The 57,671-nt window shown below is 67.7% G+C and carries 38 protein-coding genes; 19 read left to right on the top strand and 19 right to left on the bottom strand.

The features are described from left to right. Positions 1 to 99 precede the first annotated feature (99 nt). From QPK32_RS16030 to QPK32_RS16010, 5 genes are all read right to left on the bottom strand, one after another. A complete protein-coding gene (locus QPK32_RS16030) occupies positions 100 to 852 on the bottom strand; it encodes a 2OG-Fe dioxygenase family protein (RefSeq protein WP_290413791.1) in 753 nt (250 codons plus the stop codon). Between the two features lie 265 nt (positions 853 to 1,117). Then, complete coding sequence (locus tag QPK32_RS16025) at positions 1,118 to 3,160, bottom strand: TonB-dependent receptor domain-containing protein (RefSeq protein WP_290413790.1); 2,043 nt, start codon at positions 3,158 to 3,160, stop codon at positions 1,118 to 1,120. Positions 3,161 to 3,163: 3 nt separating this feature from the next. Continuing rightward, positions 3,164 to 3,646, bottom strand: coding sequence for a DUF6702 family protein (locus tag QPK32_RS16020; protein WP_290413789.1), 483 nt, complete (start codon positions 3,644 to 3,646; stop codon positions 3,164 to 3,166). Between the two features lie 14 nt (positions 3,647 to 3,660). Next, positions 3,661 to 6,081: a M1 family metallopeptidase gene (locus tag QPK32_RS16015; RefSeq protein ID WP_290413788.1), complete on the bottom strand. Its 2,421-nt coding sequence runs from the start codon at positions 6,079 to 6,081 to the stop codon at positions 3,661 to 3,663. A gap of 124 nt (positions 6,082 to 6,205) precedes the next feature. Continuing rightward, entirely contained in the window at positions 6,206 to 8,551 is a 2,346-nt protein-coding gene (locus QPK32_RS16010; protein WP_290413787.1) for a M1 family metallopeptidase, read from the bottom strand. 366 nt (positions 8,552 to 8,917) lie between these two features. Here QPK32_RS16010 and QPK32_RS16005 point away from each other — a divergent pair, with 366 nt between their 5' ends. Beyond that, positions 8,918 to 10,123: a diguanylate cyclase gene (locus tag QPK32_RS16005; protein WP_290413786.1), complete on the top strand. Its 1,206-nt coding sequence runs from the start codon at positions 8,918 to 8,920 to the stop codon at positions 10,121 to 10,123. On the opposite strand, the gene QPK32_RS16000 is transcribed toward QPK32_RS16005, so the two are convergent. The 4 genes from QPK32_RS16000 to QPK32_RS15985 all read right to left on the bottom strand — a co-directional run bounded on the left by QPK32_RS16000 (position 10,056) and on the right by QPK32_RS15985 (position 15,968). Beyond that, a complete protein-coding gene (locus QPK32_RS16000; protein WP_290413785.1) occupies positions 10,056 to 10,646 on the bottom strand; it encodes a helix-turn-helix domain-containing protein in 591 nt (196 codons plus the stop codon). The two genes, QPK32_RS16005 and QPK32_RS16000, sit on opposite strands and share 68 nt — an antisense overlap. A 2-nt stretch (positions 10,647 to 10,648) precedes the next feature. Further along, the gene (locus QPK32_RS15995) at positions 10,649 to 11,929 is read right to left on the bottom strand and encodes a type II toxin-antitoxin system HipA family toxin (RefSeq protein ID WP_290413784.1); all 1,281 of its coding nucleotides are present in this window, start codon (positions 11,927 to 11,929) and stop codon (positions 10,649 to 10,651) included. 152 nt (positions 11,930 to 12,081) lie between these two features. Next, positions 12,082 to 15,270, bottom strand: coding sequence for a S8 family serine peptidase (locus QPK32_RS15990; RefSeq protein WP_290413783.1), 3,189 nt, complete (start codon positions 15,268 to 15,270; stop codon positions 12,082 to 12,084). Continuing rightward, a complete protein-coding gene (locus tag QPK32_RS15985; protein WP_290413782.1) occupies positions 15,267 to 15,968 on the bottom strand; it encodes an NF038120 family PEP-CTERM protein in 702 nt (233 codons plus the stop codon). The genes QPK32_RS15990 and QPK32_RS15985 overlap by 4 nt, the downstream gene beginning before the upstream one ends. A gap of 9 nt (positions 15,969 to 15,977) precedes the next feature. Between QPK32_RS15985 and QPK32_RS26705 the strand changes: the two genes are divergently transcribed. After that, positions 15,978 to 16,163 carry a hypothetical protein gene (locus QPK32_RS26705; protein WP_290413781.1) on the top strand — a complete coding sequence of 62 codons (186 nt, stop codon included), beginning with the start codon at positions 15,978 to 15,980 and terminating at the stop codon, positions 16,161 to 16,163. A 234-nt stretch (positions 16,164 to 16,397) separates the two neighbouring features. Here the strand turns inward: QPK32_RS26705 and QPK32_RS15975 are convergent, their stop codons facing one another. Together QPK32_RS15975 and QPK32_RS15970 are read right to left on the bottom strand one after the other, a co-directional pair. Continuing rightward, complete coding sequence (locus tag QPK32_RS15975; protein WP_290413780.1) at positions 16,398 to 17,237, bottom strand: phytanoyl-CoA dioxygenase family protein; 840 nt, start codon at positions 17,235 to 17,237, stop codon at positions 16,398 to 16,400. Between the two features lie 23 nt (positions 17,238 to 17,260). Further along, entirely contained in the window at positions 17,261 to 18,301 is a 1,041-nt protein-coding gene (locus QPK32_RS15970; protein WP_290413886.1) for a hypothetical protein, read from the bottom strand. Between the two features lie 256 nt (positions 18,302 to 18,557). On the opposite strand from QPK32_RS15970, the gene QPK32_RS15965 reads away from it, so the two are divergent. The 7 genes from QPK32_RS15965 (at position 18,558) to QPK32_RS15935 (ending at position 27,789) form a co-directional block, all read left to right on the top strand. Continuing rightward, complete coding sequence (locus QPK32_RS15965) at positions 18,558 to 19,064, top strand: DUF3828 domain-containing protein (protein ID WP_290413779.1); 507 nt, start codon at positions 18,558 to 18,560, stop codon at positions 19,062 to 19,064. A 204-nt stretch (positions 19,065 to 19,268) separates the two neighbouring features. Beyond that, on the top strand, positions 19,269 to 20,756 hold the full coding sequence (locus QPK32_RS15960) for a hypothetical protein (RefSeq protein ID WP_290413778.1): 1,488 nt from the start codon (positions 19,269 to 19,271) through the stop codon (positions 20,754 to 20,756). Then, positions 20,753 to 22,246: a hypothetical protein gene (locus tag QPK32_RS15955; RefSeq protein ID WP_290413777.1), complete on the top strand. Its 1,494-nt coding sequence runs from the start codon at positions 20,753 to 20,755 to the stop codon at positions 22,244 to 22,246. The genes QPK32_RS15960 and QPK32_RS15955 overlap by 4 nt, the downstream gene beginning before the upstream one ends. A gap of 21 nt (positions 22,247 to 22,267) precedes the next feature. Then, the gene (locus QPK32_RS15950) at positions 22,268 to 22,756 is read left to right on the top strand and encodes a hypothetical protein (protein WP_290413776.1); all 489 of its coding nucleotides are present in this window, start codon (positions 22,268 to 22,270) and stop codon (positions 22,754 to 22,756) included. A gap of 26 nt (positions 22,757 to 22,782) precedes the next feature. Further along, positions 22,783 to 26,469, top strand: coding sequence for a tubulin-like doman-containing protein (locus QPK32_RS15945; RefSeq protein ID WP_290413775.1), 3,687 nt, complete (start codon positions 22,783 to 22,785; stop codon positions 26,467 to 26,469). After that, positions 26,466 to 27,404: a hypothetical protein gene (locus QPK32_RS15940; protein WP_290413774.1), complete on the top strand. Its 939-nt coding sequence runs from the start codon at positions 26,466 to 26,468 to the stop codon at positions 27,402 to 27,404. Before QPK32_RS15945 ends, QPK32_RS15940 begins: the two co-directional genes overlap by 4 nt. Positions 27,405 to 27,456: 52 nt before the next feature. Then, positions 27,457 to 27,789, top strand: coding sequence for a hypothetical protein (locus QPK32_RS15935; protein WP_290413773.1), 333 nt, complete (start codon positions 27,457 to 27,459; stop codon positions 27,787 to 27,789). 16 nt (positions 27,790 to 27,805) lie between these two features. Here QPK32_RS15935 and QPK32_RS15930 read toward each other — a convergent pair whose 3' ends face one another. The 4 genes from QPK32_RS15930 to QPK32_RS15915 form a co-directional block, all read right to left on the bottom strand. Beyond that, positions 27,806 to 29,923, bottom strand: a complete 2,118-nt coding sequence (locus tag QPK32_RS15930) for a diguanylate cyclase (protein ID WP_290413772.1) — start codon at positions 29,921 to 29,923, stop codon at positions 27,806 to 27,808. Between the two features lie 151 nt (positions 29,924 to 30,074). Continuing rightward, on the bottom strand, positions 30,075 to 31,889 hold the full coding sequence (locus QPK32_RS15925; RefSeq protein WP_290413771.1) for an ABC transporter ATP-binding protein: 1,815 nt from the start codon (positions 31,887 to 31,889) through the stop codon (positions 30,075 to 30,077). Continuing rightward, positions 31,879 to 33,654, bottom strand: coding sequence for an ABC transporter ATP-binding protein (locus QPK32_RS15920; RefSeq protein WP_290413770.1), 1,776 nt, complete (start codon positions 33,652 to 33,654; stop codon positions 31,879 to 31,881). Before QPK32_RS15920 ends, QPK32_RS15925 begins: the two co-directional genes overlap by 11 nt. Before the next feature lie 173 nt (positions 33,655 to 33,827). After that, entirely contained in the window at positions 33,828 to 34,745 is a 918-nt protein-coding gene (locus tag QPK32_RS15915; RefSeq protein ID WP_290413769.1) for a phasin family protein, read from the bottom strand. Positions 34,746 to 34,953: 208 nt separating this feature from the next. On the opposite strand from QPK32_RS15915, the gene QPK32_RS15910 reads away from it, so the two are divergent. The 4 genes from QPK32_RS15910 to QPK32_RS15895 all read left to right on the top strand — a co-directional run bounded on the left by QPK32_RS15910 (position 34,954) and on the right by QPK32_RS15895 (position 39,216). Then, positions 34,954 to 36,237: an amidohydrolase family protein gene (locus QPK32_RS15910; protein ID WP_290413768.1), complete on the top strand. Its 1,284-nt coding sequence runs from the start codon at positions 34,954 to 34,956 to the stop codon at positions 36,235 to 36,237. 134 nt (positions 36,238 to 36,371) lie between these two features. Next, on the top strand, positions 36,372 to 36,914 hold the full coding sequence (locus QPK32_RS15905) for a GNAT family N-acetyltransferase (RefSeq protein ID WP_290413767.1): 543 nt from the start codon (positions 36,372 to 36,374) through the stop codon (positions 36,912 to 36,914). Next, the gene (locus QPK32_RS15900; protein ID WP_374046759.1) at positions 36,868 to 37,440 is read left to right on the top strand and encodes a GNAT family N-acetyltransferase; all 573 of its coding nucleotides are present in this window, start codon (positions 36,868 to 36,870) and stop codon (positions 37,438 to 37,440) included. The genes QPK32_RS15905 and QPK32_RS15900 overlap by 47 nt, the downstream gene beginning before the upstream one ends. Before the next feature lie 108 nt (positions 37,441 to 37,548). Next, complete coding sequence (locus QPK32_RS15895; protein ID WP_290413766.1) at positions 37,549 to 39,216, top strand: methyl-accepting chemotaxis protein; 1,668 nt, start codon at positions 37,549 to 37,551, stop codon at positions 39,214 to 39,216. 1 nt (position 39,217) lies between these two features. On the opposite strand, the gene QPK32_RS15890 is transcribed toward QPK32_RS15895, so the two are convergent. The 3 genes from QPK32_RS15890 to QPK32_RS15880 form a co-directional block, all read right to left on the bottom strand. Next, complete coding sequence (locus QPK32_RS15890) at positions 39,218 to 40,306, bottom strand: alpha/beta hydrolase (protein WP_290413765.1); 1,089 nt, start codon at positions 40,304 to 40,306, stop codon at positions 39,218 to 39,220. Positions 40,307 to 40,364: 58 nt separating this feature from the next. Beyond that, entirely contained in the window at positions 40,365 to 43,295 is a 2,931-nt protein-coding gene (locus QPK32_RS15885; protein WP_290413764.1) for an esterase, read from the bottom strand. An 82-nt stretch (positions 43,296 to 43,377) separates the two neighbouring features. After that, complete coding sequence (locus QPK32_RS15880) at positions 43,378 to 45,276, bottom strand: glycoside hydrolase family 13 protein (RefSeq protein WP_290413763.1); 1,899 nt, start codon at positions 45,274 to 45,276, stop codon at positions 43,378 to 43,380. A gap of 551 nt (positions 45,277 to 45,827) precedes the next feature. Between QPK32_RS15880 and QPK32_RS15875 the strand changes: the two genes are divergently transcribed. From QPK32_RS15875 to QPK32_RS15865, 3 genes are all read left to right on the top strand, one after another. After that, positions 45,828 to 48,635 (top strand): TonB-dependent receptor, encoded by a 2,808-nt coding sequence (locus QPK32_RS15875; RefSeq protein ID WP_290413762.1) that lies wholly within the window; start codon positions 45,828 to 45,830, stop codon positions 48,633 to 48,635. A gap of 76 nt (positions 48,636 to 48,711) precedes the next feature. Next, complete coding sequence (locus QPK32_RS15870) at positions 48,712 to 50,220, top strand: tryptophan halogenase family protein (RefSeq protein WP_290413761.1); 1,509 nt, start codon at positions 48,712 to 48,714, stop codon at positions 50,218 to 50,220. Positions 50,221 to 50,445: 225 nt separating this feature from the next. Further along, a complete protein-coding gene (locus QPK32_RS15865; RefSeq protein ID WP_290413760.1) occupies positions 50,446 to 52,218 on the top strand; it encodes a DEAD/DEAH box helicase in 1,773 nt (590 codons plus the stop codon). Here QPK32_RS15865 and QPK32_RS15860 read toward each other — a convergent pair. After that, on the bottom strand, positions 52,203 to 52,658 hold the full coding sequence (locus QPK32_RS15860) for a hypothetical protein (protein ID WP_290413759.1): 456 nt from the start codon (positions 52,656 to 52,658) through the stop codon (positions 52,203 to 52,205). The genes QPK32_RS15865 and QPK32_RS15860 overlap by 16 nt on opposite strands. Before the next feature lie 104 nt (positions 52,659 to 52,762). Here QPK32_RS15860 and QPK32_RS15855 point away from each other — a divergent pair, with 104 nt between their 5' ends. The 3 genes from QPK32_RS15855 to QPK32_RS15845 all read left to right on the top strand — a co-directional run bounded on the left by QPK32_RS15855 (position 52,763) and on the right by QPK32_RS15845 (position 57,610). Next, positions 52,763 to 54,103: an MFS transporter gene (locus QPK32_RS15855; RefSeq protein WP_290413884.1), complete on the top strand. Its 1,341-nt coding sequence runs from the start codon at positions 52,763 to 52,765 to the stop codon at positions 54,101 to 54,103. A gap of 65 nt (positions 54,104 to 54,168) precedes the next feature. Next, positions 54,169 to 55,800, top strand: a complete 1,632-nt coding sequence (locus tag QPK32_RS15850) for an alpha-D-glucose phosphate-specific phosphoglucomutase (protein ID WP_290413758.1) — start codon at positions 54,169 to 54,171, stop codon at positions 55,798 to 55,800. A 127-nt stretch (positions 55,801 to 55,927) separates the two neighbouring features. After that, entirely contained in the window at positions 55,928 to 57,610 is a 1,683-nt protein-coding gene (locus QPK32_RS15845; protein WP_290413757.1) for an alpha-amylase family glycosyl hydrolase, read from the top strand. The last annotated feature ends 61 nt before the right edge of the window (positions 57,611 to 57,671 follow it).

Below are 57,671 nucleotides of genomic sequence, written 5' to 3'. Positions count from 1 at the left end.
TTTTGCCTGTACGGCTGCAGCAAATCGAGCCCCTGCCTGCGCAGGGACGACGCAGTCAGCACGTCGTCCCTGCGCAGGCAGGGACCCCTAGTTCCTCTACTACGCGGCAACCTGCTCCACGTTGTCCCCCTGGAACGCGCCCGCGCGCCAGGTCAGCACCAGCGTGTCGCGATGGCCATGCTCGGCCAGCGGCTGGATGGGCGTCGATTCGTGGATGACGGCCGCATCGTCCAGCAGCAGCATGGTCCACGGCTCGGTCATCGTGAAGCGCTGGCCCTTCGGCCCGTCGGCCTCGAACACGCGCGTTTCTCCACCCTTGATGCCTTCGCGCCCGATCAGGATCACGGCCACGAAGTCGACGCCGTCGCGGTGCGCGCCTTCCGGGGTCGGGCGGCCGATGCCGTCGGCCGTGTCGATGCGGAACTGGTGCGCCTCGACGTACCAGGTCTGCGGCGCCTTGGCCTGCGAGCAGACCTTGCCGAGCGCGCGCAGCAGCTTGTTCCAGGCCGGCTGGGCGACGGTGGCCGGTTCGATCGGCACGAACAGGCGGTGCATGCCGCCATGCAGGGCGTTGTACTCGACCGGCTGCCAGTGCGCGCGGTGCGGGCTTTGCACGAGCGCGCCACCGTCGTCGACGAAGCAGGAGTGGCGCCGGCGGCGGTAGCGGCCGCCGTCCTTCAGGTAGTTGTCGAGTTCCAGGTGGTTCCAGCTTGGGACGAGGGCCTGCAGCTCGTCGATGGAACAGCCGGCCAACGCGGCCACGTCGGCCGGCGCCAGCAGCGCATAGCCGTCGCCGCGCAGGGCGTCGACGACGCGGGCGGGGTCGGTGTAGGGAGGTTGCGATGTAGTCATCCCGGTAGCGTAGCACCTTTTGCCGGGAGCGGTGATGAAGCGGCAGGGTGGACAGCTCCGCTGTCCACGCGTCCGATCACCGTTCGCTGTCCATGCGTCCGATCACCGTTCGCTGTCCAAGCGTCCGATCACCGTTCGCTGTCCATGCGTCCGATCACCGTTCGCTGTCCAAGCGTCCGATCACCGTTCGCTGTCCATGCGTCCGATCACCGTTCGCTGAACGCGTGGACGGCAGAGCCGTCCATCCTACCGAAGCCGGGTCCGATCAAAAGTTCTTGATAAGCGTGACCCGGAACGAGCGCGACTCGATCGGATGGAAGTGGATGTCCTCGCGCGGCTCGGCCTCGCCGCGCAGCTGCGACGCATAGTAGTAGTCGATCGCCGACACCTTGCGGTTCGCCAGGTTGAAGCCTTCCAGTTCCACGCGCAGGTCCTTGGCGATGCGGTAGCCGATGCGGCCGTTCAGCGTGGCGCTGGCCCGCGAGCGCACGCTGTTGTCCTCGACCAGCGGGCGCGGGCCGAAGTAGCGCAGGCGCAGCGCGCCTTCCCAGTCGCCCAGCTGGCTCACCGTCAGCGCCAGCTGGCCCACGCCCTCGACGGCGCCGGGGATGCGGTCCTGGCCCGCGTCCACGCCGCGCGAGCGGGCGCGCGCGAACGCGGCGTCGAAGTCCACCGACAGCCACTTGAACGGCTTGTAGTAGTTGGAGAACTCGATGCCGTAGCGGCGGCTCGGCGGTCCCGCCTCGGTATTGCCGGCGTCGCCGATATAGGTCAGCTCGGAATCGAAGTCGAGGCGGTACAGCGAGATCGCCGTCTGGTTCTTCGGGATCGCTTCCGTGCGCAGGCCGATCTCCATGCCGCGCGAGCGCACCAGGCCCGGCGTGCGGTCGACCGCTTCCAGCGTCTTCGGATCGACGGTCGCCACGGTGCCGCGCGCGTCGTTGCTGTGGAAGCCCGTGCCGTAGTTGAAGTAGAGCTCCGTGTCCTTCCACGGGCCCAGGGCGATGTTCAGCGAGGGGCTGGCGAGCGTGTCGTCGGCCTTGCCGGAATTCTCGGGGCGGTCGCTCTTCACGCGGAAGTCGTAGCGGTCGGCGCGCAGGCCGACGGTGGTGCGCAGCCACGGCGTCCAGCGCGTCGCGTTCTCGATCCAGGCCGCCTTGCTCGTTTCGCGGATGTGGTCCCGGCGCGTGATGCCGATCGTCTGGCGCGCCGCCGTGTGCGTCAGCGCGTTGAAGATATTGTCGCTCTGGCCCTGCACGCCGACGGTGACGTCGGACGTCAGCGTGTCGCCGCGGTGCGCGTGCCAGGTATGGATGGCATTGAAGCCGCTGGTGACGCGCCGGTCGGGCTGGGCGAACTGGTCGCCATTGACCGGGTCGTCCATGAAGTAGGTGAAGTTCGACCACAGGTCGAGCTGGTTGCGGATGACGTAGGCGTTCACCTTGGTCGCCGTGTCCGCCGTGGTCTGGCGCCACACGCCGGAGATGCTGTAGCGGCGCGCCTCGCCGCCGTCGGTCGGGTCGATGGCGTCGAAGCGGCCGATGGTCCCGTCGTCGACGGCGCGCTCGGGAATCTGGTCGGTCGAGTTCCACCTGCCGTGGTAGGCCATCGCCGTCACGCTCCAGCCGTTGTTGGCATAGCCGCGGCTGTAGCGCAGCACGGCGTTCTGCTTCCGGTAATTGTCGCCGCGCGTGAACGGGCCGTCGTTGTGCATCAGTTCCAGCGCGTAGGTGAGGGCGCCGTCCGCCGCATCGGTCGACCCGGCCACCGCCGCGCGGCCGTAGCCGTTCTGGCCGCCGCCGAGGGTGGCGACGTTGCGCACCAAGCGGTTGGCGTAGGTGATGGCGGCGCTGCCGGCCGAGGCGAAGTCGCCGTTGCGCGGCGAATACGGTCCCTTGGCATAGTCCAGGCGCGCGGTCAGCTCGGGGATGAGGAAGTTCAGGTCGGTCCAGCCCTGGCCGTGCGCATGGCTGCGCTGGTTGACGGGCATGTCGTCGACGAAGGTGGCGAGGTCGGTGCCGTGGTCGAGGTTGAAGCCGCGCAGGTAGAACTGGTTGGCCTTGCCTTCGCCGCTGTGCTGGCTGGCGATCAGGCCCGGCGTCGCTTCCAGCAGCTCGCCCGGGCGATAGATGGTGCGCATCTCCAGTTCCTTCTGGCTGACGCTGCCCGCGTTGGCGGAATCGGCGATGCCGAGCTGGCTGGCGCGCGAGCCCTCGACCAGCACGCGCTGGATCACGGGGTCGTCGGCAAAGGCGCAGGTGTGCGCGAACAGCGCAGCCAGGGCGCAGGGGATCAAGCGTAATTGCATAAGTCAGTGAACGGAAATCTCGATGCGGCCGGCGGAAAAGCCGAAGGTGCGCAGGCTGCCGCCCGCGGTGAAGTTGACGGTGTTGGCCTGGTCCGGGAGGAAGTCGATCAGCACGGCATTGTGGATGGTCTCGACCTTTTCGGCCGGCGTACCCGGCGCTTCCTGGAACACCGTCAGGCTGTCGGTGTCCACCGTGACGCCGACCCAGTTCAGGGGAATGCGCTTGCCGTCCTTGTCGGCCAGCCAGAACTGCTTGTCGATGTACTTGCGCACGACGGCCTGGTCGTCCGGGTCCGTCATGTCGAACTGGCGCTGGTACACGTTCATGAGCAGGGCCTCGACGTCGTGCGCCATATAGGTGTGCACGATTTCCAGGCTGCCGGTGCGTTCGTTGTGGCTGATGTCGGCGATGCCGGCATGGAAGCGGTGCGCCGGCGCGAGCGGACTCGCGGCGGCCACGACCGCCGCCAGTGCACCTTTCAGCATAGTGCGACGTGACGTCATTCGACCGCCTTACCGGCTTCGACCGCCTGGTCCGCCTTCCGTGCGGCGTCCTTGGCGTCCTTCGTCTTCAGTTTTTCTGCGTAGTCTTTCATCATGTCGTTCTGCGTCTGCTGCGACTTGAACAGCTCGAGGCGCGAAGGCTGGGCCTTGCGCGGCCAGCTGTTGTTGCTGGTGTCGATGTCGGCCGTCTCGAGATACGGGTCCTGCGTGAGCGCGACCATCGGCTCGTCGGTGACGATCAGCTTCGTGATCTTCTTCGGAGAATAGCGCCATACCTCGGCCGGGATGCGCTCGATGGTTTTCTTCCCGCTCCGCAGCTGGATCTCCAGCACGAGCGGGCTCACCAGGCCGCCGATGTTCGAGAAATCGACCAAGTATAAATGCTTGCCTTCCTTGAGCAGCGCCTTTTCCCAATCTTCCAGGCCCTCGACGGTCTCGGCGTACTTGTTGCGGTCCTTGTTCGTGACCGTGAAGTCGTCGTGCTCGTTGTAGAAGTCCTTCAGTTCCGGATGCGTATCGACGCGGCGGGCCAGGGTACCCTTGTTGCGCTGGTCGGTGATCGACACGGGTTGCGCATCCTTCTGGGCGCGCTGCCATGCCTTCTCGACTTCCGGATCCTTGGAGCCGATCGTGTACTCGCTGATGCCGTCCACGCTCACGTCCACGGCGTCGGTCGTGTAGAACCAGCCGCGCCAGAACCAGTCGAGGTCCGTGCCGGAAGCGTCTTCCATCGTGCGGAAGAAGTCGGCCGGGGTCGGGCGCTTGAACTTCCAGCGCTGCGCGTATTCCTTGAACGCGAAGTCGAACAGCTCGCGGCCCAGCACCGTCTCGCGCAGCACGTTGAGCGCGGTGGCCGGCTTGGCGTAGGCATTGCCGCCGCGGTTCGTCACGGATTCGGAATTCGTCATGATCGGCTGCTGGTTGCGGCTCTTCATGTAGTCGACGATGTTGCGGGCTTCGCCGCGGCGCGACGGGTAGTGTTCTTCCCAGCGCTGCTCGGCCAGGAACTGCATGAAGGAGTTCAGGCCCTCGTCCATCCAGGTCCACTGGCGCTCGTCCGAGTTGACGATCATCGGGAAGTAGTTGTGGCCCACCTCGTGGATGATCACGCTGATCAGGCCATACTTGACGTTCTTCGGATAGGTGAGGGCGCCCGTCTTCTTGTCCTTGGTCGGGCGGCCGCCGTTGAACGAGATCATCGGGTATTCCATGCCGCCGACGGGGCCGTTCACCGAGATCGCGACCGGATACGGGTAGTCGAACGAGTACTGGTTATAGCTGTCGATCGTGTGGATGATCGCCTGGGTCGAGTACTGCTCCCACAGCGGGTTGCCTTCCTTCGGGTAGTAGGACATCGCGAGGACGTCGGTGCCGCCCTTCTTGAAGCCTTGCGCGTCCCAGATGAACTTGCGGCTGGTGGCGAAGGCGAAATCGCGCACGTTCTTCGCCTTGTAGCGCCAGGTCTTGGTCGCGGTGGCGCGCTGTTTCTCGTTCGCTTCCGCTTCGGCCTGGGTCACGATGATGACCGGCTTGCTCGCGGTGCGCGCCCGCTGCAGGCGCTCGCGCTGGGCGGCAGTGAGCACGGCGTCCGCGTTCTGCAGTTCGCCGGTGGCGGCCACGATGTGGTCGGCCGGCACGGTGATCTCGACGTCGTAGTCGCCGAATTCCAGCGTGAACTCGCCGTCGCCCAGGTACTGCTTGTTCTGCCAGCCGTGGGCGTCGTAGTAGGCGGCCATGCGCGGGAAGAACTGGGCGATCTCGAACAGGTCGTTGTTGTCCTGGCCCTTCTTGTCGAAGCGCTCGAAGCCCATGCGGCGGCCCAGCACGTTCGTCTCCGGCACGTTGAAGCTCCACGCCACGTCGAAGGAGAAGCGCTGGCCGGGCTTCAGGGGCTGGGGCAGGTCGATGCGCATCATCGTCTTGTTGACGACGTGGGCCAGCGGGCGGCCGGACGTGTCGGTGACGGCGCCCAGCTTGAAGCCGCCGTCGAATTTGCGGCTCTCGACGAGGAAGCGGGCCGCCTCGTAGTTCAGGCCAGCCTGGCCACCGGGCGTGGCCGCCGTGCGCCAGGCGTCGCGCGACGGATAGCTGGAGATGTTGCGGTTGTCCGAATCGCTGCGGAACATGTTCTGGTCCAGCTGCACCCACAGGTAGGACAGTGTGTCCGGCGAATTGTTGTGGTACGTGACCGTCTCGCTGCCGCTGACGGCGCGCTTCGCCTCGTCCAGCGCGACGCGGATGCGGTAGTCGGCGCGCTGCTGCCAGTAGGCGTGGCCCGGGGCGCCGGAGGCGGTACGGGTGTCGGTGGGCGTGGGCAGCAGCTCGTCGAGCTGGCGGAACTTGTCGTCGAAGGCCTGGGCGGTGGCGTTCGACAGGGAGGCGATCAGGGCGAGGGTGGCGAGAGGGATGCGGATCATGGAGTAGGGTGGGCACCACGTGCCCACCATGTGTGACGGTGAGGTGATGGTGGGCACGTAGTGCCCACCCTACGGTGTGCGGACGGACGTTGAACGCGTGGACAGGGGACCCGTCCACCCTACGTCATTCCGTTTTCTGGGCTTCGGTCGCGGCGGCTTTGTCCTTCGCCGTGTCTTTGGTCTTCAGCTTTTCGTTGAAGTCTTTCATCATGTCCGACTGCTCGCGCGACGTCTTGAACAGTTCCAGGCGCGACGGGGTCGCCTTGCGCGGCCAGCTGTTGTTGCTGGTGTCGGTGTCGGCCGTTTCCCAGTACGGGTCCTGCGTGAGGGCGACCATCGGCTCGTCGGTGATGATCAGCTTCGTGATCTTCTTCGGCGAGTAGCGCCATACCTCGGCCGGGATGCGCTCGACGTACTTCTTGCCGCTCTGCAGCTGGATCTCGAGGATCAGCGGCGAAACCAGGCCGCCCACGTTCGAGAAGTCGACCAGGTACATGTGCTTGCCTTCCTTGAGCAGCGCCTTTTCCCAGTCTTCCAGGCCCTCGACGGTTTCGGCGTACTTGTTGCGGTCCTTGTTCGTGACCGTGAAGTCGTCGTGCTCGTTGTAGAAGTCCTTCAGTTCCGGATGCGCATCGACGCGGCGCGCCAGCGTGCCCTTGTTGCGCTGGTCGGTGATCGAGACCGGCTGGGCTTCCTTCTGGGCGCGTTTCCACGCTTGCTCGACTTCCGGATCCTTGGAACCGATCGTGTATTCGCTGATGCCGTCCACGCTCACGTCCACGGCGTCGGTTGTGTAGAACCAGCCGCGCCAGAACCAGTCGAGGTCCGTGCCCGAGGCGTCTTCCATGGTGCGGAAGAAGTCGGCCGGGGTCGGGCGCTTGAACTTCCAGCGCTGCGCGTATTCCTTGAACGCGAAGTCGAACAGCTCGCGGCCCAGGATGGTCTCGCGCAGCACGATCAGTGCGGCGGTCGGTTTCGCATAGGCGTTGTTGCCGAACTGGAGGACCGATTCCGAGTTGGTCATGATGGGCACCTGGTTACGGCTCTTCATGTACTCGGCGATCACGCGCGGCTCGCCGCGCGATTGCGGATAGTGTTCTTCCCATGCCTGCTCGGCCAGGTACTGCACGAAGGAGTTCAGGCCCTCGTCCATCCAGGTCCACTGGCGCTCGTCCGAGTTGACGATCATCGGGAAGTAGTTGTGGCCCACCTCGTGGATGATCACGCTGATCAGGCCGTACTTGGTGCGCTTCGAGTAGGTCAGTTCGCCGGTCTTCTTGTCCTTGGTCGGACGCGGGCCGTTGAACGAGATCATCGGGTATTCCATGCCGCCCACCGGGCCGTTCACGGAAATCGCCACCGGGTACGGGTAGTCGAACGAATACTTGTTGTACTCGTTGATGGTGTGGATGATCGACTGGGTCGAGTACTGGCCCCACAGCGGGTTGCCTTCCTTCGGATAGTAGGACATGGCCAGGACGTTGGTGCCGTCCTTCTTGAAGCCCTGCGCATCCCAGATGAACTTGCGGCTCGACGCGAACGCGAAATCGCGCACGTTCTTCGCCTTGAAGTGCCAGGTGCGGGTGCCGTCGGCGCGGGTCTTTTCCTTCGCCTCGGCTTCGGCCTGGGTGACGATGACGACCGGCTTGGTGGCGGTGCGCGCCTGCTTCAGGCGGTCGCGCTGGGCGGCCGTCAGGACGGCGTCCGGGTTCTGCAGCTCGCCCGTGGACGCGACGATGTGGTCGGCCGGCACGGTGACCTGCACGTCGTAGTCGCCGAATTCCAGCGTGAATTCGCCGGCGCCCAGGAACTGTTTGTGCTGCCAGCCATACACATCGTAGTAGGCGGCCATGCGCGGGAACCACTGGGCGATCTCGAACAGGTCGTTCTTGTCGTCGAATTTCTCGTAGCCCGAGCGGCCGCCGAGGATCTTCGACTCCGTGATGTTGTAGCTCCAGTCGATGCCGAAGGACAGGCGCTGGCCCGGCTTCAGGGGCTGGGGCAGGTCGATGCGCATCATCGTGCGGTTGATGACGTAGTGCAGCGGGCGGCCGCTGCCGTCCTTGACCGCCTTGATGTCGAAGCCGCCCGGGAAGGTGCGCGCTTCCAGCGTGCTGCGGATCGCGTCGAACTTGACGCCCGTTTCCGGCGTGGCGCCTTTCCAGGCGTCGCGCGAGGGCAGGGTGGCGGTGGTGCGCGCATCCGAACCCGGCTTGAAGAGGTTCTGGTCGAGCTGGACCCACAGGTAGGTCAGCGCGTCGGGGGAGTTGTTGTGATACGTGATCGTCTCGGCACCCGTGATCGTGCGCTTGGCCTCGTCCAGCGTGGCGCGGATCGTGTAGTCGGCGCGCTGCTGCCAGTAGGCGTGGCCCGGCGCACCGGAGGCGGTACGGATCGTGGTGGGGGTCGGGAGCAATTCGTCGAGCTGGCGGAACTTGTCGTCGAAGGGTTCCGCTGCGATGGCAGACATGGTGAAGCACAGTGCCGCCAAACCGATCGGCAAACGTATCATGTTTTCCCTGTATTTATGGTTGAAAGAAAGAAAATATTCTAGTCTTGCGTCCTGATAATGAGGATCTTGATTTGTAACAAGGCTGTTACAAAGACCTTGTGCTAAATAAAAGCAAATTTTTTAAGGGCGCAGGTGCCGCCAGCAAATTTATATATGTCTATACCTCTGAAAAACGTTGCGTTTTCGGTACTCCAGGCAAGTCACGCGGGGATTTCGCTATCGATTTCGACCAGGCGAGACAATCAGAGAGATTCCGTAATGGCAAGACTCTTATAATAGTGAAATCATAGTTGTTTAGTTTGCATATAGTGTCCGGGGAAGAGGATGGATGCCTTCACGCTCGTCGTTGCCGCAGCGCTCGCCAGTTCGATCATGGCCGGCAGCATGGGACTGCTTTATCTGGCGAGTTCGCGCCAGCGCTCGCTCGTGCATTGGGCGCTGGCCGGCATCTTCTTTGCCCTGAACAACAGCATTGCCGCCTACATCATCCATGGGCATGACGCCGGCCCCATGTTCGCCGGCCTGGGCAATGCGCTGCATGTCGCCGGCCAGTTCGGCATGCTGGCCGGCGCGCGCCGGCACCTGAACCTGCGCCCGGGCTGGGGCTGGTTCGCGGCGGTGTCCACGCTGGTGCTGGCGGCGCACGGCTTGCCCTACCTGAGCGCGTCGCCGGTCCACCGCCTGTACTTGATGACGCCGGTCGTGGTCACGATCAACCTGGCCACGGCCTGGCTGCTGTGGCGCGGCAGCGAGCGCGAAGCCCGCCCCGCCTACCTGCCGCTGATCGTGCTGGAGTTGTTGTCGGGCCTGCAGATGGCCATGCGCTGCGCCGCCATGGCGGCCAACGATGGCCATGCCCCGGCCTTCCTGGGCGGCCAGTTCCTGCTGACGACCGGCGCGCTGTCGATGCTGGTCTTCCTGTCGGTGGGCACCATGGGGTGTGCCCTCATCGTGACCCAGCAGCAGACGCTGGCCCTGCGCCGCGCCTCGCTCACCGACGTATTGACCGGATGGCTGAACCGGCGCGCCCTGCACGACATCGCCACGCGCGAATTCCGCCGCTGCCGCCGCACCGATACGCCCGCCTGCTTCCTCACCTTCGACATCGACCACTTCAAGTCGATCAACGACCGCTACGGCCATGGCGTGGGCGACGCCGCCATCCGCCACGTCACCACGCTGTCGGCACGCGTACTGCGCGGCTACGATGCGCTGTTTCGCACCGGCGGCGAGGAATTCGCCGTGCTGCTGACGGGCGGCACCGTCGACGACGTCGGCCACATCGCCGAGCGCCTGCGCGAAGCGATCAGCCAGTCGCCGCTGCACGCGCAGGGCCAGGCCGTGGCGATGACGGTGAGCGTGGGCGTGGCCGCGCTGGAAGCCGGCGACCACAAGTGGGAAGACATCCTGCGCCGCGCCGACGAGGCGCTGTACCACGCCAAGCAGCACGGGCGCAACCGCGTCAGCGTGTACGGGCGCGACGTGGTCGCGCGGGCGGCGGGGCAGAGGCTGCAGCTGGTGGGGAAGTGAGCGTGCCGGCGTCGTCGGAAGGCGATGCCGATGCGGGGGGATGACCCGGGATCTGCTGCAAGCGGGAGAGGATCGCTTCGCTCTCCCGGCGGAACGCGTCGAGAATGTGCTGGAGCTCGCCGACTGCGCGGGCGTGCCGGGCATCGAGCGGTGGGGCGTCGTAGGAAATGCGGTTGACGGCGCCGGATGTCGATGCCGTGGCTGGTCCGGCGTGCGTCGCCGGCTCCCAGGCATCGGGCGGCACCTGGCGCTTGACCGGCACGAACGCCACCTCCAACCCGAAGAACTCGCCGATCCGGTTCAACGTCGCTACCGTCGGATTTCCTTTCCCCAGCTCGAGCGCCTTGACGACGCGTGCGCTGACACCGCGGTGCTGCGCGAATTCTTCCTGCGTCATGCCGGCGATGGCGCGCATCTCGCGCACGCCTTCGGTCAGCGACAGTCGGGCTGCCGCTGCCACGTCGAGCAGGCGGTCGCGCCGCTGCCTGGCCTGCTGCTTGTCGATCGGTTTTCTTTTGCTCATGTCTACCTCAAGGCCAGCAGTTGCTCACGTTGCGCCGTGACGCTCGGCGTCACGAAGCCGACGATGTCGTCGTCCACGCCGGCATCGCGCATGCAGTCGGTCAGTGTCTCCAGCCGTGCGCCGAAGCCGACCAGCGCCTCGACGACTTGCGCATGCTCCGCTGCCGGCAGGGCCATGTGCGCCAGCACGTCGGTCCAATTCCGCAGTTCCCGGCGCGTCCCCGGCGCGTACCAGCGCGCGGCGCGGGTGATGCCTTCGGGGTCCAGGTACATCGGCGCGAAATCGAACAAGGGCGTCAGCCGGGTAACGCCATCGACAGTCTGCACGGCGGTATTGCGTGCATGGTTGTCCGGATTGCGCATCGCCAGGTTCAGCACGTCGCGCCGGATGAATTCGATCGTTTCCTCCAGCGGGGAATCGACGACGCGGCGGATCGCCGCCAACAGCTGGAACTGGTCGGGCTGGATGCCGAAGCCCGCCAGGCCGGCGATGGATGCCGCGCTTTCCTGGTGAAAGCGCAGCACGCGCCCATCCTGCGCACGGCGGTCGAAGCGGGGAATGAACAGCATGTCGCCACGCAGCTCGGGGATATCGAAGCTGCGGATGCCCATGCGGCGCGCGACGTCCAGGTAGCGCGCCTCGTTGCGCAGCACCTTGCGGTCGGCGTCGAGCGGTCCGCGCGGCCGCTTGACGATGTAATGGCGCCGGGCCCGGTCGTCCGGCAGGGCGGCATCGGGATACCAGTTGCCGTCATGGGCTTCGGTCAGCAGGTACTTGGGGGCGACGCCCTGGATGCCGGTGCCGCCGGTGGCCAGCATCCCGTACACCATCATGGTTTCGTGGAAGTCGGGCGGGCGCGCGAGCAGCGCATCCAGGTCGAAGCCGGAAGCGGCAGCCTCGTGCCGTTCGACATGCGCTTCGAAATACGTGACGGCTTCGCGGATGCGCAGCCTGCCGATGGGATTGAAGGCGCCGGCGCACAGCAGCGGCACATCGGATGCCTGGGCATCCGGCAAGCCAAGCTGGCCGAGGAGGAAACGGCGTCCATTTCCCTGCGGGACAAGGTCATACAGGAAGGCCGGCCAGTCCGCCAGCACATGGCGCGTGGCATCGACCGGCAAGGCCAGCGAAACGGGTGAGGGCGCGGGGCGGAATGCGTAATCGAAGTCGTATTCGAAGACGCAGCCGGAGGCGCGGAAGCCGTGGCGAACGCCGTCCGGGAAGCTCGCCTCGGCAGCTTCGATCCATTCACCCTCGTGAAAGATCTCGATATGGCAGTCCATCTCCGCTTTCCCATCGCCTGCACAAAGTGCATTAAAAGATACTCGCGGAGTATAGCAAATCCAATCCGGTGCAACATCGCACGGATTTGCCGCCGGATGGGCGCGGGCGGCCAGGGCGGGAACCGGCGCGTGCCGGTCCCCGCATGCCGCCGCTAGCGGTCGCTGCGCCGCGCCTGCAGCGCATCCAGCCTGGTGCCGCGGCCCGCGGCCCGGCCCCAGACGGTCTCGATGCTTTCCACCTGGATCAGCGTCGCGCCCAGGCGCAGGCTGCCGTTGGAAAACTCGACGCCGCCCATGTAGTGCCGTCCCGGCGCCAGTCCCGACCAGGTGTAGCTGGCCGAGGCGGGACGGTAGGCGAACACGGTCGAGGGCGTCAGCATCTTGAGGTTGCCGGTGCCCGTCTGGCCCGGCGCGATCACCCAGCTCGACAGCTTGGCGGTGGCGGTGCCGCCCACCGGGGTGCGGGCCACCACGCAGACGATGTACTCGCCCGGGTCCGGGTTCGGGGACTCGATGTCCTCGGCCGAGGAGAACAGGTTGACGCTGCCCACGATCAGGTTGCCCTGGCCGTCCAGCAGCAGCAGGTTCAGGTCGTCGCCCGAGCCGCCGCTGGCGTCCTCCTCGTACAGCGCGAAGCGCGCCCCGACGGTGCCGGCCGGGATCGTGACGCGCTTGTAGCTGACGCTGTCGCTGCCGCCCGCGGCGCATTCGGCCACGCCGTAGTCGCTGGAGTTGTTCGCATGCAGCGTGTACGTGTCCTGGGTCGCTTCGCGCAGACCCGCCACCTTGGCGGTCAGCTTGCCGTTGTAGGCGGTGGTGACGCTCACCGTCTTGTTGCCCGACGTCCCTTCCGAATAATAGTAGTCGTCCGGCGTGAACAGCGCGGTGCGGGCCGTGAGCGGGCTGCGCACGCGGTGCGTGCCGTCGCTCCAGTCCAGCGTGCCGTAGGCCCAGGCGTTGTTGGCCGCGCTGGTGCGCTTGAGCGTCACGCTGTAGTCGGCGCTGGCCCCGGGCGCCAGCGTCAGGCTGGCCGGCGCCACGGTGACGGCGAAGCCGGGCAGGCTGGCGCTGGCCGTGTAGGTCGCTTGCGCGCCGCCCACGTTGGTGACGCGGCGCTTGATGGTCTGCGTGTCCGCCACGTTGGCGGCGGTGACCGACGCCAGGTTCAGGTCGTAGTCGGCGACGGTGCCGACGCCGCTGCACACGGAAGCCGGCACGCTGTACGAACCGAGGCCGCACAGGAAGCGCTGGTAGTCGGTGGCGCCCAGGTCGTACACCAGGCCAGGATCGGCGGCCGGCGTCGGCGCGACGTGGCCGGCGCCCTGGCCGAACGCGTTCTTGCCGTTGAAGTCGGCGGGCAGGCCGTCGTCGACGGTCGGCGTCGCGGTCGTCATCAGCGCCGACTTGATCGCCGCCGGCGACCAGTCCGGGTGCTTCTGCTTGAGCAGTGCCGCCAGGCCGGACACGTGCGGCGTCGCCATCGAGGTGCCGCTGGCATAGGCCCAGGTGACGCCGCCGGCCGCGCCGCCGGCGGCGATGGCGTCGTGCTGGGCCGGCGTCAGGTCGGGCGCGAAACCGGCCAGGATGTTGACGCCGGGCGCCGCCAGGTCGGGCTTGAGCACGCTCGCCGTCGCCATGTTCGGCCCGCGGCTGGAGAAGCGGGCCAGCTTCGGCGCGGCTTCCGGGTTCGGCACCAGTTCGGTGGCGCCGATGCCGATGGTCAGCGCCGGTGTGACGGCAGCACTGATGGCGGCGCCGTCCTTGACCGACACGTGCACGGTCGGCACGACGAAGTCGTTGATCACCAGGCCGTTGCCGTCGTCCACCAGTACCATGCCGACACCGCCCGCTTCCCGCACGGCGCGGCTCTTGTCGACCATGGCGTTCTTGCCGCGCTGGCAGATCACCACCTTGCCCGCCACCAGGGCAGGATCCAGGGCGGCGTTGCTGCTGGCGCCGTTCGCCAGGCGGTCGGCCTCGGTATAGCAGAGCCGGCGCGCCTCGCGGTCGCCCGACGCCAGGTTGGCGTAGGGGATGGTGCCGGCGTCGCTGGACAGGATCGCCGGCGCGGGCGCCAGCGCCGTGGCGTTCAGCGACGCGCCCGTATAGCGTACGCCGGTGCTGAGCTGCACCTGGGCGCCCTGGATGCGGTCCGTGGTCGACGCCGCCACCGTCGTCAGCCATGGCGACGGGTGGTTGACGGCATTGCCGGGGCCATAGTTGCCGCCCGCGACGGACACGAACACGCCGGCATTGGCGGCGCCGAGGAAGGCCTGCTCGACCGGGTCGTCGACCGAATCGCTGCTGCCGCTGATCGAGTAGCTGAGCACGTCGACGCCGTCCAGCACGGCCTGTTCGATGGCCGCGACGGCCGAATTGGTCGAGCAGCCGTTGCTGGCGCTGCCATCGTCGTTGGCGCTGGAAAAGCAGATCTTGTACATGGCCAGGCGGGCGCGCGGCGCCATGCCCGACGTCGTGCCCAGGGCCGCGCTGCCGATGCCGGCCGCTACGCCGTTGTTGCCGGCGGCGGTGGACGAGGTATGCGTGCCGTGGCCGCCCTTGCCCTCGGGGCCGGCCAGCGAATCGCGCGGCGAATCGAATTCCGTCCAGTGCGGCGCGCGCCCCGCGTCGGCCAGGAAGTTGTACGCGCGCGCGCCGATCAGCTTGTTGTTGCAGGCGTCCGCGCCGAATCCCGGTCCGGCCTGGCAGGCGCCGTGCCAGCGCGCGGGCGGCGGCCCGTAGGCGGGCGTGCCGTCCGGATCGTGGGTGGGGGCGCCCTTGGCATCGACGCGGTCGGCGAACGCGGGATTCTCGGGCCAGATGCCGGTGTCGATGACGCCGATGATCATGTCTTCGCCGGCATGTTCCTTGCCGCCGAGCTGGCTCCACAGGCCGCCCGGCCGGTCCAGGCCGAGGAAGGTGGGCGTATAGCTCGTGGCCGGCGCGAAATACGTATCCGAACGGACGGCCACGACGCCGTCGCTGTGCTTGAGCGCGAGCGCCTCGGCCTCCGTCAGGCGGGCGACGAAGCCGTTGTATACCACCTTCAGGTCGTGCAGCAGCGCGCCCGGCGGGAGTGCGGCGAGCGCGGCCGCGCGCCGTTGCTGCAGGTACTGCATGTAGTTCTGCACGGCGACCGATTGCGGGTTGATCAGCGAGCCGGCCGGCGGCTTGGTCGCGGCCAGGCCGGCAACGCCGCCGGTGTACGACGCCACCGGCTTGTCGCCGAGCTGGACGATGTAGGTGCGGCGCGGCGCATCGGGAGCAGCAGCGGCAGCGGCGGCGGTGCCGCCGGCAGTCGCGGCCAGCAGCAGGGGCAGGACGAGCAGGCGGCGCATCATGCGGCACCCCCCGCCACGCCGGCGGCGGCGCCCGTGCGGCGGCGTCGGCGGCCGATGGCTGCAAGCAGGCCGAGGCCGCTGCCGAACACCAGCCAGTCCTGTGGCTCCGGCACGGCCTCCACTTGCAGGTTGTCGATGGCAAACTGCGCCAGGTTGTAGCTGGTCGCGCCGTTCACGCAGTTCAGCCCGTCGTCGAACACGCAGGCGCTGATGGTCAGGCTGGTCAGGTTCAAGCCGCTGAAGACGCTGTCGAGCTGCCAGGTATCGAAGATGAAATTACCGTCCAGGAATTGCCCTGGCAGATTCATATTGCGGGTCACGGGATCGTCGCTGCCTTCCGCCGTGGCGCTCAGCACCAGCTGGCCGTAGCTGAGATTGGGCAGGTCGTAGGTCGGCGCGACGAAGGCGAAGTCGAGCGAGAAGAGGTGGAACGCCAGGCCGTCGCCGCGCGCCAGCGTCAGCGAGCTGTCGTTGAGGCCGGCGTAGTAGTGGCTCTGGTTGAAGAAGCTGCCGGGACAGGTGACGATGCTGCAGGCGAGGCGGTCCGAATGGTCGACGATCACGCCGGCCGCGCCGGGCTCGTAGTCGGGCAGGCTCTGGGCGTAGGCGCTGTCCGCCACCGTCGCCGTGTAGCCGGCCGTGGTAAAGCGGTCGCGGCCGGCATAGGCGGTGTCGCCGCTGCCGAGCACTGGCGTCACGATATTGGTGTGCGTTTCGAAGTCGAGCGTGGTGGCGAAGGCCGGGGCTGCGCCTGCGCACAGGCTGCATGCAATGAGAAGGGATTGAACAACGCGGCTGAGACGATGATGCTGGAAAGGCATGGTCCGGCTCCTGAAAACGTTATCAAAAAGGAATTGCAAATTTATGATAGCGTTAACATTGCCCTGTCATAACCGGATAAAATTTTTAAGATCGCCGCATATCGAAACTTAATTCCGTTGCAAGAGTGAAAATGGAGGAAAACTGTCAATAGATGGCGTTGTCAGGAAGGTACGTTCCTGGCCCTTTGATCTGTTGACATTTTGACTTTTATCAATTGTCTTGACGTTGTGTGGCACGGCGGCAGGACGGCGCGCGGCTGGCGCCGTGGGAGGGGAGCCCGCCGCCTGGCGGCGGGAACGCCGCGTTCAGTCGAAGCCGCGCACCGGCAGGCTGGCGTCGCGCTGGATCCAGTTGCGCGGCGAATAAGCGGTACGGGCATCCGTCACGTGCAGCGTGAACGCATGGCGCGAGACGGGCGAGCGGTTCGGCGCGCTGTAGTGCGGCAGCAGGCCGTGGAAGCAGACCAGGTCGCCGGCCTTCGCCTCGAGCGGCACGGCCGTGCTGTCGTCGGGCCAGGGCGTGGCGTCCAGCTTTTCCATCGAGATGCGGTCGCCGTCGCGCAGGAAACGCTCGCGCAGCGGGCCGCGGTGGCCGCCCGGTTCGACCCACAGGCAGCCGTTCTCGATGGTCGCGTCTTCCAGCGCGAACCAGAACGTGGTCACGCTGATCGGGGTCGAGTCGAAGAAGGTGGCGTCCTGGTGCCAGCGCACCTCGCCGCCGATGCCGGGCTGCTTGAAGATGTACATCGATTGCCAGACCTGCGGCTGTTCCAGGCCCAGGTCGCGCGCCACCGCGGCCAGCTTGGCGTCGCGCGTGAAGGCTTCGAAGACGGGGTCGAGGTCGTGCATCGCGTGGCCGATCTTGTTGATCGACAGGGCCTTGGCCTGTTTCAGCTGGCCGTCGGCGCCGAACGCTTCTTCCTCGAAGAAGCAGCGCACCGTGTTGTCCGAGCCGAGGAACCAGGCGTCGCTGGCGCTCATCTGGTTCTGCGTGGTGAAGATGCTGCGCGACTCGGTGGGGTCGAAGGCGTCGACGATCTCGCCGGCGCGGCGGCGCAGGGCGGCGATGTCGGCATCGGCCTTGAAGCCGGGGATGACGATGTAGCCGTCGCGTTGGTACTGGTCGCGCTGTTCCTGGTTGAGCATGGTCGTTCTCGTTGGTTCGTGGTTCACTGGACGGTCCACGCGCCGTCGGCGTAGACCCGTTCGTCGTCGAGGTAGACGGCATCCGTCACGACGAACACGTCGATATGGTAGCGCGCATCCTTGCGCTTGAAGCCCGGCTTGGCGTACACGCCGTGCTTGGCGCCCAGCGACAGGTGGATGCCGCACATGCGCTCGTAGGTGCCGATGTCGTCGACGCGGCGCTCGCGCGTGAAGGCGCGGTTCATGCCGAAGCCCAGCTCGCGCACCCACACCTCGCCCTCGTCGCGGCGGATGATGTCGAGCACTTCCTGGAATTCCGGCGTGACGTTCTCGGCGCCCACCACGCGCCCGCGCTCGATGATGACGGTCACCGGCACGGCGGGACGGTTGACGAGGTAGGAAGTGTCGCCGAACACGTGGATCTGCGCGCGGCCGCTGACGGCTTCCAGGTCCCTGGCCTCGGTGAACACTTCGCCGATGGGGAACTGGCCGCCCACGTTGTGCATCGCGCCGTAGTCTCCCACGTTCAGCTTGGCGCCTTCGAACGGCGAGTCGAACGCCAGCACCTCGCCGCCGCCATGCACCTCGGCGCGCGCGGCCCGGTCGATGCGCGCCTTGAGCGCGTGGCCCACGCCGCGGAAATAGGCGGGGTCGTAGGCCAGCGACGCGACGTAGTGCTCGCCCTGGGCGCCCGGCATGCGCGACAGGTGCACGTGCTCGATCACCTTCAGTCCCAGCTTGAACAGTTCCACGCGCAGGCGGAAGCCGTCGAGGCGGAAGTTGGTCGACTGCACCAGCACGACGAGGTCCTGCGGCGCCAGCGTGCCGAAGGTGTCCAGCACCTGCTGCGGCGCGACGGCGTCGAAGTCGATGAAGCGCGCCTCCGGTCCTTCGGGCAGGTTGCGGCGGTAGGCCGCGACGAGGGCGCGTGATAGCGCAGTGCGGGTGTCGTACACGACCAGCGCGCGCCGGCCGGGGCCGTGCTCGAGCGCGATCGCGAGCACGTCGCGCAGGTGGGCGGTGGCGGCGTCGATGGCGGCGGCGGGCAGGTCCGGGGTGGTCATGGCGAAAACGGCGGATGGATACAGCCCGGCATTATACGATCCGGCGCCATCCGGGGCGATCGGGCGCGTGGCCGCCGCCGCCGCCGCCCCGCCGGCCGCCGCTTGCGCCAGCTCACGGGGCAGGGGCCGTCCTTGCTGCACAGTGGATGCTGTCGGGAGCGCCATCATGTTGATTCTAAATGGAAATTTCTTATTCGCTGGCTTATTCGCTGGCTTATTTGCCAGCTTATTTGCTCGCTTATTGGCGAGAAGTGCCGTGGCCCTGTGCTCGGTGCTGCTCGCATGGTGCGCGCTCGCCGCGCCGACGGCGGCGCCGGCCGCGCCCAGGCCGCCGGATGCGGTCGCGGTGGAATTCTACGGCTGGTACCTGGAAACGCTGGCGGCCGACCAGGACCCGCTCAGCGACCGCCACGAGCGCTTCCTCGGCTACGTGGCGCGCGACCTGGCGGCGCAGCTGGTGGCGCGCCTGCGGGACGCGCAGGCGGGCAAGGCGGGTGGGGCGCCGGACGGCGACTACTTCCTGCAGGCCGCGCACTACGACGGCAACTGGCTGCGCCGCCAGGTGCACGCCGTCACCGTGCACCAGCGCACCCTGGGCCGCGAACGGGTCGCCGACGTCATCGTCACGCTGGGCGCCGGCGGCGAGCCGGTGCGCACGCTGGCGCTGGACATGGTGCTCGAAGGCGGCAGCTGGAAGATCCGCCACGTGAACCCGGCGCGCGAGCAAGGCGCCGAAAGTTCCCTCGACCAGCCCGTCATTTGATGCCTGAAGCACAGCCAGCTGCTACCTCGTGAACGGCGCGCCGTCGCGTTGACGCCGGATATATCATTTCAAAAGCGCAACGGTCCCGATGTGCGAGGCTATCGCAAAAAGTGCAGGGCAAGGCGCCGCAACGCCGCCATGCGCCTTGTGCGACAGCCTCCTGCATGTGGACCGGGCGATTTTTGACGATCGACGGTGGAGCGAATGGCATACAGATGGGAAACGCCAGCCAGCGTCTGGCTGGAACGCGAGGCGGGCAGCGGCTACGTGCTGGCCGCGGGCACGGGCCTGGGCCGCATCGATTGGCAGGCCGGCGTGCAGGCGCGCGGCCGCGTGGCCGATTGCGCGCACCTGCTCGGCGCCTCGCTGCCGACGGCCTGCGCGCATGCCCCTGTCTATCCCGAAGGATTCGCCTTTTGTCCGGAGTGCGGCCAGCCCCTGCGCCGGCCGGCGCTGGAACGCGAGCGCCGGCCCGACTGGTGGGGCGCCTGGGCCGACCCGCTGCTGCCGCGCCACGTGCCGCACGGCTTGCCGGTGACCTCGCTGGCGCTGGGCGAGGGCCTGGAGGAACGCACGCCGGCGCCGCACGTGGGCCGCTTCGACGCCACGCTGCCGGCGCCGCCGAACGCCCACTGCGTGTTCGCCGCGGCCACCTTCGGCTTCCACGAACAGCGCCTGCTGGCGCTGGCGCCCGCGCGCGGCGTGCTGCAGTACTGGGACCCGCTGGGCGAGACCTGGCACGTGCTGCTGCCCGAGGAAGGCGCGGCCGACCTCGCGTTCGGCGCGTCCGACTACGGCTGGCTGCCGGCCGTCGAAGGCGAGCGCGGCGAGGTCGGCCTGGTGCCGACGGCGCGCGGCCTGTACCGCCTGTGGATGGACCCCGTCGGCGAAACCTGCCGCACGCGTGCCGTGCTGGCCGCCCCGGTGGCCGCGGCGCCCGGCATGATGCGGCACCAGATCGGCTGCCTCGTGCGCGGCGCCGCCGGCACGCTGGAACTGTGCACGCTGGGCGCCGATTTCTCGCCCGGTCCCGCCTACGATTGCGGCGCGTTGCCGCTGTCCGGCTGGACCCGGCCCATCGGCTACGACGGCCAGCTGTTCTGGCTGCACGGCGAAGGCCAGCTGGTGTGGCGTCCGGGCGAGGCGCCGCGCTGGATCGCCTGGCCCGATACCTGGCTGCCCAGCCTCGACCTGGGCGGGCCCACGCTGAGCCGCGACGGACGCATGTGGCTGATCGGGCACGACGGCCAGTCGTATTCCTTCCTTGAACTGGGCGTGGCCGCGCCGCAGCGCGCCCCGATCGACGGCGCGCGCCTGGGCTTCGCCAACCTGCTGTTCCGGCGCGGCCACCCCGTCGTCGACGAACCCTGGTCCGGCGAACACGTGGAAGACCAGATGGAAGACGATGCGCTGGTGCTGCCGCTGCTGCGCGGCTTCAACAACAACCGCGCCCAGCCCAGCGGCCTGGTGCTGCGCTTCCACAAGTACACGGGCCGCGCCGAGGAGGCGCTGGCCGACCGCGTGATCCCGCGCACGACGGTGGAGTGGATCGGCCGGCGCAACGTCATCCTCGACGAAGTCGCGCGCCTGGCGCGTCCGCTCGCCTGCGTGCCCTTCGTGTACGCGGGCCGCCTGTGGCTGCACCATCCGGACTGGAACCGGATCCGCGGCTGGGACCTGGAAGCGCCATGACACGTACCGTACGCTTCCTCGCGGCCGCGCTGGCGGCGCTGGGCCTGGCCGCCGCCGTGCCCGCGCAGGCCATCCCGCAGGTGGTGCTGGTGCAGAACTCGGGCTGGATGGAGCCGTTCTATGCCGATCCGAAGTCGCCGTTCAAGCCGCTCGTCGCGGCCCTCGTCGACAGCGTCGTGCGGCCCGGCGACGCGCTGGTGCTGGCCGCGTTCAACCAGTCGCAGCCCGGCGCGCCGTCGCCGCGCGGCCTGTTGTCGGAGCAGGCGGGCGGCGCCACGGCCGCGCACGTGCGCGCTGCGCTGGCGGGCCTGGAGACGGCCAGGAAGCCGAAGGGCGGGGCGCTGGCCGATACCGACCTGGGCGAAGCCGTCACGGCGTCCATCGACGGCGTCCTGCAGGGCAAGCCGGGCCTCGTGTGGCTGTTCACGAACAACCGCAACAGCCCGAACAACGACCAGGCGACGGCGCAGCGCAACCGCGAATTCTATGCGCTGATCCACCGCGGCCCGGCCATCGCCAAGGCGCTCGCCTTCCCGCTGCGCATGCCCGTGCAGGGCGAGCACTACCGCGCCAACGGCCTGATGGTGTACGTGTTCGCCGTCGGCGCCGAGGGGGAGCGGGCGCTCGACCAGCTGGTGGCGGAAGGGCGCGTGAAGCGCGTGATCACGGAACCGCCGGCGCGCCTGAAGCCGCTGGACCGCGACACGGTGCGCCTGGTGCCGCGCCGGGTCGAGGACGCGCCCGGCGTCGCGATGTCGATGGATGCGAACGGCGTGCTGCGCGCCGACGTCGCGCCGGGCGCGCTGGAACCCTTCGCCACCGTGCGCTGGAACCTGGAGAACACGATCTACCCCTACACCATCGTCGGCGCCAGCGTCGGCGCGCGCTCCGTGCTGAACGGCGCCAACCACCGCATCGTGCTGGAAGACGGCAGCGTCGCGCGCCTGGCGCCCGGCAAGCAGGCGCCGCTGGTCTCGCGCGTGCAGCTGCCGGTGGCGCAGCTGCCCGGCACCTGGTCGCTCGACGCGCTCAAGGCCGCCGGCTCCGCCTTCGTGCTGCCGGGCCATATCGAATTGCAGCTGCACGGCCAGAAGCTGGCGCTGTCGCAGGCGTTCCGCGCGCGCATGGCGGCGCTGTTCCCGGGCGATCCGCTGCCGGACATCTTCACGCCGCCCGCCGAGATCCGCGATTCCAGCGCGAGCCTGCCCGTCGAGGTGCGGGTGCACTACGGCTCGGGGCCGCTGTACGCGGCCATCGGCGCCGCGCTGGCGCTGCTCGCCGCCGGGGCCGCCGCGGCCTGGGCCTATGCACGGCCGCGCCGCGTGCACCTGACGGTGGAAGACGAATTGCGCACGGTGCGCACGCGCGCGGGCGCCGTGCAGCCCATCTACGACAAGGCGGGCAACCAGGTGGCCCGCCTGAAGACGACCCTGTTCGGCCACGAGCTGATCGACCTGCGCGACGGTGCGCAAGTCCGGCTGGGCCGCTGACAACAACGACGAAGGACGACCATGCAAGCCACGCCAAGCCCATCGACGCCGGGAACACCATCACACCAGGCGCCGGATACCGCCGCCGACCCCGGTTTCAAATTGCCGGGCCAGACCACGCCGGACGATGCCGGCCCCAGGACGGCGCCAGATACCTCGCACATGCCGGTCGAGATCGCGCCCGGCGGCGCCACCAACCCGAGCGCGGCGCCGCTGCGCGACACCTCGGGACGCGACATGGCCATTGCCGGGGCGATCATCGTCGTGCTGCTGGTGATTTATTTTTTCGTGCGTAACGCCTACGTGCATCACCTGGTGGTCAAGCGCGTGTCGCCGTCGTCGGCCGGCAGCGCGGGCTGGCTGCTGTTCGTCGGCATGTCCTTCCTGTCGGCGGCGGCCGTGCTGGCGATCGTCAATGCCAGCAAGTACCTGACGCTGGCGATCACGGGGCCGCTCGTCGTGGTCGGCGTCGTCACCCTCGTCGCCGCGTTGTTCGTCGGCCGCCGCTAAGACCAGGAACCAGGAGACAGCACCCCATGGCAGATTTTCCCGATCCCTCCGCACTGAACCGCAAGAACGAACTGAAGGTCGACCTGCGCCCGACGCTGTTCATCGGCGCCGGCGGCACCGGCATGGAAGTCATGATGCGCATCCGCCGCCGCATCCTGTCGGAAGTATGGAACCGCCACCACCCGACCCGCGTCGAGTCGATCGCCGACTTCCCGGTGGCGCGCTTCCTGCACTTCGACCTGGACGCGAACGCCGTCATCGACGAAGGCAAGTCGCAGCGCACGGACCCTTGGTTCGACCTGGTCAAGCTGACGGACGAGGAGCGCCTGGTCGAGCCGCTCGACCTGCCGCAGTACCACGAGTCCGACGACAGCCTGGCGCGGTTCCCCCTGATCGAAAGCTGGATGCCGCTGCGGCCCAAGAAGCTGCGCTCGCTGGGCATCGATCCGTCCAAGGGCGCGGGCCAGATCCGCGCGCTGGCGCGGCTGTACCTGTTCGACAAATACCCGAAGCTGCGCGGCCGCATCAAGGGCGCGCTGAATTCCCTGAGCAGCAATGCCGGCATCGAGCGCAAGGAAAACTACCAGCGCCTCGGCCTGCAGGTCGACACGTCGAAGTTCCGCATCGTCGTCATCGCGTCGAACGCGGGCGGCACCGGCGCCGGCAGCGCCATCGACCTGGGCTGGATCGCCAAGGCGATCGCGCGCCAGGAAGTGTCGGACAGCCAGGTCGACCTCGTGATGTTCCTGCCCTCGGGCTACGCCAAGGCGAACAAGGAGCGCACCGAGGCGAACGCCTACGCCACGCTGATGGAACTGGAAACGACGATGCGCGACATGAACGCGCAGGTGCAGTGGATGGAGCCGGACAGCGTGACGGGCCGCGGCGCCCCGTTCGACGACGTGTACTTCGTCGACACGGCCAATCTCGCCAACAAGGCCACGCTGGACGTCAAGGACGTGTACCAGATGGTGGCCGACACGCTGTTCGAGGATTTCGCCTCGGCCGACTTTGCCAACCGCAAGCGCTCGGTGGCCGTCAACCAGCAGCAGCACAAGCTGGGGCCGTACAACCCGCGCGTGCCGGAGAGCCGCTTCGGCGACATGCGCCTGTCCTACTCGAAGGTGTATTCGGCGTTCGGCCAGTCCGTGCTGGACACCCAGCAAAGCCTGCGCGAGGACATCCGCGCCTACGAGCTGGCGGCGCTGATGGTGAAGGCCTTCTTCGGCCTGGCGGGCAGCGATGGTACCGCGGCCCGGCGCGCCGCCGACAACGAGCGCGACGCCTTCATGCGCGAGCAGATGGGCATGAGCGAGCGCCCGTTCACGGAATTCCCGGACTTCCGCAAGGGCACCGTCGACGTCGGGCCGTTCCAGGAATACGCGCTCACCGACATGCTGCTGCTGGACCGCGACGGCCGCTCGCTGCTGGAGCGCGTGGAGAGCAAGGTGCAGCTGGAGATCGACCGCATCATGGCGTCCTACGAGCTGAAGGTCTGGCGCGAGAAGGTCGTCGAGCTGCTGCCGAACCTGGAACGCGACGCCATCCGCGAGGCCGGCGCCACCGCCGAGACGAGCGAGGACCGCATCAAGCGCCATACGGGGGAACTGCTGGCGCAGCTGCGCCTGAACGTGCGCGGCCGCCTGTACATGCTGCTGGACGACCGCAAGCAGGGCGGCCTGGAATTCGTGCTGTCGCTGCTGGAACAGGTGAAGGCGCGGCTGGCCCAGCGCGACCTGGCCAACGCCCAGCGCAACGGCAAGCGCTACCGCGACGTGCGCGACGCGCTGCGCACGCGCCAGGTCGAGGAATCGCTGAACAACCTGTCGCAGGCTTCCAGCCGCCTGTTCGGCAAGGACACCCAGGCGCGCGAGGTGATGAACCACCTCAAGCGCGACATCGCCGACTACCTGCGCTTCCACCTGCTGGCCGTGGCGGCCGGCCAGGCGATCGAAGTCATGCAGTCGCTGTCGGCCTGGCTGGGCGATCCGCAATCGCTGGACGAGCACGGCCAACCGCGCTGGAGCGGACTGGCCGGCGAGTTCCAGGACGGGCGCCGCGCCGTGCAGGCCATGCTGGCCGCCGTCGACCAGCGCATCGGCCAGTTGCGCTCCGACGCCCGCCAGGAACATGCGACGACGATCAAGCTCGCCGACGACACGCTGCCCGAGCCGGTGCGCCTGACGGGCGACGTCAGCGCGTGGAGCGAGGAAGTGCTGCTGGAATTCGGCGGCTCGGCGCGCCTGTTCCCGCAGCTGGGCGACGAGCGCCATCGCGCCGACCTGCTGCTCAAGCTGTTCCGTCGCGCCCAGGTGCAGCTGTCGGGCCAGGAGGCGACACACGCCGAGGACCCGCTGCTCGACCGCCTCGGCGCAATGCCCCCGCAGGAGCGCCACCGCGTGTTCAGCGAATGGATCCGCAGCGCCATGCCGTGGGTGAACGCGCGCTTCTCGGCCGAGTTCACGCCGGGCGCCGACCAGTTCAAGTGTTTCATCGGCGTGGGCGATCCGGTCGCCTGGCGCCGGCTGGAAGGGGAGATCCGCGCCGCCGTGCCGACCAATTTCTTCCACGGCGACCTGGTGTCGATCGTGAACACGGGCGTGCCGGGACGGGCCGTGTGCTATATCGAGCTGTCCGGCTATCCGATGACGGTCCTGCGCGGCCTGCCGACCTGGCGCGCCAGCTACCAGATCGAGAACCCGAAGATCCCGACCCACGTGCACTTCGATTCGACGCGCTACCGCCATCCGATCTCGCCGTCGATGGACGAACTGAACCGCCTGGCCGACGACTACGACTGGTTCCTGCAGGCCGTGGCGCTGGGCGTCCTGCGCCGCAAACAGGATGCGGGAGACCGCGAGGCGGCGTTCCAGCCGCGCGGCCAGTACCTGTTCGAGGTCGAGCCGGGGTCCGGAGAGTGGCTGCAGATCGGTAACGAGTACGCGATCCGCTCCAACGGCCTGCCGCCGTACTACCGCGAGCAGATCGTCGAGGCCGTGCGCCGCCGCCTGAACGCGATGGGGCCGCACCAGCTGGCGCTGCTGGCCGCGCTGATGCGCCACTACCAGCTGCGCGTGTACGAACCGAAGCTGGAAGTGGACGAGACCGGCGCCCAGCTGCCGTCGCCGTCGCTGCCCAACATCACGGCGCGGCGCCTGTACGACGCCTGGATCAAGCGCGCGACGGCGCTCGATCCGACGCTGTCGCCGGCCCAGGTCGAGGCCGCGCTCGCGCAGCTCGACGCGTGGACCGACGTCGTTCCCGATTCGGCCGGCGACGCCTACCGATGGGAAGTCGAGCGCGCCGTCGACAAGCGCGCCATCAAGCCGGAATTCCTGGCCAGCGAGGCGCGCGCCGCCCAGGCGCTGGAACGGCGCGCAGCAGGGGTGACGGGGGTGGCGGGGACGCCACGGACGGCGGCGCCCGGCGTGCCGATGGCGCAGCTGGGCCCGGCCGCCTTCGTGGTCGGCGCCACGCCGCCGGCCGCGCGCTACAAGCTGTTCGTCGGCGGCGCCCAGCGCGGGCCGTTCGGCGTCGACGAAGTGGCCCAGCAGCTGGCGCGCGGCGACATCGATGCCGGCACGCGCATCTGGAACATGGCGTGGAATCCGCGCGTCGACAAATGGAAGACGGTCGGCGAGATGCCCGAGCTGGCGCCGCTCCTCGACGACGCGATCCCCGATCCGGACGACGGCATCCCGGATCCGGAATGAGGGCCGACGTGCAGGACGAAACGATCTACCGCTGCATCAATCCCACCTGCGCGCGCGCCATGCCGCGCCCGGTGAATTTCTGTCCGTGGTGCGGCACCGCGCAGCACGCCGGCGCGCGCGCGCAGGCGGACGCGCGCAGCGCCGCTGACGAGCGCGAGACCGAGCGCGAGACCGGGCGCGAGACCGAGCGTAATTCCGGTCGCGCCGCCCTGGCCGCGGCCGGCGCCACGGCGGCCGCGTCGCTGTCCGGGTGGGCGGATGCGCCGGAAGCGGAAGCGTCGGCGCCGCCGCCCTCACCGTCACCATCGCCAGCGTCGTCATCGCCGGCGCCGCCGCCGAAGGCCCCGGAGCCGCCTCCAACGCCCAAGCCGCCACCTCCGCCGCCATCGCCGCCATCGCCGCACGCCTTCGGCCGTAGCGGCACGGCCAGCCCTGGCGCAGCGGCGGGCCCACCCCCGCGCCCCGGCGTCACGGGCGGCCAGTCGGCGCCGCGCCAGCGCGAACCGATCCGCCTGCGCTGGTGGATCCTGGCGCTGGCGATCCTGTGGGCCGTGTGGCTGGTCGCCAAGCCGTCGGCGAAGAAGACCGAGCGGCGCATCGAGGCGGCCATCGCGCTGGCGCGCGAATGCAAGGCGAAGGAGGCGCAGGACGAGCTGATCGCGCTGCGCGCGGAGCGGGCGACGCCGGCCCAGCTCGAGCGGGTGCAGAAGGCGCTGAACGAGGAAGCGGGCAAGTGCACGCGCCGGCGCCAGAAGGACAGGGCGTGGACGGAAGCGCAGGACGCGGCCGAGGCCGCGCTCAAGGCCGGCAACGCGGAGCGCGCCCGCCTGCGCCTGCAGGCCTACGTGAAGCGCTGGGGCGAGGACGAGGACACGCGGGCGCTGCGCGGCCGCATCGACGCCGCGCGGCGCGAGCATCCGCTGGCGGTGCCGTAGCGCCATCTCCTTGTTGTTGGGTGTATATTTGACAACAAAAAGGAGGTCTGCCATGAAACGCGCATCGCTTATCGCTACCTTATCGCTCCTTGCGCTGCTGTCCGCCTGCAGCCGCCAGGACGCCGGTCCCGGTCCGGCCGAGCGCGCCGGCAAGGCCGTCGACGATGCCGGCGCCCGCGCCGCCGCCGCGGTCGACGACGCCGGCGACAAGGTCAGGGACAAGATGCAGGAACAGGTCGCCAAGGCCGACGCCGCGGCGCGCCGGGCGCGCATCGACGCCCAGGACGCGACCGAGGAAGCGCGCCGCAACCTGGACCGCGCCACCGAGAAGGTCGGGGAGAAGGTGGAAGAGACGGGCCAGAAGATCCAGCAGGCCGCGCATTAAGCCCGTCGCTCCGTGATCAGGACGCCGCGCGCAGCTCCGCCGGATTGCCCTGCACGATCGACAGCTCGACCAGGCCGGCGCGCCAGGCCTGCTCGATGTCCTGCTCGACCAGGTCCAGCGCGGCGCCGTCCAGCTGGGCCAGGCCGCGCACGCCGTAGGCGCGGTTGCGGCCGTGGCCCTTGGCCAGGTACAGCGCCATGTCGACGATGTTCACGGCGCGTTCCCACGAGATGGGGGCGCCGCCCGGCGCCAGCGGGAACGGGGCAAAGCCGATCGAGACGTTGACCGACAGCGGGACGCCCTGGTAGTCGATGGTGCGCGCCGGGATGCCGGACAGCAAGCGGCGCGCCACCTCGTCCAGGTTGCCGCGCGGGACGGCCGGCAGGAAGGCGAGGAATTCCTCGCCGCCCCAGCGCACGATCATGTCGGTCTCGCGCAGGATGTCGCGCAGCGCGTCGGCGATCTCGCGCAGCACGGCGTCGCCGGCGCCGTGGCCGTAGGTGTCGTTGATGTGCTTGAAGTGGTCGACGTCGAGCAGGAACATGGCGCCGACCATGTCGTCGGCGCTGCCGGCATGGCGCCGCTCCACCCCGTCGTGGTTGCGCATGAATTCCTGGAAGTGGCGGCGGTTGTACAGCGCCGTCAGCGGATCGCGCGCGCTCTGCTGCTTCAGTTCCAGGTTCTTTTCCTCGAGCCGGGCGTTCGCGTGGCGCACCTTGCGGTACAGGATGCCGACGATGACGGAGGCCAGCGCGAACACGAGCGCCAGCAGCCACCAGATGCGCTGCTGCAGGCGGCGGTTGTCGAGTTCCGTCGACTTGACCTGGTTTTCCTGGCGCAGCAGCTGGATCTGGCGCTGGCGCTTGTCGGCCTCGTATTTCTCCTGCAGTTCCGTCACCGCCTTCTGGCGGCGCTTTTCGAACAGTTCGTCGGACAGCTTGCGCTCGCGGTGGTAGGCGGCCAGCGCGCCGGGCAGGTCGCCGACGCGCTCGAGCGCGTCGCCGTATTCGACCAGCACGCTCTGCAGGTCCGGCTTGTTGGCCGCGCGGTCGTACCAGGCGATGCCTTCCTCGATGGTCTTCTTGCCCTCGGCCAGGCGGCCCATGCCCAGGTAGCCGTGGCCGACGTTGATGCGCGCCGTGGCCGCGACCGCATCGTTGTGCAGGTGCAGCGCCTGGCCCAGCGCCTGCTGGGCATACGACAGCGCTTCGGCATACTTGCGCTGCTGCAGATAGGCGTCGGACAGGTTGACGAGGGTGTTCGCGATCAGTTCGTCCGCGCCGATCTCGCGTTCGAGCGCGAGCGTCTCCAGCAGCACCCTGGTACCGCGCTGCAGGGTGCCGGCGCCGACGGCGAGGAAATACTCCGTCGTCTTCAGGATGGCCAGGCGGCCCGGCCATTTCATCGCCACGGCGATGGCCTCGGCTTCCCCGATCGCCTCGAAACCCTTGTCGTATTCGCGGATCAGGTAGTACTGGTAGGCGAGCGCCTTCAGGGCCACCAGCACGTGCAGCGGCTGGCCGGTCTGGCGCGCCAGCGTGACGGCCGCCTGGGTCTTGACCAGCGCCATCGGCAGGTTGCCGTCCTCGCCAAAGGCCTCGCCCGAGGAAATCAGGGCGCGCACGCGCAGGCCGGCATCGCGGCTGTCCGTGCTGGCCCGTTCCGCCGCCCAGATCAGTTCGTGCGACTGCGTCATCTCGTTCAGGCTGAACAGCGCATAGGCCTTGGACAGCATGGCCTTGGCGATGGCATCGTTGTCGCGCGCCTGGCGCGCCAGCTGCAGCGCCTGGTCGCACAGCGCCGCCGATTCGACGTGGTCGCCCAGCCGGTGGCGCAGGTCGCAGGCGAGGATCAGGTAATGGGCCCGTTCGACGGGGCTGCCGGCGCGCGTCTCGGCATCGAGCTTGTCGAGCAGGGGGATGGCGCGCTGGGGCGTGACGCGGATGATCTCTTCGATCTGGGTAATGCGGTCCAGCGGCGCAGGGGCATCGTCCTGGGCGCTGGCCCGCACGACGGCGGACAGGGACATGAGCAGCGATGCGAGCACAGGCGCGAGCAGCGACGCGAGCCGGGGCGCGGTCCGCAACTGGCGGCGGCCGGGGTGCTGCAATGCGCTGTACAGGGCTGCCAACATAGTTCCCCAGGGATTCGTCGTTCGACCCAGGACGGGTCGAGAGGCGAAATTATAGGCCGCTTGCTAGCGAGAAAGACCAATTTTCTGAGGGGGATGCGTAAAAGACACACTACTGTGTCAGAAATTGAACAGTCTAATTTCCATGTGGAAATTACACGGCCAATTGCTGCAGCAAGTAGAGCCGCTGGTACAGGCCGCCCTCGATCTGCATCAGCTCCTCGTGCCGGCCCGCCTCGCTGATGCGGCCATGGTTCAGCACGACGATGCGGTCGGCGTCGCGGATCGTCGACAGGCGGTGGGCGATGGCGACGATGGTCACCTGGCCGCGCAATTCCGCCAGCGCCTGCTGCACGATCTGTTCGGTCTGGCTGTCGATGCGCGACGTCGCCTCGTCCAGCAGCAGGATGCGCGGGCGGCCGGCGAGGGCGCGGGCGATCGCGATCAGCTGCTTCTGTCCCGAGGACAGGCGCGAGCCGCCTTCGCCCAGCGCCGTGTCGTAGCCTTGTTCCAGCGCCATGATGAAGTCGTGGGCATGGGCCGCGCGCGCCGCCGCCTCGATGGTCTCCTGCGGCAGGCCGCGGCCCATGTCGATGTTCTCGCGGGCGGACGCCGCCAGCAGGAACGGGTCCTGCGGCACCAGGCCGACCTCCGCGCGGAAGCGCGCGTTGTCGATGCCCGCGAGCGGTTCGCCGAACAGGTCGATGCTGCCGCGGTTGCCCAGCGTCTCGTCATCGAAGGCGTAGTAGCGCAGCAGCAGCGACAGGAAGGTCGACTTGCCGCTGCCCGTGTGGCCGACGATGCCGAAGAAGGCACCCTGCGGGATGTCCAGCGACAGGTCGTGCAGCACGGTCTGGCCGGGGACGTAGGCGAAATTCACGCCGCGAACGCGCACCGCCGGCACGTCGGCCGCCACGGCCGGCCGTTCGCCGGCCGTTCGGCCGCCGGCATGTTCTGCCGCCGCCTTTTCGTCCAGCAGCGTGGCCACGCGCGCGGTGGCGACGACGGCCTGCTGCAGGCCGCTGAACTGCATCGTGATCTGGATGAGCGGCTCGACCACGCGCGCGATGTAGCTGATGAAGGCGTACAGCACCCCGACCTCGACCGCGTTCATGCTGCGCTGGCCGAAGCTGTAGATCACCACCGCCAGCAGCACCACGTTCAGGAAGTCGAGCGCGGGGCGTAGCAGGAAGGCGTTGGCGCGCAGCTCGGCCACGCGCGCCGTGTAGTGCTGCTCGTTGGTGGCGGCGAAGCGCTGGCCGAAGCGGTGCTGGGCATTGTTCGCCTGCAGCACGCTCATGCCGCCGATCGACTCGGCCATCTGGCCGTTGATGTCGCTGCGCAGGGCGCGGGCGCGCGTCACCGCCGGCGCCGACAGGCGCTGGTACAGCCACACGATGCCCAGCACGGCGGGGACGAGGGCCAGCACGATCAGCATCAGGCGCCAGTCCAGCCAGGCCATGGCGATCGAGGTGCCGACCAGGACGATGCTGCTGTCCAGGATCACGAACAGCACCTGGATGTACAGGGTCTTGACGGCCTCGGTGTCGTTGGTGACGCGGCTGACCAGCTGGCCCGTGATGGCGCGGTCGAAGAAGGCCATCGGCAGGCGCAGCACGTGGCCGTAGACCCATTCGCGCAGGCGCTGCACGGAGCGCATCGCCAGGCCCGACAGGCGCACCAGCTGCAGGAAGCGCAGCCAGGACGCGACCCAGCCGGTGACCAGCACGCCGCCCAGCAGCAGGGCCATGCGGGTCCAGTCCAGGTGGTGCGGCAGCAGGTGGTCGTCGATCAGCTTCTTGCCCAGCAGGGGGCCGAGCACTTCCAGCGCGGCGGCGACGACCAGCCAGGCGGTGGCCCAGCCGAGGTGGCCGCGGTCGGGGTGGGCGGCGCGGCGCAGCAGGCCGGCTGCCTGTTTCGCTTGCGCGCCACTGACGCTCTTGGCGGCCTGGTTCGGATCAGATGGCATCGAGGCTGGCCTCCAGTTGTTGGTAGCGCCACTGGCCGGCATACCAGCCGTCCAGCGCGAGCAGTTGTTCGTGGGTGCCGCGTTCGACGACGCGGCCGTCGCGCAGCACGACGATCAGGTCGGCCTTGACCACGGCCGACAGGCGATGGCTGGCGATGATCGCCGACAGTTCCGGGCGCGTGCGGCGCAATTCGTCCAGGTGTTCGAGGATGCGCGTCTCGGTGCCCGTGTCGACGGCCGACAGCGCGTCGTCCAGCAGCAGCAGGGAGCTGTCGGCCAGCAGCGAGCGCGCGATCGCCACGCGCTGGCGCTGCCCGCCCGACAGCGTGATGCCTTTCTCGCCGACCGGCGTGTCGTAGCCGTGCGGGAAGCGCAGGATGTCGTCGTGGATCGCCGCCATCCTGGCCGCCTGCTCGACCTCGGCACGCGAGGCGCCGGGACGGCCCAGCGCGATGTTCTCGGCGATCGAGGCCGAGAACAGGAAGGATTCCTGCGGCACCCAGGCGATGCCGGAACGCAGGGTGGCGAGCGTGTATTCGTCCAGCGCGTGGCCGCCCCAGAGTACGCGGCCCTGCTGCGGCGTGGCCTGGCGCAGCAGCACGCGCAGCAGCGTCGACTTGCCGGCCCCGGTGGCGCCCACCAGGCCCAGCGTGCGGCCCGGCTCCAGGCGCAGCGAGACGTCGTCCAGCGCCGGGCGCGGTTGCTGGCGCCGTTCCTGCGGCTCGTGGCTGCCGTAGGCGAAGCCGACGTGCTCGAACACGAGCGGTCCGCGTTCCAGCTGGGCGACGGTGCCGCGGTCGTCGACGCTCAGCGGCGTCTCCAGCAGCGGCTGCAGGCGCGCCAGCGCGGCGCGGCCGCGCTCGATCAGCGACAGCACCCAGCCGGCCGCGAACATCGGCCAGATCAGCTGGCCCAGGTACATGGAAAAACTGGTCAGGGCGCCGATGGTCAGCTGCTGCTGCCACACGAGGTAGCCGCCCAGGCCCAGCGTCAGGCCGGTGGCCGCCGTCAGGGTCAGGCCCACGGCCGGTTCGTACGCGGCTTCCCATTTCTGGGCGCGCAGGCTGGCCTCGGCCGCGCCGGCGGCCAGTTGCGAGAACTGCTGGCTGCTGCGCGCTTCCAGGCCGAGGGCGCGCAGCGTGCGCACGCCGGACAGCGTCTCCTGCACGTGGTCGTTGAGATCCGAGAAGCGCTTGAGCGCATCGCCGGCAGCCGTATGGATGTGGCTCGAGATGTGCCAGAACGCCAGCGCCATCAGCGGGAAGGGCAGCAGGGCGATGGCGGTCAGGCGCCAGTCGACGCCCAGGAACATGATGCCCAGCACCATGACGAGCGTGAGGCTGCCGTCGAACGCGGCCAGCAGCGCCTCGCCGGCGGCCTGCTCGATCGCGTCGATGTCGTTGGTGGCGAGCGCCATCAGGTCGCCCGTGCGCTGGTGCTGGAAGAAGGCCGGGCCCTGGGCCGCCAGGCGCGCATACAGCTGCGTGCGCAGTTCGACGCCGAGGCGGTAGGCGGCCGAATACAGGCGCAGGCGCCAGGCCACGCGCAGGCCGTAGATCGCCAGGCCGAGGCCGAGCAGCTCGAGGATGCCGATGACCAGCTCGTGCTGGCCGAGGCGGTGCGCGGCGAGCCCGTCGATGAGGGCACCCGTCTTGCGCGGAATGAGGACCGTGCACACGGCCACGCCGAACAGCATGACCGCCGACGATGCATAAGAACGCCAATGCCGGCGCACGAAGCCGCCGATCAGCCTTGCCAGACCCATGGAATATCCTGTTCTTGTTACTGCCGGACGGAGGCCGGAAAAGAAAAAGCGGGCCGCGGCCCGCTTCGAAGGAATGGAACAGCAGGCGGGCCGAGGCCCGCTAATGTACTATTTTTGACCGTCCTTTGCAGAGGCAATGGAGCGATGCAAGCGGCGGCGCCCGCCGCGATGGCTTATTTCTTGCGCGCCGCGCGCGCCGGCTTGCCCTCCTGCGCGGGCACGTGCAGCGGCGGCGTGCTCTCCACCGGCGTGACGAGCGGCAGCGCGACGTGGCCGTTCGCTTCCAGCGGCACGGTCGAGGCGATCGGGTGCTCGGCGGCAAGCGGTTTCGGCGCCACCTTGCTCAAGGCGCGCGCCAGCGGCTTGGCCTTGGCCGGCGGCGCCTCCTCGGCGATGACGGCGTCGATCGGGTCGGCTGCCGCTTCCTTCGTCACGATCGACGGTGCGCCGTCGACCGTGGCGCCGGCGTCGTCGGCCTCGGTGGCAGGTTGCTCGGAAGGCGCCTCGTTCGTCTTTTCCGCTTCCAGCTCGGTGGGCTCATCGGCCGCGACAGCCGGCTGCTGCGGCTGGTCCGCGTCGGCGGTCGCCCGGGCGACGGCCTGCTGGCCGGCGTCCAGCGTCGCCTCGGCCAGCGCGCCGCCCGATTCGGTCGCGGCGGCCGCGATGTCGCTCACGACGGTGGTCGCGTCGTCGGCGGCGATGGCCGCCTGTTCCAGCACCTGCGGCGCGGCCAAGCGGGGCAGGGGCGGCGCCGGCGCGGGCAGCGGCTGGCTGGTCCATACGGTGCTCCAGGACTGCACGCGGGTGCCGGTGGCAATGCCCAGCAGTTCGCGGCCGTAGCTGAACAGCTGCTGCCACTGGCCCTGCGCCGCCGCGCCGAGGGCCAGCAGGTCGCGCGGATCGCGCGCGTCGAGCATCTGCCGGAAGGTGCCGGCCGCCTGTTCCATCGACTTGCGGGACGTGTTCATGTTGAGCGCGATCAACTGCTCGGTACTGTCCAGCGCACGATTGCTCAGCGCACGGAACACGTCGAGCTGGGCCTCCCACTGGGACTTGCGGACGGCGGACAACTGTTCGGAGAGTAAAGTCATCTGAGTTCCTTGTCTTTCAGTTCGGGTTATGACGCACTGCAATAGCAAAGAGTGTAAGGGTGTTCATTTGGGTTGAAAAGGAAATTCTATGTTGTTTTTGCAAGGAAATCTTGCGTCGCAGCATTGGCTACTGATCTAGATCATTGACAACGCAACATTCCATGCATCGCGTGTTAATCTTGCGACAAGCGCATCACACGGAGCATGCATGGACCTCGTCATCCGCAACGCCACGCTGGCCGACGGCCGCCGCGACATCGACATCGCCATCGACGGCGACACCATCGCCGCGGTCGGCCCCGCGCTGCAGGTACAGGCCGGGCGCGAGATCGACGTGGGCGGCGACCTGGTCAGCACGCCCTTCGTCGACGCCCATTTCCACATGGACGCCACCCTCAGCTACGGCCTGCCGCGCGTAAACGCCTCCGGCACGCTGCTGGAAGGGATCGCGCTGTGGGGCGAACTGAAGCCGCAGCTGGCGCAGGACGCCCTGGTGGCGCGCGCGCTGCAGTACTGCGACTGGGCCGCCGCGCGCGGCCTGCTGGCGATCCGCACCCACGTCGACGTGTGCGACGAACGCCTGCTAGCCGTCGAGGCGCTGCTCGACGTCAAGCGCCGCGTGGCGCCGTACATCGACCTGCAGCTGGTCGCCTTTCCCCAGGACGGCCTGCTGCGCAGTCCCGGCGCCTTCGACAACCTGAAGCGGGCGATCGCGATGGGCGTGGACGTCGTCGGCGGCATCCCGCACTTCGAGCGCACCATGGCGCAGGGCGCGGAATCGGTGCGCCTGCTGTGCGAGTACGCGGCCCAGCAGGGGCTGATGGTCGACATGCATTGCGACGAGAGCGACGACCCGCTGTCGCGCCACATCGAGACGCTGGCGGCGGAAACCCTGCGCCTTGGCCTGCAGGGGCGCGTGACGGGCTCGCACCTGACCTCGATGCATTCGATGGACAACTACTACGTCAGCAAGCTGCTGCCGCTGATCGCGGAAGCGGGCGTGGCGGCCATCGCCAACCCGCTCATCAACATCACGCTGCAGGGCCGCCACGACACCTATCCGAAGCGGCGCGGCATGACCCGCGTGCCGGAACTGCTGGCGGCCGGCGTGCCCGTCGCCTTCGGCCACGACTGCGTGATGGACCCGTGGTACGGCCTCGGTTCCGGGGACATGCTGGAAGTGGCGCACATGGGCCTGCACGTGGCGCAGATGACGGGGCAGGCCGGCATGCTGCAATGCTTCGAGGCGGTGACGAGCACGCCCGCGCGCATCCTGGGCCTGCAAGGCTATGGCATCGCGCCCGGCTGCAAGGCCGACCTGGTGTGGCTCGACGCGGGCAGTCCGGTCGAGGCGATCCGCCTGCGCGCCGCGCGGCGCCTGGTGCTGCGCCGCGGCCAGGCGATCAGCGAGGCGCCGCCGGCGCGCGCCGCGCTGCGCCTGCCCGGGCGGCCGGAGACGGTCGATTTCCGCTTGAACCGGACTCAGGAATAGCCGTCAGGCAGGTTTTCTTTCCTGCTTTTATTCCACAGAAATATTTACGAAAAAGTCTCTTTGGAAAGGCGCTCGTGCCGCCGAACCCGGTTTAGAATCGAGCGCTTTCGAAACACGCAAAGCAGGTTCCGCACGTGAACGACATCCAGATCCGCCCCGCTACCGAAGACGATTTCCACGCCATCTGCGGCATCTTCCAGACGCACGTCGCCGCCGGAGAGACCTTTCCCCACGGCCCGGACATGGACCGCGAGGCATGCTACGACTACTGGTTCGGCGCGCCGGCCATGACGTTCGTGGCCGTGAAGGGCCGCGAACGCGTGCTGGGCATGTACAAGCTGGTGCCGAACCAGCTGGCGCGCGGCAGCCATGTCGCCAACGCGTCCTATATGGTCAGTCCGAACGCCCAGGGCGTCGGGATCGGGCGCCTGCTCGCGGAGCACAGCCTCGAGGAGGCGCGCCGCCAGGGCTACCTGGCGATGCAGTTCAACTACGTGGTCAGCACCAACACGCCGGCCATCCACCTGTGGAAGCGCCTCGGCTTTTCCATCGTCGGCACGCTGCCCAAGGCGTATCGCCACCGCCGCCTGGGCTATGTAGACGCCTATGTGATGTACAAGCTGCTGGAAGATCCGGCGCGGTGGGAGCTGGCCGAGGAGGGGCAGGACGAGGCATGACGGAAGGCGCGAGATCCTGTCCACCGACCGCCTGCGCCTGCGTACGGCCACGCTGGACGACGCCCCGTTCTTCCTCGCGCTGCTGAACGACCCGGGCTTCCTCGCGCAGATCGGCGACCGCGGCGCGCGCACGCTGGACGATGCGCGGCGCATGCTGGCCGAAGGCCCCATTACGATGCAGCGCGCGCGCGGCCATTCGAGCTATGTGGTGACGCTGCGCGCCTGCGGTACGCCGATCGGCACCTGCGGCCTGATCAAGCGCGACACGCTGCCCGGGGTCGATCTCGGCTATGCCTTCCTGGAAGCCCATCGTGGCCAGGGCTATGCGTTCGAGGCGGCATCCGCCGTGCTGGCGCTGGCACCGACGCTGGGACTGCCGCGCGTGCTGGCGATCACGACGCCGGGGAACGCCGCGTCAAACGGGCTGCTGGGCAAGCTCGGCATGCGCTTCGAGCGCTTCATGCATCTGGTACCGGGCGACAACGGTGTCAATTTGTATAGCATCGATTTTAATCCTGCCGGTTAAACGTTGCCGTAAACAAACAGTTCAGCATCTTTACAGCGATTGCGCTGGCGGATCTAGTTGTCCTTGGTCATTATTCTGCTATCTCATCAAATTCGGCAAATAGCGGCCATGAAACTCGTGAACCTCAAGATTTCCACCCGCCTGGGCTTGCTCGGCGGCTTGTTCCTGTGCGCGCTGCTGATCGTCAGCCTGAATGCCTGGTACGCGCTCGGGGAAGCCAATGCGCGCGCGTCCGCCGCGCTGGACAAGGTCGAGGCGCTGGCCCTTGCCGCCGACACGGCCCGCGCCGCCCAGGTCGAATTCAAGATCCAGGTGCAGGAATGGAAAAACATCCTCGTACGCGGCAGCGATCCGGCCGCGCTGGCGAAGTACCGGGATGCCTTCGGCAAGAGCGGCAGCGCCACGCTGGCCAAGCTGGGGGAACTGGAAGGCCAGCTGGGCAAGCTCGGCGTGCCGTCCGAGAAGGTCGGGGATGCCCAGTCCGCGCTGCGCGAACTGAACGAACGCTACCTGGCCGCGCTGAAGACCTGGGACGCCGCCGACCCGGCCAGCTACCAGCGCCTCGATGCCCAGGTCAAGGGCATGGACCGCGCGCCGACCGCGAAGATCGACGGCATCGTCGCCACCATCCTGGACCATGCGCACGCCACCATCGCCACCATGAAGCAGGAAAAGCAGGAAGCCGAGCAGGCGGAGCGCAGGCTGGCCATCGCCACCTTCCTGAGCGTGCTCGCGGTTGCCGCCGCCATCACGCTGTGGCTGGCGCGCAGCATCACCCGTCCGATCCACCAAGCGGTGGCGATCGCCGGCACCGTCGCGGCGGGCGACCTGTCGCATCCGATCGTGGTCGACCGCAAGGACGAAGTCGGCATGCTGCTGGCGTCGCTGCGCCACATGCAGGACAGCCTGGCGGGCATCGTCGCGCGCGTGCGCAGCGGCACCGACACGATCTCGGTGGCCACCAGCGAAATCGCCCAGGGCAACCAGGACCTGGCGGCGCGCACCGAGGAGCAGGCCAGCTCGGTGGAGGAAACGGCGGCGTCGATGGAGCAGCTGACGTCGATCGTGCGCCAGAGCCGGGACAGCGCCGGCGAAGCACGACGGATGGCCGAAGAGGCGTCCGGCGTGGCCGAGCGCGGCGGCGTCGCGGTCGCGCAGGTGGTCGGCACGATGGGCGAGATCGATGCCTCGTCGCGCAAGATCGTCGACATCATCGGCGTCATCGACGGCATCGCGTTCCAGACCAATATCCTCGCCCTGAATGCCGCCGTGGAAGCGGCGCGCGCGGGGGAGCAGGGCCGCGGCTTCGCCGTCGTGGCCAGCGAAGTGCGCACGCTGGCCCAGCGCTCGGCCGCAGCGGCGAAGGAAATCAAGACGCTGATCGGCGACTCGGTCGACAAGGTGCAGGCGGGCAGCCGCCTCGTGGGCGAAGCGGGCAGCACGATGGAAGACGTGGTGGCCAGCGTGCGCCGCGTGGCGTCCATCATCGCCGAGATCACGGACCACGCCGTGCGCCAGAGCGACGGCATCATCCAGATCAACGAGACCATGGGGCAGATGGACACGGTGGTCCAGCAGAACTCGGCGCTGGTCGAGGAAGCCGCCGCCGCGGCCGACGCCCTGCAGCAGCAGGCGATGGCGCTGGCCGACGCGGTCGGCGTGTTCAAGCTGGCGGGGGACCGTACCGATGCGGTGGCGGCGCCGGTAGCGCGCGCCGCCGCGCCGCGCCTGGCGGTGCGCGCGCCGTCCGAGGCCCGCGAGTGGGAAACCTTCTAGGTCACTGCTTGCTGGCGCCCCAGGGGAAGAACCACGCCAGCGGCTTGTCCACCCGTTCCGACCACGATTTCTCGTCGTGGCGCGCCCCTTCGGCGGAATGGAACATCAGGTCCGCGCCTTCCTTGTAGCCCTTGCCCAGCATGGCGTCGCGCATCTTGAGCGTGTCGGCCACGCCGTCGTCTCGGGTGCCGGCGTCGAGGTAGAAGCGCACGGGCACCTTGTTCGCCGGCTTGCTGCTCGGCGCGCCGTCGTTCCACCAGAACGAACCGGACATGGCACCCGCCTGCCCGAACAGGTCCGGGTGGCGCTGGGCGATGAGCACCGCGGCCAGGCCGCCGAGCGAGGAGCCGAGGATGGCGGTGCCGTCCTTGCCGGGCAGGGTGCGGTAGTTGCGGTCGACGAAGGGCTTCACCGTCGCCGTCACGAAGGTGTCGTAGGCGTTGATCCGCCCGCCGCCGTATTTCGGATCGCAGCAGGGCGTGTATTCGGGGATGCGGTCGGCCGTGGCGTCGATGCCGACCACGATCACCTCGTCCATCACGCCGGTGGCGACCAGGCGGTTGATCGTCTCGTCGACGCGCCATTCGACGCCGAACGCCGCCGTCTTCGCGTCGAACAGGTTCTGGCCGTCCTGCATGTACAGCACCGGGTAGCGCTTGGCCGGGTTTTCCTCGTAGCTGGGCGGCAGGTAGATGCGCAGGCTGCGCTTGTTGTTCAGCTGCGGCGAGGCGAAGTCCTTCACGATGCTCACCTTGCCGAACGGCGCGCCGAAGAACGGGTAGATGTCGACCGTGGCGCCGGGCGCCAGCTTGTAGACGCCGCCGATCGAGACCTTGTCCTCGCCCAGCGTCGGCTTCATGGCGATCTCGCCCAGCGCGTCCGGCCAGGTATAGGTCCAGACGTTCAGGGGCGCATCGGACGGCGTCGCGGCGACGCCCTTGGACCAGCCGGCCGCGCCCTTGTCGGCGCGGATGCGGATGCCTTCCTTGCCCGCCGCGTAGTGCACGCGCACGGTGGTGGCGCCGGCATCGGCGCCGGCCATCAGCAGGCCGGCGGCCAGCGCCGCCAGGCCCTTGGTAAACAGCTTCATCGTTCGTATTCCCGCTTGTTGCCTGCAGGGCGGCACGCCGGCTTCAGTGTGTCGCTGTTCAGCGTGTCTTCAGCAGGCGCACCCCGTAGATGTCGAAGCGGTTGGATGGACCCTCGACGCCGCCGGCCGCGCTGAACGTGCTGTTGCTCTGCAGGTAGCTCATGTTGTAGAAGTCGCTCATCCGGATGCGGTAGGCCTGGCCCGCCTTCAGGCGCGCCGTCAACGGGGTCGAATACACGGTGGGCGTATTCGCCTTGTCGATGCGCGCATGCGGCAGCTGGATCACGCCGCCGGCGACGGCCTGGCCCGATGCATCCTCGAGCGCCAGCCATTTTACGCCACCGCTGATGCCCAGGTTCACCTGGTTGGCGCCGTTGTGATAGCGGACCTGGATGGCATAGTCTCCGTCGCCGTCCACGCGCACGTCGTTCACGACGAAGCGGTCGTCCGGCTTGCCCCAGCCGGCCAGGTGCGGCTCGGCGAAGCGCGCGTTCGGTCCGGCCAGCGGCACGCTCGCGGACACGCGCTTGTCCGTCGCGGCGATCGACACGCCGGCATCGACGCAGCGCGGCATGCCATGGTGGCTGTAGTTGTTCGACGCGGCGAACACGGCTTCGGCGGCGTAGCAGGCGGTGGCGGGTGCGCCGCGGTCGGTCCAGCTGCCGGGCGCCAGCCTGGATGCCACCAGCCTGCCGTCGCGGTACAGGTTGTAGGTGGCGGCGGGGCCCGCGGCCGCACCGATGACGACGGTGTTGTCCTTGCCGCTGCGCGCGACGGCGGCGATCCGCGGCTCGCGCGGGCCGAACACGGCCGGCGTCTCCTCGTACGGGTTCGCGTCCACGCGGCGGATGGCAGGGCTGCTCGTCACCAGCTTGCCCAGCACGACCTCGATGCGGCTGCCGTCCTTCAGCTGGTCCCAGGAGAGCGTCTTCGATGCCGGCTTGCCGTCGACGAGGATGCGTTCGACGTCGTAGTAGCCGTTCGTCCCGGCGGGGGCGGCCGGCGGCAGCCGAAGCGTCACGGTCAATGCGCGGCCCTGCAGCCGCAGATTGGCCAGGCTGGCGCGGTCGGTGTCCTTGAACACGCCGGCGCGCAGCTTCTCGGTCACGAAGGGCGCGACCTCGATGCCGGTCGCCGTGGTCGAGACGCCGAACACGTCGCGCACCACCATGCCGATGTAGGCGCCCACGGACCACAGCTGGCGGCGCGAATTGATCACCGGGCCGATCAGGTTCGGATGCGCTTCGTCCAGCAGCACGGACTGGCCGGACAGCCACTCGAGGTTTTCCATGTTCGACATGTTCAAGGCCGCGCCGCGCACCAGCGAATCGTAGGCGGCATCGGCCACCGCCGCGTTGCGGCCCATGATCGCCGCGCGCAGGCCGTAGCCCGTGACGAACGGCCACATCGCGCGGTTGTGGTAGACCGGCATGTCGTATTGCTGCGGCCAGATCACGGGCGCGCCCATCGGGCCGTGCGGGTAGCTGGCCAGGATGCGCCGGGCCTGGTCCGCATCGGCGATGCCCGTGACGATGGCCAGCGACTGGCCGAGCCAGTCGAATTTGTGCAGCGGGGCGCCGTCGAGGTGGGCGGCCGTGAGGCTGCTGTACATGCCGGCGTCGTCCAGCCACAAACGTTCGTTGATGGCGCGCTTCAGTTGCGCGGCCCAGGTTTCGTAGCGCGCGGCCTTGTCCTTGTCGCGCGCCTCGCGTGCCAGGTCCGCGGCCAGGCGCAAGGCCTTGTAGTGGCCGGCGTTGGTCGACAACGCCTTGGCGCTGGCCATCGAGGACAGGTCGGACGGGATCCAGCTGGCGTAGCTCTGGTCGCGCCAGTCCAGGAAGGATTCCTCGCCCGTGTACAGGCCGGACACCTTGTCGAAGGCGGCGATGCGGTCGTTCTCGATGGTGTTGGTGAGCGCTTCCAGCGCACGCGCTGCGAAGGCCTCGCGCTCCCGCGGGGCCAGGTTCTTCAGCACTTCCTCGGCCGCGAAGGCCCAGGTGATGCGGTCGGTGCTGACGGGCCAGCTGCCGCCGCTGCCCGTATCTTGTACGATCTGGACGCTCTGCAGGCCGCCGCCGCTGCTCGCCACCTGCGGCGCCTTCGGCACGCCCGCGCGCCAGCCGGACAGCTTGAAGTCGAGCGAGTTGCGGGAGCGCTGCGGGTCGAGCATGCCCAGGCCCAGGTCGACGGCGTAGGACAGGTCGCGCGTCCACACGTAATGCCATTTTTCTCCCGTCTCGAAGCAGTCGCAGGGAATCGCGGCATTGCCGTTGTAGTTGCCGTCGCGGATCTCCTTGACCGAGTCTTCCTTCATCTCGCGCCCGGCCAGCGCGAACAGCGCGTCGAAGGCCAGGTTCCCGCTGCGTACATAAGGCAGCGACGCATCCTCTCGGTAGCTGCGGGTTTGCGGGCCGGGGTCGCGCAGCTGCATCGTGGTCGAATGCGCATAGGTGCGCAGGCCCGCCTGCGCTTGCCTGGTCGAGAATCGCGCCGTTTCCTGTTTGCCGTCCCAGGTCGGAAACACGAGCGATTCCTCCACCGCCGCGCCCTGGTGCGGATCGGCGGCCGGGCCCTGCGCCGGCGTCTCGATGCGCGTCACGCTCAGCACGGGCTTGCCGGGGTCGGAGACGTCGACGCGGAAGCGGTAGGTCGCCGTCTGCTTGCTGAACAGGTAGTCCTCGGGACCGGCTTCCGTCGCGAGCAGATACGCCTTGCCGAGCGCCACCGTCACGGTGGCCGCTGGATCGGCGACCCATTCCGCGTTCCAGTCCTTGCTGCCGATCTTGAAGGCGTGGTTGCCGGGGCTGACGAGGATGTCGGTCTCGTAGACCCCCTTGCCCTTGTAGGCGAGGACGTTGTCGGTGCCCCAGCCGTTGAAGGCGCCGCGCACGTAGATGTCGTAGCGCAGCGGCGGCGCTTCGGCGGCAGCCGCGGCGACGGCGGCGATGGATTGGGAGAAGAGGGCGAGTGCGATGAGGGATGTTTTCATGGCGTAGGGTGGGCACCACGTGCCTACCAGAACGTTTGCGGTGTGTTGGCGTTGCGGTGGGCACGTGGTGCCCACCCTACGATCAGATGTCGAGGATGACGACAGAGCCGGCCGGCAGCTTGATCTCGTCCTTCAAATTGAAAGTCTTGCCGGTCAGGACGTCGGTGCCGGACGCCACGCCCGCCAGCATTTCGCGGAAGCGCTCCGCCTTCAGCGTCACGTCCTTCTTGTTCGCGTTCATGGCCACCATCACCTTCTTCGTGCCGTCATAGCGGAAGTACACATAGGTATTCTGCTCGGGGCCGTAGTGCATCAGCTTCCCGTGGTGGATCAGCGGGGTGTTCTTGCGCCAGTTGACGAGCTTGCGCACGAAGTCCTGCGCTTCCTTCTCGCGCTTGCCCAGGCCCTTGCCCGTGAAGGCGTCGATGCGGTCGCCGGCCCAGCCGCCCGGGAAGTCGTGGCGGTAGCTGTTGTCGTCGCGGACCTTGGTCTCGCTCGTCATCAGGATTTCGTCGCCCGTATAGAAGTGCGGGATGCGCGGCATCGTCATCAGGAACACGATGTCCATCTTGTAGCGGTCGTAGTCCTCGTTCACGACGCTGTAGATGCGCGCCATGTCGTGGTTGCCCTCGAACAGCACCAGGCGCTGGGGGTCCGGATACAGATAGTCCAGCGACAGCGTCTCGTAGACGTTGCCGAAGATGTTCTCTCCCTTCCGGTCGGCGAGGGCGTCGCGCATCGCCTCGGTCAGCGGGAAGTCCATCAGGCTGGGCATGTGGCTCACGTAGCCGTCGAAGTTGACCTTGCCGCGCTGCCAGTGCGAGACGACGGCCGGCAGCTTGCTCCACTCCTCGCCGACCATGTTCAGGTTCGGGTATTCGGCCATCAGGCGCTTCGTGAATTCGCCGAGGAAGGCGCCGTCGGAATAGCCGAAGGTGTCGATGCGCAGGCCCGACAGGCCGGCGTACTCGATCCACCAGATATTGTTCTGGATGAGGTAGTTGGCCACCAGCGGATTCGTCTGGTTCATGTCCGGCATCGTTGGCGCGAACCAGCCGGTGGTGAAGTTCTCGGCGTCTTCGCGGGATGCGTACGGGTCCTGCACGGCGGTGCGGTGGTGCATGGTCGGCACGAACTTGCCGTGGTTGACCCAGTCCGGCGTCGGCAAGTCCTTCATCCACCAGTGGTTCAAGCCGATATGCGACAGCACCACGTCCTGGATCAGGCCGATGCCGTGCTGCTTCGCCGCGCGCGACAGGCGCAGGTAGTCCTCGTTGCTGCCGTAGCGCGGATCGATCCGGTAGTGGTTCGTGGCGGCGTAGCCGTGGTAGGACGCGGCCTTCATGTCGTTCTCGACCAGCGGCGTGGGCCACAGCTGGGTGAAGCCCAGGCCGGCGATGTAGTCGAGGTGGTCGATCATGCCCTGGATGTCGCCGCCGTGGCGGCCGTGGCCCAGCTTGCGATCGAGCTTGTCGGGCAGGCCGTCGATGCTGTCGTTCTTCGGATCGCCGTTGGCGAAGCGGTCCGGCATCACCTGGTAGATCGCGTCCTTGGTGTCGAAGCCCTGGCGCTGCGCGGAACCGGCTTCGCGCGGCAGCAGGCGGTAGGCATAGCTGGTGCCGCGGCCCGCGTCGGGACCCTGGCCGCGCAGGTCGATGACGAAGCTGCCCGGCTTGACCGTGGGCGAGAGTTCCAGGTCGATGAACAGGTAGTTGCGGCTGGCCACCCGCGTCACCTGCGCGATGCGCACGCCGGGATAGTCGATGGACGGTTCCAGGTCAGCGATGGCGCGGCCGTGCACCATCAGCTGCAGGCGCTTGTCGTGCATGCCCGCCCACCAGAACGGCGGGTCCATGTGGTCGATGACGGTGGGGGCGGCGGCGGATTCGGCAGCGGCAGGGGCGGTGGCCGGGGTCTGGGCGTGGGCGCCGGCGGCCAGGAAGGCGCTGCCGATCAGGAGGGTGGCAAGGGTCTTGTTCATGCGGTCGGTGTCTCCAGTAAGGCGGGCGGATGCGTCGACGTAGCCTAACTACATTCGATGCAGCGTGAAATTCGGGCTGGAAAGATGCCCTTTTTCTATTATTTCCTGGAGAATACTACAGGCTCGATAGGTCGACAACGCAAGCGTACAACCGTGCTTCTAGTTTTCCTACGCTGACGTGATGGCATAAGGCAAGGGATTTACCGAATTGCGCATCCGTTCCGTAAATCTACTACGTGTTTTCGCACCAAAATCGTGCAAAAACGAACAAAATTGGTGCTTAGCAAGGGGCTTGTAGTACGACTACAGTGTCTGTATGTCCAGTTTGTAGCCGGAATACAACGAAAAACCGTGGTATTTTGTGAGTTTTACGTAAAAACCCTACATTCAAGTAGTCCAAAGTAAGTCACGTTGACAGTGCATCTAGTTTTAGTACAGAATCCTTGACAGAACGTCCAATAGAACGTTTGCATCTGGCTCCCGTGTTGTTGGCTCTAGGGCAAACGTTTCGGGACAAAAAAACGCAGTTCTGTACGATTTTGAGGGGACACATGAACCTTTTCGCTAGCAAGCGCTCGGCGGGCTCCGTGCCGGCCCGCACCCGCACCGCCTTCCAACTCAGCCCGGTCGCAGCCGGTTGCGCCGTCTTCATCGCTTTGGCGAGCCACGCCGCCTACGCGCAGGAAACCACCACCGACACGCCGGCCAACACGACCAACGCCAATACCCAGGCCGCAGCCGCCAGCGGCGCCGCCAATAGCGGCGTGCAGACCGTCAAGGTGACCGGCATCCGCCGCGGCATCGAGGCGGCCATCTCGGTCAAGAAGAACAACGACTCCATCGTCGAGGCGATTTCCGCCGAAGACATCGGCAAGCTGCCGGACCAGTCGATCGCCGAATCGATCTCGCGCCTGCCGGGCCTGACCGCCCAGCGCGACGAACACGGCAACGCGTCCGTGATCTCGATCCGCGGCATGTCCCCGGCCTTCTCGACGGGCCTGTTGAACGGCCGCGAGCAGGTGTCCGTGGGCGACAACCGCAACGTCGAATTCGACCAGTACCCGGGCGAGATGCTGTCCGGCGTGACCGTGTACAAGACCCCGGACGCCGGCCTGGTCGGCCAGGGCCTGTCGGGCACCATCGACATGCAGACCGTGCGCCCGCTGGACTTCAACAAGCGCACCGTGGCATTCAACTACCGCCGCGAAAAGAGCGGCCTGGGCATGGATTCGCATGGCCACGGCAATCGCACCACCTTCTCGTACATCGACCAGTTCGCGAACCGCCAGGTCGGCATCGCCTTCGGCTTCGCGCGCCTGCAGGGCATCAGCGGCAACACCACGCGCTTCGGCTCGTGGGGCAACGGCACCACCACCTACAACGGCCAGACCGTCAACATCCCGTACACCGGCATGGAGGCGTTCACCGAGACCTATGCGCAGGAACGCAACGGCCTGATGGGCGTGATCCAGTACCGTCCGAGCCGCGACTTCTCCAGCACGGTCGACCTGTTCTATTCGAAGTACGACCGCGACACCCGCACCCACGGCATCCAGCTGCCGCTGTCGGATGCGACCAACAACGCCTACGACCAGCCGGGCCGCCTGATCAATGCGACGCTGTCGGGCAATACCGTCACCTCGGGCCAGTTCAACAACGTGCGCGCCGTGCTGCGCAACGACGCCGTCAGCTTCAGCGACACCTCGAAGTCGATCGGCTGGAACAACAAGCTGAAGCTGAACCAGGACTGGACCGCGAACCTGGACCTGTCGTTCAACTCGGCCGAACGCGTCGGCACCAATATCGAGACCTACGGCAGCGGCACCGGCTTCGACACGGTCGGCTTCGCGGCCGGCAGCCAGGCCTTCACCACCGCCGTGAACTACGCCGATCCGGCATCGGTCCGCCTGACCGACCCGCAGGGCTGGGGCGGCGCCGACATCCAGGCCGGCTACGTCAAGTTCCCGCATAATTACGACAAGCTGGGCGCCGTGCGCTTCGACCTGACCCGCGACCTCGACAACCTGTGGGGCGTGTTCAGCAAGGTCAACTTCGGCGCCAACGTCACCAACCGCTCGAAGACCCGCGACTACACGGAGAACCTGCTGTCGATCAAGGGCAGCACCAGCCCGTTCGCCTCCGCGGCCTTCCCGTCGGGTTCCGGCGCCGCGCTGGCAGGTACCAGCGGCATCAACATGCTGACCTTCGACCCGATCGCCAACCTGAATTCGGTGTACGACCTGAAGGCCAAGCTGCACCCGGACATCTACAACAAGGACTGGGTCGTCAAGGAAAAGGTCTCGACCGCGTTCGCCAAGCTGAACATCGATTCGCAGATCGGCCCGATGCCGGTGCGCGGCGCCCTGGGCCTGCAGCTGGTCCACACCCAGCAGGAATCGACGGCCTTCTCCGTGGATGAAAACGGTGGCGCCAACGAAAACACCCGTCCGACCGGCAACTACACGGACGGCACCAGCTACAACGACGTGCTGCCGAGCCTGAACCTGATCGGCGACCTGGGCCACCAGCAATCGCTGCGCCTGTCGGTGGCCAAGATCATGGCCCGTCCGAACCTGAACGACATGCGCGCCTCGAGCAACTTCAGCTTCGACCAGACCCGCGGCCAGTTCACCGGCGACGGCGGCAACCCGCAGCTGAAGCCCTTCCGCGCCAAGTCCTTCGACCTGTCGTACGAGAAGTACTGGGACAACAAGGCCTACGTCAGCGCCGCGCTGTTCTACAAGAAGCTCGATACCTATATCGTGAACGCCGGCCGTACCTTCGACTTCACCCCGCTGCTGCTGCCGACCTCGTACCAGGCACCGAGCAATATCGGTATCTATACCTCGCCGGTGAACGGCTCGGGCGGCAACATCAAGGGCGTGGAACTGGCGGCGTCGATGCCGTTCAACCTGATCACCCGTTACCTGGACGGCTTCGGCGTGGTGGCCAACGTCGCCCAGAACAGCAGCGCCGTGTCGCTGCCGGACACCACCAACGGCGGTTCCGGTTCGATGATGCTGCCGGGCCTGTCCAAGCGCGCCGCCAGCCTGACCCTGTACTACGAGAAGAACGGCTTCTCGGCGCGTGCGGCGGAGCGCTACCGCTCGGACTTCATCGGCGAAGTGTCGAACAACACGGGCGACCGCGAGCTGACCTACTTCCAGGGCGACAAGGTCGTCGACCTGCAGTTCGGCTACGAGTTCCAGACCGGCGCGATGAAGGGCCTGTCGCTGCTGCTCGAGATGAACAACGTCAACGACGCGCCGTACATGCGCTATCGTAAGACCAAGGACAACGTCATCGAGGACAAGCGCTTCGGCCGTACCGTGATGATCGGTCTGAACTACAAGATCTGATCCGTGTTGGCGTGAGCCGACAACGAGCCCCTCTCCCGTATCGGGAAGAGGGGCTTTTTTGTATGCTGTGAAGACCATGACAGAACATCCCATCAAGACCATCGTGATCGTCGGCGGCGGCACCGCCGGCTGGATGGCCGCCGCCGCGCTGGCGCGCCTGCTGCAGAACAAGTATGCGATCCGCCTCGTCGAGTCGGACGAGATCTCCACCGTCGGCGTCGGCGAATCGACGATCCCGATGATCCGCCTGTTCAACAACGTCCTCGGCATCAACGAGGACGAGTTCGTGCGCGAAACGAAGGCCACGTTCAAGCTCGGCATCGAGTTCGAGGACTGGGGCCATGTCGGCGAGCGCTACATGCACGGCTTCGGCAAGTTCGGCCAGGACCGCGGCACCGTCGACTTCTTCCAGTACTGGCTGCGCGCCCACCTGGCCGGCCAGGCGCCGGACCTGGAGCGCTACTCGATCAACCGCATGGCGGCGCAGGCATCGAAGTTCATGCGGGCGACCAACGAGGTCGCGAATTCCCCGCTGGCCGACATCGTGTACGCCTTCCACCTCGACGCCGGCCTGTACGCGCGCTACCTGCGCAAGTACGCGGAGGCGCGCGGCGTCGTGCGCACCGAAGGCAAGATCGTCGACGTGCGCCGCCGGCCGCTGGACGGTTTCATCGACGCCGTCGTGCTGCAGGGCGGCGAGGCGGTGCGGGGCGAATTGTTCCTCGACTGTTCCGGCTTCCGCGGCCTCCTGATCGAGCAGACCCTCATGACGGGCTTCGAGGACTGGAGCCACTGGCTGCCGTGCGACCGCGCCTGGGCCGTGCCCTGCGAACTGGCGCCCGACCTGCTGCCCTACACCCGCGCCAGCGCGCGCCCGGCCGGCTGGCAGTGGCGCATCGGCCTGCAGCACCGCACCGGCAACGGCCACGTGTATTCGAGCCGCCACATGAGCGACGACGAGGCGGCATCGATCCTGATGAAGAGCCTGGACGGCAAGCCGCTGGCCGATCCCAGGCTGCTGCGCTTCACGGCGGGCCGGCGCCGCAAGACCTGGAACAAGAACGTGGTGGCCGTCGGGCTGTCCTCGGGTTTCCTGGAGCCGCTGGAATCGACGTCGATCTACCTGATCCAATCGAGCCTGCAGCGCCTCGTGAGCCTGTTCCCCGACCAGGGCTTCGACCAGGCCGACATCGACGAGTACAACCGCCAGGGCGACTTCGAGATCGAGCGCATCCGCGACTTCATCATCCTGCACTACCACGCGACCCGGCGCGACGACACGCCTTTCTGGGACCACGTGCGCACGATGGAGATCCCGGAAACGCTGCGCCGCAAGATGGCCCTGTACCGCAGCCACGGCCGCGTTGTGCGGGAAAACAACGAATTGTTCACGGAGATCGGCTGGCAGCAGGTGTTGCACGGGCAGGGCATCCGCCCGCGCGCGGCGCATCCGCTGGCGGGGCTGATGGACGACGAAGAGCTGGGCGGCTTCCTTGGCAATATCGAGCGGGTGGTGGGCAAGTGCGTGGAGGTGATGCCGTCGCATCGGGATTTCATAGACGCGATTGCCAAGGCGGGCAAATAAGCAACCGTCGTCCCTGCGAAGGCAGGGACCCATGCTGAGCACCAGAAATCCGTAACTCAATGCATTCTGCAGCGCTCGAGAGAGCCGGAATCCTGCTCTTCAGCATGGGTCCCCGCCTCCGCGGGGACGACGGCGCTGCAGGCGGAAAATCAAATAATCGGAGCCTCGGCCCCGCAACAGAGTAAACTGCAGGTTTGCTTTCGATTTTCTAAGAGATTTTTTTCCATGCTTGACACCCCGCTCCAGACGTTTGCCGACCTGAATATCCCCGCGCCCATCCTCAAGGCGCTCAAGGATGTCGGCTACGAAACCCCGTCGCCCATCCAGGCGGCCACCATTCCGCTGCTGATGGAGGGACGCGACGTGCTGGGGCAGGCGCAGACCGGTACCGGCAAGACCGCGGCCTTCGCCCTGCCGGCGCTGTCCAACGTCGACGTCAGGAACCCGGCCGTGCAGGTGCTCGTGCTGGCGCCCACGCGCGAGCTGGCGATCCAGGTCGCCGAAGCCTTCCAGAGCTATGCGGCGCACATGAAGAACTTCCACGTGCTGCCGATCTACGGCGGCCAGAGCTACGGCCCGCAGCTGTCGGCGCTGCGCCGCGGTGTGCAGGTCGTCGTGGGCACGCCGGGCCGCGTGATCGACCACATCGAGAAGGGCTCGCTCGACCTGTCGCAGCTGAAGACGCTGGTGCTGGACGAGGCCGACGAAATGCTGCGCATGGGCTTCATCGACGACGTCGAGCACATCCTGCAGCAGACCCCGGAAGGCCGCCAGACCGCGCTGTTCTCGGCCACCATGCCGGCGCAGATCAAGCGCATCGCCAAGACCTACTTGAACGAGCCGAGCGAAGTAACGGTCGCCGCCAAGACGACGACAGCGACCAATATCACCCAGCGCTACTGGCTCGTGGCCGGCATGCAGAAGCTCGATGCGCTGACCCGCATCCTGGAAGCCGAGCCGTTCGACGGCATGATCATCTTCGCGCGCACCAAGCTGGGCACCGAGGAACTCGCGGCCAAGCTGCAGGCGCGCGGCTTCGCGGCGGCCGCCATCAACGGCGACATGGCCCAGCAGCAGCGCGAGCGCACGATCGACCAGCTCAAGAACGGCAAGATCGACATCCTGGTCGCCACCGACGTCGCCGCGCGCGGCCTGGACGTCGAGCGCATCAGCCACGTGATCAACTACGACGTGCCGTCGGACCCGGAAAGCTATACCCACCGCATCGGCCGCACGGGCCGCGCGGGACGCAGCGGCGACGCGATCCTGTTCGTGACCCCGCGCGAGCGCGGCCTGCTCAAGGCCATCGAGCGCGCCACGCGCCAGCCGGTGGCGCCGCTGTCGCTGCCGACTATCAAGGCCGTGAACGAAGTGCGCATCACCCGCTTCAAGGAACAGATCGCGCAGACGCTGGCCGCCGGCGGCCTGGACGTGTTCCGCTCGCTGGTCGAGGAATACGAGCGCGAGCAGAACGTGCCGGCGATCGACATCGCCGCCGCGCTGGCCAAGCTGTACCGGGGCGATGAGCCGCTGCTGCTGGAAAAGCCGGACCGCGAGCCGAAGGTCGCGGAGTGGAAGGAACGTGAGGAGCGGCCGGCCCGCGCCGGCCGCGAATCGTTCGGCGACGACCGTCCGCCGCGCGCGCCGCGCGAACCCGGCTTCAAGAAAGAACGCGTGCAGCGCGATCCGGAGCCGGGCATGGCGACCTACCGCATCGAGGTGGGCCACTACCACGGCGTCAAGCCGGGCAATATCGTCGGCGCCATCGCCAACGAAGGTGGCGTGGCGTCGAAGTCGATTGGCCGCATCGAGATCTACGACGACTACAGCACGCTGGACATGCCGGCCGACCTGCCGCAGGACCTGATCGACCACCTCAAGAAGGTGTGGGTCGCGGGCCAGCAGATGCAGATGACGCGCGACGGCGAACCGCTGCCGGAAAAGAAGCCGGCGGCCAAGAAGCGCTTCGGCGACAAGAAGCCCTATAAAAAGAGCTGATTGCCGCGTTGCGCGGTAGGGTGGACGGCTTTGCCGTCCACGCGTCCGACTCCGCTTGCGGTCTCGACGCGTCGGGCGATAACGATCACCGCGTGGACGGCTTTACCGTCCACGCGTCCGACTCCGCTTGCGGTCTCGACGCGTCGGGCGATAACGATCACCGCGTGGACGGCTTTGCCGTCCACGCGTCCGACTCCGCTTGCGGTCTCGACGCGTCGGGCGATACCGATCACCGCGTGGACGGCTTTACCGTCCACGCGTCCGACTCCGCTTGCGGTCTCGGCGAATTGGGCGATAACGATCACCGCGTGGACGGCTTTACCGTCCACGCGTCCGACTCCGCTTGCGATCTCGGCGAATTGGGCGATAACGATCACCGCGTGGACGGCGGAGCCGTCCACCCTACGTTGTTTAACTACAAAATCGTCGGTAACGCCCATTTATATATAGTACGTGTCGAATTGACACTCATCCGTCCCCCATGTTACTTTGCTACATGGTTAGCCTGGCAGCAGTCCGGGCAGGTTAGGGGACACGGATGGAAATGAATATCAACTCGCTCAAGCCGCGCCTGTCGTTCTGGCAGCTGTGGAACATGAGCTTCGGCTTCTTCGGCATCCAGTTCGGCTTCGCGCTGCAGAACGCCAATACCAGCCGCATCTTCGCCACGCTCGGCGCCTCTCCCGACGACCTGCCGCTGTTCTGGCTCGCCGCGCCCGTCACGGGCCTGCTGGTGCAGCCGGTGATCGGCTACCTCAGCGACAATACCTGGCACCCGACCTGGGGCCGCCGCCGTCCCTTCTTCTTCCTCGGCGCGATCTTCGCCGCGCTGGCGCTGTTCCTGATGCCCAATTCCGCCGCCGTGTGGATGGCCGTGGCCGTGCTGTGGATGATGGACGCCGCGATCAACGTGTCGATGGAGCCGTTCCGCGCCTTCGTCGGCGACAAGCTCGACGCCTCGCAGCAGACGGCCGGCTATGCGATGCAGACCTTCTTCATCGGCTGCGGCGCCGTCATCGCCTCGCTGCTGCCGACCATCTTCTCCGAGTGGCTGGGCGTGTCGAACGTGCCGGTCGACGGCAGCATTCCCGACACCGTGCGCTACTCGTTCTACATCGGCGCGCTGGTGTTCCTGGCCGCCGTCAGCTGGACCGTGTTCACCGCCGACGAACTGCCGCCGCCGGACATGGAGCGCTTCCGCGCGCAGAAGAAGGAGGCACGCAACTTCGGCGTGGCGCTGCGCGAGATCGTCGGCGGCTTCGCGCAGATGCCCAAGACGATGGTGCAGCTCGCGTTCGTCCAGTTCTTCACCTGGATCGCGCTGTTCGCGCTGTGGATCTACACGGGCACGGCGATCGCCGACAATGTCTACGGCACGACCGATGCGCAATCGGCCGCCTACCAGGAAGCGGGCAATATGGTCGGCATCATGTTCGCCGTCTACAACGGCGTGTCGGCGCTGGCCGCCTTCATCCTGCCGATCCTGGCGCGCGCCACCAGCCGCAAGGCCTGCCACGCCGTGTGCTTGGGCCTAGGCGGCCTGTCGCTGGCCAGCCTGTTCTTCATCACCGACAAGGGCCTGCTGATGCTGCCGATGATCGGCGTGGGCATCGCCTGGGCCAGCATCCTCACCATGCCGTACGCGATCCTGGCCGGCGCGCTGCCCGCCAACCGCATGGGCTACTACATGGGCCTGTTCAACTTCTTCGTCGTGATCCCGCAGATCGTCAGTGGCCTGCTGCTCGGCTTCTTCACCAAGCACCTGTTCGGCGGCCACGCCGTGCAGACGCTGGTGCTGGGCGGCGCCTGCATGCTGCTGGCGGCGGTATTGACATTGGCCGTGACGGACAAGGCCAACGCGGCCGCAAGCGCGGTGCGCCACTAAATCCGCTCCTGTCGTATCGTAATGGTTTGACAACAAACCAACGTAGCACGATTCAGGAGCGATTCATGACGATACAGACGATAGCGACCACGCCTTTCGCCGGCCAGCGTCCCGGCACCTCGGGGCTGCGCAAGAAGGTGACGGAGTTCCAGCAGCCCGGCTACCTGGAGAACTTCGTCGAGGCGATCTTCCTGACGCTGGGCGATTGCGCCGGCCGCACGCTGGTCCTCGGCGGCGACGGCCGCTACTTCAACCGCCAGGCGATCCAGACCATCCTGCGCATGGCCGCCGCGCACGGCGTGGCGAAGATCCTGGTCGGCCGCGGCGGCATCCTGTCCACGCCAGCCGTCAGCTGCGTGATCCGCAAGCACGGCGCCTTCGGCGGCATCGTGCTGTCGGCCAGCCACAATCCCGGCGGCCCGGACGGCGACTTCGGCATCAAGTACAACATCGGCAACGGCGGCCCGGCTCCGGAAAAGATCACCGAGGCCATCTTCGCGCACACCAAGGCCTTGTCCTCGTACCGCATCAGCGATGCCGGCCCCGTCGACCTGGACGCCATCGGCACCAGCCGCATCGAGGACATGCAGGTCGAGGTCATCGACCCCGTCGCCGACTATGCGGAACTGATGGGGCGCCTGTTCGACTTCGACGCCATCCGCGCCCTGTTCGCAAGCGGCTTCACCATGCGTTTCGACGGCATGAGCGCCGTCTCCGGCCCGTATGCGAAGGCGATCATCGAAGGCATGCTGGGCGCGCCTGCCGGCACCGTCGTCAACGCCGAGCCGCGCGAGGACTTCGGCGGCCACCACCCGGACCCGAACCCCGTCAACGCGGCCGAGCTGATCGCGCTGATGGACGGCCCGGACGCGCCCGACTTCGGCGCCGCCTCCGACGGCGACGGCGACCGCAACATGATCGTTGGCCGCAAGCTGGCCGTCTCGCCCTCCGACAGCCTCGCGATCATCGCGGCCAACGCCACCGTGGCGCCCGGCTACCGCGCCGGCATCAAGGGCATCGCGCGGTCGATGCCGACGTCGCAGGCGGCCGACCGCGTGGCCGCGGCGCTGGGCGTGTCCTGCTTCGAGACGCCGACCGGCTGGAAGTACTTCGGCAACCTGCTGGACGCGGGCCTGGCCACGCTGTGCGGCGAAGAGAGCTACGGCACGGGCTCCGACCACATCCGCGAAAAGGATGGCGTGTGGGCCGTGCTGTTCTGGCTGAACCTGCTGGCCGCGAGCGGCAAGTCCGTCAACCAGATCGTCGAGGAACACTGGGCCCGCTTCGGCCGTAACTATTATTCGCGCCACGACTACGAAGCCGTCGACGCCGGCGCGGCGGAAGCCATGATGCAGGCGCTGCGCGACCAGCTCGATACGCTGGCGGGCCGGCAGTTCGGCGACTTCCGCGTGCAGCAGGCCGACGATTTCGCCTACACCGACCCGGTCGACAAGTCGGTGTCGAGCCGCCAGGGCATCCGCATCGTGATGACGGACGGCTCGCGCATCGTGCTGCGCCTGTCCGGCACCGGCACCGAGGGCGCCACCGTGCGCCTGTACCTGGAGCGCTACGAGGCCGACGCATCGCGCCACGGCCTCGCGACGCAGGAGGCGCTGGCGCCGCTGATCGACATCGCCGAGCAGGTGTCGCAACTGAAGCAGCGCACGGGGCGCGAGCAGCCGAGCGTGGTTACGTAATGCACATCCACCGCCGTCGCCCCTGCGCAGGCAGGGGCCCAATTTCTCGTCCGGATCCGCAGAAATTGGGTCCCTGCCTGCGCAGGGACGACGGTGGCTTTTTTCAACCATCCACACAGGACCACGAATGAAGATCTCCGCCCTTGCCGTCTCCCTGATGCTCGCCTTCGGCGCCGCCCATGCCGCACCCGCGCCCGCGCCGGTCAAAGGCAAACCGTTCACCTGGGAGAACGCGACCGTCTATTTCCTGCTGACGGACCGCTTCAACAACGGCAACCCGGCCAACGACCTCGCCTACGGCCGCAAGGCCGACGCGGCGACGGCGCGCGGCTTCATGGGCGGCGACCTGGCCGGCATCACGGCCAAGATCAAGGAAGGCTACTTCACGGACCTGGGCGTCGATGCGATCTGGATCACCCCGCCGGTCGAGCAGATCCACGGATCGACCGACGAAGGCACGGGCAAGTCCTACGGCTTCCACGGCTACTGGGCCCGCGACTTCACGGCCGTCGACGCCAACCTCGGCACGGAGAAGGACGTGCGCGAACTGGTCGACACGGCGCACGCGCATGGCATCCGCGTGCTGCTGGACGTGGTGATGAACCATACCGGACCCGTCACCGCGCAGGACACCGTCTGGCCGGCCGACTGGGTGCGTACCGAACCCGCGTGCGACTTCAAGACGGCCAAGGGCACGATCCAGTGCACGCTGGTGAAGAACCTGCCGGACATCCGCACCGACAGCAACGCCGCCGTGGCGCTGCCGCCGTTCCTGGCGGCGAAGTGGAAGCAGGAGGGCAGGTACGAGCGCGAGACGAAGGAGCTGGACGATTTCTTCAAGCGTACCGGCTACCCGCGCGCGCCGCGCTACTACCTGATGAAATGGCATGCCGACTGGGTGCGCAAGTACGGCTTCGACGGCTTCCGCGCCGACACCGTCAAGCACACCGAGGCCGGCATCTGGAAGGAGCTGCGCAAGGTCGCGGGCCAGGCCTACGAGGACTGGAAGCGCACGCCGGCCGGCAAGCAGGCCGTCAAGGAGATGGGCAACGTGCCGTTCTTCATGACCGCCGAGGTGTATGGGTATTCCGTGAAGAACGGCCGCGACTATGCCTACGACGACGGCACCAGGGTCGACTTCTATGCCAACGGCTTCGACAACCTGATCAACTTCAGCCTGCCGCAGGATGCGCGCGGCGGCTACGAGCAGCTGTTCGCCGATTATTCGAAGGCGCTGCACGGACCGCTGCAGGGCGTCTCTGTCTTGAACTACGTCGACTCGCACGATGACGGCAACCCGTTCGACGCGCAGCGCCAGCATCCGATGGAGTCGGCCAACAAGCTGCTGCTGGCGCCGGGCGCCGCCCAGGTCTACTACGGCGACGAGACGGCCCGCGTGCTCAAGATCGACGGCGCCGAAGGCGACGCCAACCTGCGCTCCTTCATGAACTGGGATGCGCTGAAAGCCAACACGCGCGTGGGCCTGTACGGCGCCGCCGACGTGCGCGACCACTGGGCGCGCCTGGCGCGCTTCCGCCACGCCCATCCGGCCGTCGGCGCGGGCGTGCACCAGATGATCGCGTCCAGCCCCTACACCTTCAAGCGCACCTACGACAAGGACGGCACCAGCGACCGCGTGGTCGTGGCGCTGGACTTGCCGATGGACCGCGCCGTGCCCATCTCCGTGGCCGGCGTGTTCGGCGACGGCCTCACCGTGCGCGATTGGTACACGGGCAAGACGGCCGTGGTCAAGGACGGCAAGGTGCAGTTCGACGGACGCGCGACGGTGGCGCTGATCGCGCTGGACTGAAAATGCACGTCGTTCCCGCTTTCGCGCACTGCTGTCCGGGATAAATAAGGAAGAGCAGCTA

This window comes from Massilia sp. YIM B02763 (assembly GCF_030412015.1).
GTDB lineage: Bacteria > Pseudomonadota > Gammaproteobacteria > Burkholderiales > Burkholderiaceae_D > Telluria.
The sequence above is the reverse complement of the archived record's forward strand: the minus strand, read 5'-3'. Positions and strand labels throughout refer to the sequence as shown.

Bases quoted from the DNA above. Each gene is read 5' to 3' on its own strand.
- QPK32_RS16030 (WP_290413791.1), bottom strand. From the start codon at position 852: ATGACTACATCGCAACCTCCCTACACCGACCCCGCCCGCGTCGTCGAC.
- QPK32_RS16025 (WP_290413790.1), bottom strand. From the start codon at position 3,160: ATGCAATTACGCTTGATCCCCTGCGCCCTGGCTGCGCTGTTCGCGCAC.
- QPK32_RS16020 (WP_290413789.1), bottom strand. From the start codon at position 3,646: ATGCTGAAAGGTGCACTGGCGGCGGTCGTGGCCGCCGCGAGTCCGCTC.
- QPK32_RS16015 (WP_290413788.1), bottom strand. From the start codon at position 6,081: ATGATCCGCATCCCTCTCGCCACCCTCGCCCTGATCGCCTCCCTGTCG.
- QPK32_RS16010 (WP_290413787.1), bottom strand. From the start codon at position 8,551: ATGTCTGCCATCGCAGCGGAACCCTTCGACGACAAGTTCCGCCAGCTC.
- QPK32_RS16005 (WP_290413786.1), top strand. From the start codon at position 8,918: ATGGATGCCTTCACGCTCGTCGTTGCCGCAGCGCTCGCCAGTTCGATC.
- QPK32_RS16000 (WP_290413785.1), bottom strand. From the start codon at position 10,646: ATGAGCAAAAGAAAACCGATCGACAAGCAGCAGGCCAGGCAGCGGCGC.
- QPK32_RS15995 (WP_290413784.1), bottom strand. From the start codon at position 11,929: ATGGACTGCCATATCGAGATCTTTCACGAGGGTGAATGGATCGAAGCT.
- QPK32_RS15990 (WP_290413783.1), bottom strand. From the start codon at position 15,270: ATGATGCGCCGCCTGCTCGTCCTGCCCCTGCTGCTGGCCGCGACTGCC.
- QPK32_RS15975 (WP_290413780.1), bottom strand. From the start codon at position 17,237: ATGCTCAACCAGGAACAGCGCGACCAGTACCAACGCGACGGCTACATC.
- QPK32_RS15970 (WP_290413886.1), bottom strand. From the start codon at position 18,301: ATGACCACCCCGGACCTGCCCGCCGCCGCCATCGACGCCGCCACCGCC.
- QPK32_RS15960 (WP_290413778.1), top strand. From the start codon at position 19,269: ATGGCATACAGATGGGAAACGCCAGCCAGCGTCTGGCTGGAACGCGAG.
- QPK32_RS15955 (WP_290413777.1), top strand. From the start codon at position 20,753: ATGACACGTACCGTACGCTTCCTCGCGGCCGCGCTGGCGGCGCTGGGC.
- QPK32_RS15950 (WP_290413776.1), top strand. From the start codon at position 22,268: ATGCAAGCCACGCCAAGCCCATCGACGCCGGGAACACCATCACACCAG.
- QPK32_RS15945 (WP_290413775.1), top strand. From the start codon at position 22,783: ATGGCAGATTTTCCCGATCCCTCCGCACTGAACCGCAAGAACGAACTG.
- QPK32_RS15940 (WP_290413774.1), top strand. From the start codon at position 26,466: ATGAGGGCCGACGTGCAGGACGAAACGATCTACCGCTGCATCAATCCC.
- QPK32_RS15935 (WP_290413773.1), top strand. From the start codon at position 27,457: ATGAAACGCGCATCGCTTATCGCTACCTTATCGCTCCTTGCGCTGCTG.
- QPK32_RS15930 (WP_290413772.1), bottom strand. From the start codon at position 29,923: ATGTTGGCAGCCCTGTACAGCGCATTGCAGCACCCCGGCCGCCGCCAG.
- QPK32_RS15925 (WP_290413771.1), bottom strand. From the start codon at position 31,889: ATGCCATCTGATCCGAACCAGGCCGCCAAGAGCGTCAGTGGCGCGCAA.
- QPK32_RS15920 (WP_290413770.1), bottom strand. From the start codon at position 33,654: ATGGGTCTGGCAAGGCTGATCGGCGGCTTCGTGCGCCGGCATTGGCGT.
- QPK32_RS15915 (WP_290413769.1), bottom strand. From the start codon at position 34,745: ATGACTTTACTCTCCGAACAGTTGTCCGCCGTCCGCAAGTCCCAGTGG.
- QPK32_RS15910 (WP_290413768.1), top strand. From the start codon at position 34,954: ATGGACCTCGTCATCCGCAACGCCACGCTGGCCGACGGCCGCCGCGAC.
- QPK32_RS15895 (WP_290413766.1), top strand. From the start codon at position 37,549: ATGAAACTCGTGAACCTCAAGATTTCCACCCGCCTGGGCTTGCTCGGC.
- QPK32_RS15890 (WP_290413765.1), bottom strand. From the start codon at position 40,306: ATGAAGCTGTTTACCAAGGGCCTGGCGGCGCTGGCCGCCGGCCTGCTG.
- QPK32_RS15885 (WP_290413764.1), bottom strand. From the start codon at position 43,295: ATGAAAACATCCCTCATCGCACTCGCCCTCTTCTCCCAATCCATCGCC.
- QPK32_RS15880 (WP_290413763.1), bottom strand. From the start codon at position 45,276: ATGAACAAGACCCTTGCCACCCTCCTGATCGGCAGCGCCTTCCTGGCC.
- QPK32_RS15875 (WP_290413762.1), top strand. From the start codon at position 45,828: ATGAACCTTTTCGCTAGCAAGCGCTCGGCGGGCTCCGTGCCGGCCCGC.
- QPK32_RS15870 (WP_290413761.1), top strand. From the start codon at position 48,712: ATGACAGAACATCCCATCAAGACCATCGTGATCGTCGGCGGCGGCACC.
- QPK32_RS15865 (WP_290413760.1), top strand. From the start codon at position 50,446: ATGCTTGACACCCCGCTCCAGACGTTTGCCGACCTGAATATCCCCGCG.
- QPK32_RS15860 (WP_290413759.1), bottom strand. From the start codon at position 52,658: ATGGGCGTTACCGACGATTTTGTAGTTAAACAACGTAGGGTGGACGGC.
- QPK32_RS15855 (WP_290413884.1), top strand. From the start codon at position 52,763: ATGAATATCAACTCGCTCAAGCCGCGCCTGTCGTTCTGGCAGCTGTGG.
- QPK32_RS15850 (WP_290413758.1), top strand. From the start codon at position 54,169: ATGACGATACAGACGATAGCGACCACGCCTTTCGCCGGCCAGCGTCCC.
- QPK32_RS15845 (WP_290413757.1), top strand. From the start codon at position 55,928: ATGAAGATCTCCGCCCTTGCCGTCTCCCTGATGCTCGCCTTCGGCGCC.